At 55.6% G+C, this 56,579-nt stretch carries 57 protein-coding genes (1 of these 57 running past the window's edge); 41 read left to right on the top strand and 16 right to left on the bottom strand.

The window, feature by feature from the left end:
- The first annotated feature begins 140 nt into the window (after nt 1-140).
- Both INF86_RS13730 and INF86_RS13735 read left to right on the top strand, forming a co-directional pair.
- The gene (locus INF86_RS13730) at nt 141-593 is read left to right on the top strand and encodes a DUF4385 domain-containing protein (protein ID WP_032622345.1); all 453 of its coding nucleotides are present in this window, start codon (nt 141-143) and stop codon (nt 591-593) included.
- A gap of 151 nt (nt 594-744) precedes the next feature.
- A complete protein-coding gene (locus INF86_RS13735) occupies nt 745-2,052 on the top strand; it encodes an MFS transporter (RefSeq protein ID WP_193543614.1) in 1,308 nt (435 codons plus the stop codon).
- Here the strand turns inward: INF86_RS13735 and INF86_RS13740 are convergent.
- From INF86_RS13740 to trxC, 5 genes are all read right to left on the bottom strand, one after another.
- A complete protein-coding gene (locus tag INF86_RS13740; RefSeq protein WP_022649053.1) occupies nt 2,049-2,372 on the bottom strand; it encodes a YfiM family lipoprotein in 324 nt (107 codons plus the stop codon). The genes INF86_RS13735 and INF86_RS13740 overlap by 4 nt on opposite strands.
- Nucleotides 2,373-2,418: 46 nt before the next feature.
- Nucleotides 2,419-3,774 (bottom strand): CDP-diacylglycerol--serine O-phosphatidyltransferase, encoded by a 1,356-nt coding sequence (gene pssA, locus INF86_RS13745; protein WP_023306731.1) that lies wholly within the window; start codon nt 3,772-3,774, stop codon nt 2,419-2,421.
- 109 nt (nt 3,775-3,883) lie between these two features.
- Entirely contained in the window at nt 3,884-6,547 is a 2,664-nt protein-coding gene (gene pat, locus INF86_RS13750) for a protein lysine acetyltransferase (protein ID WP_063849974.1), read from the bottom strand.
- A gap of 35 nt (nt 6,548-6,582) precedes the next feature.
- On the bottom strand, nt 6,583-7,281 hold the full coding sequence (tapT, locus tag INF86_RS13755) for a tRNA-uridine aminocarboxypropyltransferase (RefSeq protein ID WP_193543615.1): 699 nt from the start codon (nt 7,279-7,281) through the stop codon (nt 6,583-6,585).
- Between the two features lie 70 nt (nt 7,282-7,351).
- A complete protein-coding gene (gene trxC, locus INF86_RS13760) occupies nt 7,352-7,771 on the bottom strand; it encodes a thioredoxin TrxC (protein ID WP_003860733.1) in 420 nt (139 codons plus the stop codon).
- Nucleotides 7,772-7,975: 204 nt separating this feature from the next.
- Here trxC and INF86_RS13765 point away from each other — a divergent pair, with 204 nt between their 5' ends.
- Complete coding sequence (locus tag INF86_RS13765) at nt 7,976-9,061, top strand: tRNA/rRNA methyltransferase (RefSeq protein WP_023300740.1); 1,086 nt, start codon at nt 7,976-7,978, stop codon at nt 9,059-9,061.
- Between the two features lie 39 nt (nt 9,062-9,100).
- Here the strand turns inward: INF86_RS13765 and ung are convergent, their stop codons facing one another.
- A complete protein-coding gene (gene ung / locus INF86_RS13770) occupies nt 9,101-9,790 on the bottom strand; it encodes a uracil-DNA glycosylase (protein WP_003860729.1) in 690 nt (229 codons plus the stop codon).
- A 314-nt stretch (nt 9,791-10,104) separates the two neighbouring features.
- Here ung and grcA point away from each other — a divergent pair, with 314 nt between their 5' ends.
- Nucleotides 10,105-10,488, top strand: a complete 384-nt coding sequence (gene grcA / locus INF86_RS13775) for an autonomous glycyl radical cofactor GrcA (RefSeq protein WP_022649048.1) — start codon at nt 10,105-10,107, stop codon at nt 10,486-10,488.
- Nucleotides 10,489-10,540: 52 nt separating this feature from the next.
- On the opposite strand, the gene srmB is transcribed toward grcA, so the two are convergent.
- Nucleotides 10,541-11,869: an ATP-dependent RNA helicase SrmB gene (gene srmB, locus INF86_RS13780; RefSeq protein ID WP_022649047.1), complete on the bottom strand. Its 1,329-nt coding sequence runs from the start codon at nt 11,867-11,869 to the stop codon at nt 10,541-10,543.
- Between the two features lie 132 nt (nt 11,870-12,001).
- On the opposite strand from srmB, the gene INF86_RS13785 reads away from it, so the two are divergent.
- Nucleotides 12,002-12,739: a tRNA1(Val) (adenine(37)-N6)-methyltransferase gene (locus tag INF86_RS13785; protein WP_022649046.1), complete on the top strand. Its 738-nt coding sequence runs from the start codon at nt 12,002-12,004 to the stop codon at nt 12,737-12,739.
- On the opposite strand, the gene nadB is transcribed toward INF86_RS13785, so the two are convergent.
- Nucleotides 12,724-14,343 carry an L-aspartate oxidase gene (nadB, locus tag INF86_RS13790; RefSeq protein WP_193543616.1) on the bottom strand — a complete coding sequence of 540 codons (1,620 nt, stop codon included), beginning with the start codon at nt 14,341-14,343 and terminating at the stop codon, nt 12,724-12,726. The genes INF86_RS13785 and nadB overlap by 16 nt on opposite strands.
- 425 nt (nt 14,344-14,768) lie before the next feature.
- Between nadB and rpoE the strand changes: the two genes are divergently transcribed.
- The 11 genes from rpoE to acpS all read left to right on the top strand — a co-directional run bounded on the left by rpoE (nt 14,769) and on the right by acpS (nt 24,151).
- On the top strand, nt 14,769-15,344 hold the full coding sequence (gene rpoE, locus INF86_RS13795; RefSeq protein ID WP_006176728.1) for an RNA polymerase sigma factor RpoE: 576 nt from the start codon (nt 14,769-14,771) through the stop codon (nt 15,342-15,344).
- Between the two features lie 31 nt (nt 15,345-15,375).
- The gene (rseA, locus tag INF86_RS13800) at nt 15,376-16,026 is read left to right on the top strand and encodes an anti-sigma-E factor RseA (protein WP_022649044.1); all 651 of its coding nucleotides are present in this window, start codon (nt 15,376-15,378) and stop codon (nt 16,024-16,026) included.
- A complete protein-coding gene (gene rseB / locus INF86_RS13805) occupies nt 16,026-16,979 on the top strand; it encodes a sigma-E factor regulatory protein RseB (RefSeq protein ID WP_022649043.1) in 954 nt (317 codons plus the stop codon). The genes rseA and rseB overlap by 1 nt, the downstream gene beginning before the upstream one ends.
- Nucleotides 16,976-17,452, top strand: coding sequence for a SoxR-reducing system protein RseC (rseC, locus tag INF86_RS13810; RefSeq protein WP_022649042.1), 477 nt, complete (start codon nt 16,976-16,978; stop codon nt 17,450-17,452). Before rseB ends, rseC begins: the two co-directional genes overlap by 4 nt.
- Before the next feature lie 185 nt (nt 17,453-17,637).
- Entirely contained in the window at nt 17,638-19,443 is a 1,806-nt protein-coding gene (gene lepA, locus INF86_RS13815) for a translation elongation factor 4 (RefSeq protein WP_022649041.1), read from the top strand.
- Nucleotides 19,444-19,458: 15 nt separating this feature from the next.
- Nucleotides 19,459-20,433, top strand: a complete 975-nt coding sequence (gene lepB / locus INF86_RS13820; RefSeq protein ID WP_022649040.1) for a signal peptidase I — start codon at nt 19,459-19,461, stop codon at nt 20,431-20,433.
- Nucleotides 20,434-20,656: 223 nt separating this feature from the next.
- Nucleotides 20,657-21,337, top strand: a complete 681-nt coding sequence (gene rnc, locus INF86_RS13825) for a ribonuclease III (RefSeq protein WP_023300736.1) — start codon at nt 20,657-20,659, stop codon at nt 21,335-21,337.
- Complete coding sequence (gene era, locus INF86_RS13830; protein ID WP_022649038.1) at nt 21,334-22,239, top strand: GTPase Era; 906 nt, start codon at nt 21,334-21,336, stop codon at nt 22,237-22,239. The genes rnc and era overlap by 4 nt, the downstream gene beginning before the upstream one ends.
- Nucleotides 22,240-22,256: 17 nt before the next feature.
- Nucleotides 22,257-22,964, top strand: coding sequence for a DNA repair protein RecO (gene recO / locus INF86_RS13835; protein ID WP_015572142.1), 708 nt, complete (start codon nt 22,257-22,259; stop codon nt 22,962-22,964).
- 75 nt (nt 22,965-23,039) lie between these two features.
- Nucleotides 23,040-23,771, top strand: coding sequence for a pyridoxine 5'-phosphate synthase (gene pdxJ, locus INF86_RS13840; RefSeq protein WP_015572143.1), 732 nt, complete (start codon nt 23,040-23,042; stop codon nt 23,769-23,771).
- Nucleotides 23,771-24,151: a holo-ACP synthase gene (acpS, locus tag INF86_RS13845; protein WP_015572144.1), complete on the top strand. Its 381-nt coding sequence runs from the start codon at nt 23,771-23,773 to the stop codon at nt 24,149-24,151. The genes pdxJ and acpS overlap by 1 nt, the downstream gene beginning before the upstream one ends.
- Here the strand turns inward: acpS and INF86_RS13850 are convergent.
- Nucleotides 24,148-24,408: a YfhL family 4Fe-4S dicluster ferredoxin gene (locus INF86_RS13850; RefSeq protein ID WP_193543617.1), complete on the bottom strand. Its 261-nt coding sequence runs from the start codon at nt 24,406-24,408 to the stop codon at nt 24,148-24,150. The genes acpS and INF86_RS13850 overlap by 4 nt on opposite strands.
- A gap of 56 nt (nt 24,409-24,464) precedes the next feature.
- The gene (locus INF86_RS13855; protein WP_023300733.1) at nt 24,465-25,313 is read right to left on the bottom strand and encodes a MurR/RpiR family transcriptional regulator; all 849 of its coding nucleotides are present in this window, start codon (nt 25,311-25,313) and stop codon (nt 24,465-24,467) included.
- A gap of 118 nt (nt 25,314-25,431) precedes the next feature.
- On the opposite strand from INF86_RS13855, the gene murQ reads away from it, so the two are divergent.
- From murQ to tadA, 4 genes are read left to right on the top strand one after another with little or no spacing between them, the layout of a single operon-like run.
- Nucleotides 25,432-26,328: an N-acetylmuramic acid 6-phosphate etherase gene (gene murQ / locus INF86_RS13860; protein ID WP_023306721.1), complete on the top strand. Its 897-nt coding sequence runs from the start codon at nt 25,432-25,434 to the stop codon at nt 26,326-26,328.
- 9 nt (nt 26,329-26,337) lie between these two features.
- Nucleotides 26,338-27,702 carry a PTS transporter subunit EIIC gene (locus INF86_RS13865; RefSeq protein ID WP_023306720.1) on the top strand — a complete coding sequence of 455 codons (1,365 nt, stop codon included), beginning with the start codon at nt 26,338-26,340 and terminating at the stop codon, nt 27,700-27,702.
- Nucleotides 27,703-27,705: 3 nt separating this feature from the next.
- Nucleotides 27,706-28,341, top strand: a complete 636-nt coding sequence (gene yfhb, locus INF86_RS13870; protein ID WP_022649033.1) for a phosphatidylglycerophosphatase C — start codon at nt 27,706-27,708, stop codon at nt 28,339-28,341.
- A 24-nt stretch (nt 28,342-28,365) separates the two neighbouring features.
- Nucleotides 28,366-28,905: a tRNA adenosine(34) deaminase TadA gene (gene tadA, locus INF86_RS13875; protein ID WP_023300729.1), complete on the top strand. Its 540-nt coding sequence runs from the start codon at nt 28,366-28,368 to the stop codon at nt 28,903-28,905.
- Here tadA and mltF read toward each other — a convergent pair.
- A complete protein-coding gene (mltF, locus tag INF86_RS13880) occupies nt 28,793-30,343 on the bottom strand; it encodes a membrane-bound lytic murein transglycosylase MltF (RefSeq protein ID WP_193543618.1) in 1,551 nt (516 codons plus the stop codon). The two genes, tadA and mltF, sit on opposite strands and share 113 nt — an antisense overlap.
- A 267-nt stretch (nt 30,344-30,610) precedes the next feature.
- On the opposite strand from mltF, the gene purL reads away from it, so the two are divergent.
- The 5 genes from purL (at nt 30,611) to glnB (ending at nt 38,966) form a co-directional block, all read left to right on the top strand.
- Nucleotides 30,611-34,498 (top strand): phosphoribosylformylglycinamidine synthase, encoded by a 3,888-nt coding sequence (gene purL, locus INF86_RS13885; protein ID WP_193543619.1) that lies wholly within the window; start codon nt 30,611-30,613, stop codon nt 34,496-34,498.
- Nucleotides 34,499-35,030: 532 nt separating this feature from the next.
- A complete protein-coding gene (qseE, locus tag INF86_RS13890; protein ID WP_032622390.1) occupies nt 35,031-36,464 on the top strand; it encodes a two component system sensor histidine kinase QseE/GlrK in 1,434 nt (477 codons plus the stop codon).
- Entirely contained in the window at nt 36,461-37,213 is a 753-nt protein-coding gene (gene qseG / locus INF86_RS13895) for a two-component system QseEF-associated lipoprotein QseG (protein ID WP_022649028.1), read from the top strand. The genes qseE and qseG overlap by 4 nt, the downstream gene beginning before the upstream one ends.
- Nucleotides 37,210-38,547: a two-component system response regulator GlrR gene (glrR, locus tag INF86_RS13900; RefSeq protein WP_015572150.1), complete on the top strand. Its 1,338-nt coding sequence runs from the start codon at nt 37,210-37,212 to the stop codon at nt 38,545-38,547. Before qseG ends, glrR begins: the two co-directional genes overlap by 4 nt.
- Nucleotides 38,548-38,627: 80 nt before the next feature.
- A complete protein-coding gene (gene glnB, locus INF86_RS13905) occupies nt 38,628-38,966 on the top strand; it encodes a nitrogen regulatory protein P-II (protein ID WP_003860685.1) in 339 nt (112 codons plus the stop codon).
- Nucleotides 38,967-39,046: 80 nt separating this feature from the next.
- On the opposite strand, the gene hmpA is transcribed toward glnB, so the two are convergent.
- Nucleotides 39,047-40,237: an NO-inducible flavohemoprotein gene (gene hmpA, locus INF86_RS13910; RefSeq protein ID WP_126503536.1), complete on the bottom strand. Its 1,191-nt coding sequence runs from the start codon at nt 40,235-40,237 to the stop codon at nt 39,047-39,049.
- Between the two features lie 87 nt (nt 40,238-40,324).
- On the opposite strand from hmpA, the gene INF86_RS13915 reads away from it, so the two are divergent.
- Entirely contained in the window at nt 40,325-40,555 is a 231-nt protein-coding gene (locus INF86_RS13915) for a hypothetical protein (protein WP_122974144.1), read from the top strand.
- Nucleotides 40,542-41,795: a serine hydroxymethyltransferase gene (glyA, locus tag INF86_RS13920; protein WP_003860678.1), complete on the top strand. Its 1,254-nt coding sequence runs from the start codon at nt 40,542-40,544 to the stop codon at nt 41,793-41,795. The genes INF86_RS13915 and glyA overlap by 14 nt, the downstream gene beginning before the upstream one ends.
- Before the next feature lie 53 nt (nt 41,796-41,848).
- Here the strand turns inward: glyA and INF86_RS13925 are convergent, their stop codons facing one another.
- The gene (locus tag INF86_RS13925; protein ID WP_038416512.1) at nt 41,849-42,271 is read right to left on the bottom strand and encodes a DoxX family protein; all 423 of its coding nucleotides are present in this window, start codon (nt 42,269-42,271) and stop codon (nt 41,849-41,851) included.
- Nucleotides 42,272-42,443: 172 nt separating this feature from the next.
- Here INF86_RS13925 and INF86_RS13930 point away from each other — a divergent pair, with 172 nt between their 5' ends.
- Entirely contained in the window at nt 42,444-43,583 is a 1,140-nt protein-coding gene (locus INF86_RS13930; protein ID WP_193543620.1) for a 3-phenylpropionate MFS transporter, read from the top strand.
- Here INF86_RS13930 and csiE read toward each other — a convergent pair whose 3' ends face one another.
- The gene (gene csiE / locus INF86_RS13935) at nt 43,584-44,861 is read right to left on the bottom strand and encodes a stationary phase inducible protein CsiE (protein ID WP_193543621.1); all 1,278 of its coding nucleotides are present in this window, start codon (nt 44,859-44,861) and stop codon (nt 43,584-43,586) included.
- Between the two features lie 125 nt (nt 44,862-44,986).
- Between csiE and INF86_RS13940 the strand changes: the two genes are divergently transcribed.
- Nucleotides 44,987-45,625 carry a DUF1007 family protein gene (locus INF86_RS13940; protein ID WP_022649022.1) on the top strand — a complete coding sequence of 213 codons (639 nt, stop codon included), beginning with the start codon at nt 44,987-44,989 and terminating at the stop codon, nt 45,623-45,625.
- The gene (locus INF86_RS13945) at nt 45,616-46,596 is read left to right on the top strand and encodes a nickel/cobalt transporter (protein WP_193543622.1); all 981 of its coding nucleotides are present in this window, start codon (nt 45,616-45,618) and stop codon (nt 46,594-46,596) included. The genes INF86_RS13940 and INF86_RS13945 overlap by 10 nt, the downstream gene beginning before the upstream one ends.
- A 60-nt stretch (nt 46,597-46,656) precedes the next feature.
- Here the strand turns inward: INF86_RS13945 and suhB are convergent, their stop codons facing one another.
- Nucleotides 46,657-47,460: an inositol-1-monophosphatase gene (gene suhB, locus INF86_RS13950; protein WP_022649020.1), complete on the bottom strand. Its 804-nt coding sequence runs from the start codon at nt 47,458-47,460 to the stop codon at nt 46,657-46,659.
- 132 nt (nt 47,461-47,592) lie between these two features.
- On the opposite strand from suhB, the gene trmJ reads away from it, so the two are divergent.
- The 11 genes from trmJ to sseB all read left to right on the top strand — a co-directional run bounded on the left by trmJ (nt 47,593) and on the right by sseB (nt 56,457).
- A complete protein-coding gene (gene trmJ / locus INF86_RS13955) occupies nt 47,593-48,318 on the top strand; it encodes a tRNA (cytosine(32)/uridine(32)-2'-O)-methyltransferase TrmJ (protein ID WP_015572157.1) in 726 nt (241 codons plus the stop codon).
- Between the two features lie 236 nt (nt 48,319-48,554).
- Nucleotides 48,555-49,046 (top strand): Fe-S cluster assembly transcriptional regulator IscR, encoded by a 492-nt coding sequence (gene iscR, locus INF86_RS13960; RefSeq protein WP_022649018.1) that lies wholly within the window; start codon nt 48,555-48,557, stop codon nt 49,044-49,046.
- A 117-nt stretch (nt 49,047-49,163) separates the two neighbouring features.
- Nucleotides 49,164-50,378 (top strand): cysteine desulfurase, encoded by a 1,215-nt coding sequence (gene iscS, locus INF86_RS13965; protein WP_006176692.1) that lies wholly within the window; start codon nt 49,164-49,166, stop codon nt 50,376-50,378.
- 24 nt (nt 50,379-50,402) lie between these two features.
- Entirely contained in the window at nt 50,403-50,789 is a 387-nt protein-coding gene (iscU, locus tag INF86_RS13970; RefSeq protein ID WP_003860661.1) for a Fe-S cluster assembly scaffold IscU, read from the top strand.
- Between the two features lie 13 nt (nt 50,790-50,802).
- Nucleotides 50,803-51,126, top strand: coding sequence for an iron-sulfur cluster assembly protein IscA (gene iscA / locus INF86_RS13975; RefSeq protein ID WP_003860659.1), 324 nt, complete (start codon nt 50,803-50,805; stop codon nt 51,124-51,126).
- 198 nt (nt 51,127-51,324) lie between these two features.
- Nucleotides 51,325-51,840 (top strand): co-chaperone HscB, encoded by a 516-nt coding sequence (gene hscB, locus INF86_RS13980; RefSeq protein ID WP_022649017.1) that lies wholly within the window; start codon nt 51,325-51,327, stop codon nt 51,838-51,840.
- Between the two features lie 14 nt (nt 51,841-51,854).
- The gene (gene hscA, locus INF86_RS13985; RefSeq protein ID WP_193543623.1) at nt 51,855-53,705 is read left to right on the top strand and encodes a Fe-S protein assembly chaperone HscA; all 1,851 of its coding nucleotides are present in this window, start codon (nt 51,855-51,857) and stop codon (nt 53,703-53,705) included.
- Between the two features lies 1 nt (nt 53,706).
- Nucleotides 53,707-54,042 (top strand): ISC system 2Fe-2S type ferredoxin, encoded by a 336-nt coding sequence (fdx, locus tag INF86_RS13990; protein WP_003860652.1) that lies wholly within the window; start codon nt 53,707-53,709, stop codon nt 54,040-54,042.
- Between the two features lies 1 nt (nt 54,043).
- Nucleotides 54,044-54,244 carry a Fe-S cluster assembly protein IscX gene (gene iscX, locus INF86_RS13995; protein ID WP_003860650.1) on the top strand — a complete coding sequence of 67 codons (201 nt, stop codon included), beginning with the start codon at nt 54,044-54,046 and terminating at the stop codon, nt 54,242-54,244.
- A gap of 53 nt (nt 54,245-54,297) precedes the next feature.
- Entirely contained in the window at nt 54,298-55,584 is a 1,287-nt protein-coding gene (gene pepB, locus INF86_RS14000; RefSeq protein ID WP_193543624.1) for an aminopeptidase PepB, read from the top strand.
- A gap of 96 nt (nt 55,585-55,680) precedes the next feature.
- Entirely contained in the window at nt 55,681-56,457 is a 777-nt protein-coding gene (gene sseB, locus INF86_RS14005) for an enhanced serine sensitivity protein SseB (RefSeq protein WP_063148285.1), read from the top strand.
- A 17-nt stretch (nt 56,458-56,474) separates the two neighbouring features.
- Here sseB and INF86_RS14010 read toward each other — a convergent pair whose 3' ends face one another.
- A protein-coding gene (locus tag INF86_RS14010) for a MurR/RpiR family transcriptional regulator (RefSeq protein ID WP_023306706.1) crosses the window boundary here: on the bottom strand, nt 56,475-56,579 show its end. It continues 666 nt past the right edge of the window; only the last 105 of its 771 coding nucleotides appear in the window; its start codon lies beyond the right edge, outside the window; its stop codon occupies nt 56,475-56,477.

A 56,579-nucleotide genomic window follows, 5' to 3' on the forward strand; every position in this document is an offset into this window, starting at 1 on the left:
AACTGCCAGGCATCAATCAGGAAGAACCCCGTACCGGAAGGTGCGGGGTTTTTTGCTTTGTGCGCGGAAAAACATGCCGGATGGCGGCTTCCCCTTATCCGGCCTACAATTGTTAAAACGATTTTAACAATGGTGCCGCTTTGACTCGTCCTTTTGATTACCAACAAGATTTTGCAAATATAAATTTTCGCGAACATCCCGAACGGTATCAGGTTGGCCGGGGTGAGCAGGGCGTATTGATGGTCGAGCCTTATAAAAGCGAAATCCTTCCACACTGGCGTTTTAAAAATTCTGAAGTCGCAGCGCGTTCGGCACAAGAGATATACGCTCTATTTGAAGAGTACCGCAGTAAAAACGATTTTGTAGGCATGGATATGGCGCGTAAATTCATACAAATGGGCTATACCCGCGCCCGGCGATACGCGAATCATAAGGGCGGTAAAAAGTATGATGCGGAACGACAAGTCAAACCCCTCGATCACGATCCAGTAAAAGCAGAAGCAGCCGCAGTCTTCAAAAAGTGGTGGGATAAAATTCGTGCAGACGAAGATTACTTGCAGCGAAAAAAGGCCCACCAGCAGTCCTGGGGATAATTACTGCGTCCGCTAATAATTAGATAGCTGATCGACTTCACAAAACGCAATGAAACATATCGGAAACATTTTATTTACCTAACGATTCGTTTTAAATCCGGTTTTACTGTTTGTGGGCAAAGGCCCGCAATGTGAGACAGGGGATATTAAAATGACAGAAACCGTAGCCAGTGCAGATACGGATAACACCAATTTGGCAGGTAAGGATACTCGCCGTCGGGTTTGGGCAATCGTTGGGGCCTCATCAGGAAACCTTGTAGAGTGGTTTGACTTTTACGTCTATTCATTTTGTTCACTCTACTTTGCGCATATCTTTTTCCCGTCAGGGAACACCACAACTCAGCTTTTGCAAACCGCAGGCGTTTTTGCCGCCGGGTTCCTGATGCGCCCTATCGGTGGTTGGCTATTCGGCAGGATCGCGGACAGGAAAGGGCGCAAGACATCCATGCTCATCTCTGTATGCATGATGTGCGTCGGCTCGCTGGTGATTGCCTGCCTGCCCGGTTATGAGACTATCGGAACATGGGCACCGGCGTTGTTGTTGCTGGCACGTCTGTTCCAGGGGCTATCGGTCGGTGGCGAATATGGCACCAGTGCGACATACATGAGCGAAGTGGCGGTTGAAGGGCGCAAAGGTTTCTATGCATCATTCCAGTATGTAACCCTCATTGGCGGACAGCTACTGGCGTTACTGGTTGTGGTGATCCTGCAACAAATCCTTAGCGATGAAGATTTGCGCGCCTGGGGCTGGCGCATCCCGTTTGCTATGGGCGCTGCCCTGGCGGTTGTCGCCCTGTGGCTACGCCGTCAGCTTGATGAAACCTCCCGACAGGAGGTCAGGGCGCTGAAAGAGGCGGGCTCGATGAAAGGGCTTTGGCGTAACCGCAAAGCATTTTTGATGGTATTAGGCTTTACCGCCGCAGGCTCGCTAAGCTTCTATACCTTCACCACCTATATGCAAAAATATCTGGTCAACACTACGGGCATGCATGCAAACGTTGCGAGTGTCGTCATGACGGTAGCGTTACTGGTCTTTATGCTCATCCAGCCGATTGTCGGCGCGCTGTCGGACAAAATTGGTCGCCGTACCTCCATGCTGATCTTTGGCGGCATGCTCACCCTGGGTACCGTTCCGCTTTTGACGGCGCTACAGCATACAACCTCTCCGTATGCCGCTTTCGCTTTAATCATGGTGGCGCTCATTATTATCAGTTTTTACACGGCAATCAGTGGCATTTTGAAAGCGGAAATGTTTCCCGCACAGGTGAGGGCGCTGGGCGTAGGCCTCTCTTATGCGGTTGCAAACGCCCTGTTCGGCGGTTCGGCAGAGTATGTCGCGTTATCCCTTAAGTCATGGGGCAGTGAAACGACCTTCTTCTGGTATGTCACCGTTATGGGGGCGCTGGCGTTTATTGTCTCGCTGATGCTGCATCGCAAAGGAAAAGGTATCCGCCTTTAATAATGCGCCATCTGCCAGACGGCGTAGCCGGTTGTTGCCCCGGCTACGTCCCAGGCAAAATCTTTCCAGCTCCAGCCACTTCCCGAGGGGCGGCTATCCCAAAGTTCTTTTGATGCCCCCAGGCTGATGGAGAACATCAGGCCTATTGTGGCACTTCGATCCCTGCTATAACCCTGGTGCAGCGCATACTCATTACCCGCAGCGGACATCATTGCCGACGCCAGAAAGTGCTGAGCTTTATCCTGACCCGACCAGTTATCATTAGCCATATGGCTGCAACCTGTCAGCAAAAGAGGGATTATCAGGCAAGGCGTACGCATTAACAGGCTCCATAAAAAAAGCCCCGTCGATGACAGGGCTCGTGTATTACAGAATGCGGCTGATGAGGCGATCGATACGGATCCGACGTAGACGGCGAATCAGCTTGCGAACTTTCACCGGGTAATCAGCGATGCTTTGCAGATCGCGATAATGACGAACCACTGTGGTATGCGTGCGTATAAGCTCCAGCTCACGATCGCGTTTCGCGGCTAACGCATGCTGAGGATCGTGAATAAGAATGGCGTTTTCCAAATCCAGACGCCAGGCGCGTGGGTTCAGGTTATTACCGGTCAGCAGCATCCACTCGTCATCAACCCACATTCCTTTGAGATGATAACTGTTATCTTCATCTTTCCAGAGGCGCACGACGAGCTGGTCCGTGTTCACATAGTACTGTAAACGGCTCAGAAAGCGGCGCAGGTTAATCTCATAGAGATAAGGCAGTGCGCCGATGATCTTGAAAGGCTGATCTTCCGGAATGAAAAAGTCGTTTGCCGTTTTATCCCCGACAATGATTTCCACCTTTTTACCATCACGCAGCAACTGAATGATATTACGCACCAGAACGGCGGGAAGGTTGAAGTAAGGGGTGCAGATGGTGAGCTTATGCTCCGCGCACGGCATCAAATGGAAGATAGTCTTGTTCAGGAGGCTGGATTTACCCAAGCCTACCAGAGGCGTAACGGACAGTTCTTCATTATTGGCATCACCCTGGAAACGATAAACCGCATCGCGCAGCTCCTGGCGGAAGGAGCGAACGTCGTTTTTGATTTCCGGGCTTTTCGGGCGATGAGGATCGTCAAGACGATGCACACCCCGGCCATGAACCAGGTTTTTATCAACCCAGTTGAACATGATGTCGGTCATCTGCGGATTACGGATAAGATGGTAGCGATCGTAACGGTATTTATCGAGCTGATGGAGATACACATCATTCAGACTGGCGCCGCTATAAAGGACGCTGTCATCAATGATAAATCCTTTAAAATGAAGAACGCCAAGCGCTTCACGGGTATTCACCGGTACGCCATATACCGGGATATCAATACCCGGATTTTCCTGGGCCATGCGGCAATACCAGTCAGCATTGGTATTCGAGGCAGCCGCACCAATACGGCCACGCTGAGCACGGTGCCAGTCAACCAGCACGCGAACATCCAGTTCCGGACGCTGACGTTTCGCTTCATAGAGCGCGTTCAGGATCGCACGCCCACCTTCATCTTGTTCAAGATAGAGCGCCACAATGCAAATACGTCGCGTAGCGCTGGCAATCTTTTCAAGAAGCGTCTCCCGGAAATGAGCGGGAGCATAAAAGAACTCTACATCATCAACTGACTGAGAAATCTTCGGTAGTTGAGCAAGGTGTTGTTGATGTTTATTACGCTTAAATTTTGACAACATCACAGTGCGTTTCTTCTCTGTTCATTGAAGGGTTGTCTGTACCAGGCAAACAACATAAGCGGACAATGATACCCCAGTGCCGGGAAAAGTGGGTAACATTTCCAGCAGCTTACTCTTGTTTATCCGTCGAAGTCAGGCTGAGGGACAAAGAGACAATGCCTTCATCCAGCTGGATATCAACGTCAAAACCGAGCTTCCGCGCCAGGGTCACCATACCCCGATTATTTGGCATAGTAATGCCATTGAGCCGTGACAATCCGTGATCGCGCGTATAACCAATGAGTTTTTCGAGCAGCCGTCTGCCCAAACCCAAACCTTTAAGATCGGAACGCACCAGTACGGCAAACTCCGCATCCACGTTATCCGGGTCGGAAATGGCACGCGTCACGCCGAGGATCTCTTCTCCCTCTGCGGAACGGCGGACCGCCACAATCGCCATTTCTCGATCGTAGTCGATCTGGGTCATATTGGCTAAATCGTCGTGGGTAAATTCATTAATTTCGCTGAAATAGCGATAGTACAAATCTTCTTTCGTCACCTGCGAGATGAACGCTCGCAGCAGCGGCTCGTCTTCCGGCAGGATAGGGCGAAACAGTGCCCGCTCTCCATTTTTCATCTCCACCCACTCTTCCAGATGGAGAGGATAAGGACGAATGGCGAGACGGCTTTCCCGGTCACCGACAAATGGCGCAATTTCCAGCGTCACGTCGAGGGCAGTGAATTCATTTCCGGAAGCGAGGAGCGGGTGGATGTCCAGGCGCTGGATCTCCGCACAGTCAACAATGAGGTTGGAGACCTTCACCAGAAACTGGCTTAACCCGGCGATATCAAGCGGCCTCAGAGCGCTTCTACCGCGGATTTTTTTACTTTTGATGGCCTGAATAACCAAATAACGCGCCAGGTTCATGTTTAGAGGTGGAAGCGCGACAGCCGCTTGTTCTTCTGGCCGCCATTCAACGCCGCCTTCACCCAGCATAATGAGTGGACCAAAAACCGGATCGTGTTCGACGACCACGCGCAGCTCCTGCGCACCTGCTCGGTTAGCCATGCTCTGCACCAGCAGGCCGTGGATCCGGGCCTGTGGCCACGTCATTTTAACGCGATCGATAATGGCATCCGCGGCCTGTTGTACTTCTGTCGCGGTGCGCAGATACAGCATGACGCCCTGAACATCCGATTTGTGCGGAATATCGGGGGAGCGCAGCTTCAGCGCGACCGGATAGCCAATCTGCTCAGCGATATGTACCGCCTCAGCGCTGTCACCGGCAATCCAGGTCGGCAGTGTTTGCATCCCATAGCTGCCAAGAATGGGTTGCACTTCATGCGTATCAAGCGAAGTGGCGCCCTCTTCGATGGCCTGTTGCAATAAACTGTGTACGTCCACCGAATTTGCTGTGAGGTTGCCCGGTAGGGCAGGCGTTTCACGCAGCTGCTTCTGGTTGCGGCGGTACTCAACCATATGCATAAACGCGGTTATGGTGCCCTCTGGCGTACGGTAGGTTGGCAACCCGGCTTCACTAAACAGACGTCGCGCTTCCTGCGAGGAGAACTCGCCGCACCAGTTGGTCAGCAGGGTGACGTATTTGCCGCGCGGATGGTTTCGGACAGCCTCAATCAGCGTTCGTGCACTTTCGCTGCCTGGCGCAACCGCGCTGGGCGAATGGATAATCATCAGCGCATCAAAGTCCTGGCTATCCAGCAAAATCGTGATCGCCTTAATGTAACGATCGCTGCTGGCATCATCGCGCAAATCGAGGGGATTATCGGGAACAACGCTTCCCGGTAACGCGTCCCGCAGGCGCTGGAGCGTCTCTTCACCCAGCGTGGCCAGCTTGCCGTTGCGTAGCCAGAGCTCGTCCAGCGCCAGGGCGGCGGGAGCGGCTCCGTTGCTGACAATCATCAGCTTTTCACCGCGCAGGGGACGCATGTGGCTCAACGTTTCGACGGCGGAAAAAAGCTCGTGCGTATCCTGTACCCGCAGTAAACCGGCGCGCTGGATCGCTGCATCCCATGCGGGATCCATCCCGGAATGGGAATGCAGCAGGCGCTGAGCCGCGGGGCTGCGCCCGCTTTTGATGACCAGAATCGGTTTATTACGCGATGCGCTACGCGACGCCGACACAAAACGACGGGCGTCGCTCAGGTGTTCAAGGTAGAGCAGGATAGCGCTGGTTTTGCTGTCACGCGCCAGGAAATCCAGCAGCTCATCGACGTCAATGTCCAGGCTGTCGCCGAGGGCGATGAAATAGGAAAAGCCCATCTCACGCTGCTGCGCCCAGTCGAGGATGGTATTGGATACCGCTGCCGACTGTGAAATAAAGGCCAGTTTGCCTTTACGGATCGGAACCGGGGAAAAACTGGCATTCAGCCCTTGCCAGGGCGCAAGCAGACCGAGGCTATTTGGACCAAGAATGCGCATCTGGTAGCGGCTGGCGCAGGCCAGCAGTTCGGGCTGCTGTTCAGGAGGCGAGGAAAGAATAATGCAGGTTTTACAGCCTTTCTGACCGAGCGACTCAAGCAATTCGAGGTTTCGTTTCGCATGCGTACAGAGCACGGCGAGGTCGGGAACAAACGGTAAACTTTGCACGTCCGGCCATGCCAGCACCCCCTGTACCGCTTTATAAGCGGGCGTAACGGGCATGACCGGGCCGTTAAACCCGCCAGCCAGCAGGTTACGCATCATCAGATACCCTGCGCGGTCCGGTTTCATCGAGGCGCCAATAACGGCAATGGATTTCGGACGGAGTAGCGCTTCTAACCCTCTCTGGCTCATGCAGGCCTCCTGTGAATGCAAGCGACCTGATGATTTTAAACGCTTTCTGTCTCTGTTGCTGTGACGCTACCCTTATGAACGGTTTTTCCTGCCAGATAACGTTCGCGGAAGCAGGAGAAGTGGGAGCTTAATGCGCTGGCCGCCTGGGTATCGCCCGCCAGATCCAGTAGCGCAATGGCGACTTCAGCGGTGCAATATTGACCCTCGGCATGCGCTTCTCGTAAGCGATAGGCCGAAACGCGCGACAGATCGACGGAAATCACCGGCAGCGCATCAAGATAAGGGCTTTTGCGAAACATCTTTCTTGCTTCGGTCCAGGTGCCGTCGAGCATAATAAACAGCGGCGGCTTACCGGATGGTGGCGCCGTAAGCACCTGGCGTTGTTCGCCTGCATATGATGCCGGGAAAACGACCATGGGCTGATAGTCCGGGTTTGCCACCAGGTCAAGCAGAGCCTGAGGTGGCTCAGTGCGCGACCACTGAAACGCTGCGGTATTGGGCAGAATATCGGCGATCAAACGCCCCGTGTTGCTGGGCTTCATCGGTTCGGTATCGAACATGACCAGACAAAAACGGCTTTTAGCCTCGCTCGGTGCAAGCGTTTCGCACAGACACACTTTCAGCGGTAAAAGGCAGCGCTGGCAGCGGCGAATACGATTGCCTCGGGCCAGAAAAGGGCGGGTTGCGCGCACAAGGCGCTCGGCGCGTAATTGAAGTACAGCGTTATCAGTCATGGGCGAAAAGGCAGGAAAAACCCCATTTTCGCAGAGGAGAGAACGGGGCACAAGATGTGCCCCGTGAATGTTACAGGGATTCGTTTAACCAGCTGTCGAAAGGCGCCTTCGGTACTGCACCATTGAGCATGTCGATCACTTCCCCATTTTTGAAAATCATAATGGTTGGAATGCTGCGAATGCGAAAACGGGCGCTGAGTTCACGTTCCGCTTCGGTATTCACTTTAACAAAACGCATTTTCCCGCTGCGCTCTTCAGCCACGTCTTCGAAGATGGGCGCAAAGTTACGGCAGGGGCCGCACCACGGTGCCCAGAAATCGACCACAACCGGCAGATCGTCCTTGAGGAGTTTGTCCAGCGTAGCACCCGTCGCGTTAATGACATCGCCATCAAATAATTCGTGGCCACAACGCCCGCATTTCGCACCGTCATCCATCCGATCGTCCGGAATGCGGTTTAAAGCCTGACAGTTGGCACATACGGTATTCATAACTAACCTCTGATAGAGCCGTGGAACAACGGCAGAACGCCGATAATGTTTCTGATATGTTACATATTATCAGTGAGCCTGTATAAATCGACAACGCGTTTTATTCAATGGGAACAATAGTCACAGGCTTTTGTACGAAATTATGGCTATGAGCTTGCACATCGGGTAATCTGCGCGCTTCGCGCAGCGCTGGTGGAGAAAAGCATGAACGACGAAATGAAAAACAAAAGCGGCAAGGTCAAAGTGATGTATGTCCGCAGTGATGATGACTCTGATAAACGCACCCAAAATCCGCGTACCGGAAAAGGTGGCGGGCGTCCGGCGTCTTCTCGTGCAGACGGTGGCCGTCGCCCCGCCCGCGATGACAGAAATAACCGCGGCGATGACCGCAAACGTGATGACCGTAAGCGTGACGATCGCAAACGCGATGATTTTGTCCGCGACGGTGGATCGCCATGGCGTACCGTTTCTCGCGCGCCCGGTGAAGAGGCGACCGAAAAAGCCGATCACGGCGGTATCAGCGGAAAAAGCTTTATCGATCCGGAAGTGCTGCGTCGTCAGCGTGCGGAAGAAACCCGTGTCTACGGTGAGAACGCCTGTCAGGCCCTGTTCCAGAGCCGCCCGGAGTGTATCGTTCGCGCATGGTTTATCCAGAGCGTGACCCCGCGCTTTAAAGAAGCGCTGCGCTGGATGGCGGCGAACCGTAAAGCCTACCACGTGGTTGACGATGCCGAGCTGACAAAAGCGTCCGGGACTGAACACCACGGCGGCGTCTGCTTCCTGATCAAAAAACGTAACGGCACCACCGTGCAGCAGTGGGTCAGCCAGGCGGATGCCGATGACTGTGTGCTGGCGCTGGAAGATGTGGGTAACCCGCATAACCTGGGCGCTATGATGCGTAGCTGCGCGCACTTTGGCGTGAAAGGCGTTCTGTTGCAGGATGCCGCGCTGCTGGAATCCGGTGCGGCAATCCGTACTGCGGAAGGCGGTGCTGAGCATGTTCAGCCGATCACCGGCGACAGCGTGCTGGAGGCACTTGAGCAATTCCGTAACGCGGGCTACACCATTGTCACCACCTCAAGCCGCGCCGCTACGCCGCTGTTTAAAGCGACGTTGCCGCGCAAAATGGTGCTGGTGTTAGGTCAGGAGCGCGATGGTCTGTCTGATGCGGCACTCTCCAGCGCTGACATGAGCGTTTCTATCGACGGCACTGGCAACGTTGAAAGCCTGAACGTATCCGTTGCGACCGGCGTGCTGCTGGCCGAATGGTGGCGTCAGAACAAGGCATAAGCCTTTTATGTGCCGGGCCTGACCCGGCACATTCAAACCCTACTCACTCTCTGCCGGTAACACAGGCATCCAGTCAATCGGCTTTTCGCCACGCTTTTCCAGCCACTCATTCGTCAGAACAAAATGGTTACTGCCAAAGAAACCGCGATGCGCAGACAGCGGCGACGGGTGCGGTGCTTTCAGTACGTGATGGCGCTGACGATCGATAATCGCCCCTTTCTTTTGGGCATGTGAACCCCAGAGTAAAAACACGACGCCTTCACGATGCTCATTGATCAGGCTGATAACCTTATCGGTAAAGGTTTCCCATCCCAGACTGGCGTGGGAGTGTGCCTGACCCGCCCGGACGGTTAATACGGTATTCAGCAACAGCACGCCCTGGCGCGCCCAGCTTTCCAGATAACCGTGATTAGGGCGGGTGAAACCCGGAATCGTTCCTTCCAGCTCTTTATACATATTCAGCAGAGAAGGGGGAATGGCCACGCCCGGACGCACGGAAAATGCCAGTCCGTGAGCCTGCCCGGGACCATGGTACGGATCCTGCCCCAGTATAACCACCTTCACGTCGCTCAGTTCGGTGTAGCGAAAGGCGTTAAATACATCTTTCTGCGGTGGATAAATTGTCTGGCCTGCCTGCCGTTCAGCCGCAACGGTACTGAGGGTATTAATAAAATAGGGCTGCTGCTTCTCTTCTGCCAGCACGTCATGCCAGGTTAAAGGTGTTGTCATCTCGCTCTCCTGCGAATTTCATTCTCTGCCTAGCTTACCTGCTAATGCCTGGTGAGCAAAATTACCCGCGGAAAAGCGGCTAAGTGTCTCAATTTATGTTGAAAACCAGGCAGGGTAAATTGAATTGGTAAATCATTAAAATTGATATAAAACAAAAAATTCAGACCACACTCTTTATGTGGTTAGTGGTTTTGTTGATTTAAATCAATAAATCACCCGGGTCTGAATGTTATATATACACACAACAAACAATGGTTTTACCAATTGGCCGCAAAAGGCCAGCATCAGTTAATGTAGCCTAAGGGAGGCAACACATGATTACAGGTATCCAGATTACTAAAGCTGCAAATGACGATCTGCTGAACTCTTTCTGGCTGCTGGACAGCGAGAAAAACGAAGCGCGCTGTGTAGTAGCGAAAGCAGGTTTTGCGGAAGACGAAATCGTTCCGGTGAGCAAACTGGGCGAAATTGAATACCGTGAAATTCCAATGCAAGTGCAACCAGAAGTGCGCGTGGAAGGTGGTCAGCACCTGAACGTTAACGTCCTGCGTCGTGAAACGCTGATGGATGCTGTTGAGAACCCAGAAAAATACCCGCAGCTGACCATCCGTGTGTCTGGCTATGCGGTGCGTTTCAACTCTCTGACTCCGGAACAGCAGCGCGACGTTATCGCCCGTACCTTTACTGAAAGCCTGTAAGGTATCAGCTTCGGGGGTGGAATAAAAAAGCCGGGAATGTCCCGGCTTTTTTTTACTCTTCAGTTTTTGTCTCTGGCGCAGCAGAACTTGGCTTACGGCGCTTACCAATATTTTTGGTATCGCGGTGGCGCTGCTTCACGCGCGGCTTCTCTTTTTCTTTCTCTTTTCTCTCAGCACGTTTCGCGAGCGCTTTCTTGGACGGTTTACCCGTCATTTTTTCACTTGGCGCACGTGTCGTCGGACGAAGTTCGTCAATCACACGAGCTTTTAGCGGCTCATCAACGTAGCGGCCAATTTTTTGGAGCAGCAGATGGTCGTGCGCTTCTACCAGAGAAATAGCAATCCCTTTGCGGCCCGCACGGCCGGTACGACCAATACGGTGCAGGTAAGTATCACCGCTGCGCGGCATATCAAAGTTGATCACATGGCTCACGTCCGGGATGTCGATCCCGCGCGCGGCAACGTCGGTTGCAACCAGCACATTCACGCGACCATCGGTCAGGCGCTTAATCCCTTCGGTACGCTTAACCTGTGCCATTTCACCTTCGAGATAGCAGTTGTTGATGCCAGCGTTGCGCAGCATTTCTGCCAGCTCATGCACGCGCTCGCGTTTACGTACGAAGACGATGGTACGGGTTGCTTCTTCCTGCTTCAGCAGATGTTTCAGCAACTCAACCTTATGCTCAAGGTTATCTGCGCGGTAGTACCACTGGTGGATCTTCTTACGCTCACGCGTCGATGGCGTAGCGGACACTTCCACCGGATCTTCCAGCAGACGTTCGGCGAAATCTTTAATGGCATCCCCTTCAAGGGTTGCCGAGAACAGCATTGTCTGGTTACGCCAGCGCGTTTCACCCGCGATGTGTTCGATATCCTGGGCAAAGCCCATGTCCAGCATGCGGTCAGCTTCATCGAGAATCAGCGTTTCCACCGCCCGGCAGTCGAAGTTCTCTTCTTTTATGTATTGCAGCAGACGGCCTGTCGTCGCGACAACGATATCCTGGTTTTCGCTGAACACTTCGGCGTGGTTCATATACGCTACGCCGCCGGTGATGGTCGCGATATCCAGATGGGTGTTCGCCGCCAGCTCACGCGCGTGTTCGGCAACCTGCATCGCCAGTTCACGGGTCGGGGTCAGGATCAAAATGCGCGGCGGCCCTGATTTTTTACGCGGAAAATCGAGCAAATGCTGCAACACAGGCAGCAAGTAGGCTGCTGTCTTCCCCGTGCCGGTTGGCGCAGAACCGAGCACATCGCGGCCCTCAAGCGCAGGCGGAATGGCCGCGGCCTGAATGGCGGTCGGGCGTGTAAAGCCTTTACTCTCAAGAGCATTGAGCAGGCTTTCATCGAGTTCAAGTTCGGAAAAAGTCGTTACAGTCATGTTCTACCTCTGTGTGGGGCGCTGATTATAGACGTTACGGCTGTAATCTTCATCTGTTTGTATGGATATCGCTTTTCGACCACTTCGCTTTCCCCTATGCTACTCCAGTTTCACACAGAAGGTTGCCCTGACATGTCTCAACTCAAAGCGCAGTTGCGCCGCGATGGTTTTACGTTTAAACAATTTTTTGTGGCGCACGATCGTTGTGCAATGAAAGTCGGTACAGACGGTATTTTACTGGGTGCATGGGCCCCTGTCGCAGGTGTAAAACGCATTCTGGATATTGGTACGGGCAGCGGACTTCAGGCGCTGATGCTGGCGCAGCGTACCGAAGAACACGTCACTATCGACGCCGTTGAGCTTGATCCTCAGGCGGCCCAGCAGGCAAGCGAAAACGCTGCCGATTCTCCGTGGGCAGAACGGATCAGGGTGGATTGTGCCGATGTCCTGACCTGGGCACCGGAGCAGACTGCGCGTTACGATTTGATCGTCAGCAATCCGCCGTATTTCACGCCAGGTGTGGAGTGTGGAACGCCGGAACGCGAGCAGGCACGTTACACCGGCTCGCTCGATCACAAGGCGCTACTGACCAGCGCGGCGGAACTCATCTCGGAAGAGGGATTTTTCTGCGTGGTCTTGCCCGAAAGCACGGGTAACACCTTCATTGAGATCGCTCGGGATATCGGCTGGAGTTTGCGTCTTCGTACCGATATTTCGGATACGGAAGGTCGCTTACCGCACCGTGTGTTGCTGGCGCTCTCGCCGAAAGAGGGGGAGTGCTTTACCGACAGGATGGTTATTCGCGGGCCAGACCAGCGTTATTCCGAAGATTACACTGCCCTGACCCAGGCCTTTTATCTGTTTATGTGAACCTGCGGCGTCAACACCGACGGGCCGGACGTTTCCAGCGGGTCGGGATAGTCCAGCGTATAATGCAGGCCACGACTCTCTTTGCGCATCATCGCACAGCGTATAATCAGCTCGGCAACCTGCACAAGGTTGCGCAGCTCCAGCAGATTATTGGAAACGCGGAAGTTGGCGTAATATTCATCAATTTCCTGCTGTAACATCATGATGCGGCGTAACGCGCGTTCCAGACGCTTCGTTGTGCGTACAATCCCGACATAATCCCACATGAGAAGCCGCAGCTCGTGCCAGTTATGCTGGATAACCACCAGTTCGTCCGGGTTCTCTACCCGACTTTCATCCCATGCTGGCAGGTGCGTTGTTGGACGTGCATAGGGCATGCGTTTGGTTATATCTTCCGCAGCCGACCACCCATACACAAGACACTCCAGCAATGAGTTTGATGCCATGCGATTCGCACCATGCAGGCCGGTGTAACTGACCTCGCCGATCGCATACAAACCATCCACGTCGGTACGACCATGATCGTCAACCATCACCCCGCCACAGGTATAGTGGGCGGCAGGCACAATCGGCACCGGATCGCGGGTTAAATCGATACCCAGACTCCGCAGCTTTTCATAAATCATCGGGAAGTGCTGGCGAATAAAGTCTGCCGGTTTATGGCTAATGTCCAGATACATACAGTCCACGCCAAGCCGCTTCATCTCGTGGTCAATGGCGCGGGCCACGATATCCCGCGGGGCAAGTTCACCTCGGGGGTCGAAGTCCGGCATAAACCTGGAACCGTCCGGTCGCTTGAGATACGCGCCTTCGCCGCGCAACGCTTCAGTTAACAGGAAGTTACGTGCCTGCGGGTGGAACAGGGCGGTAGGATGGAACTGATTAAACTCCATATTCGCTACGCGGCAGCCTGCGCGCCAGGCCATGGCGATACCGTCTCCGGAGGCGATATCCGGGTTAGTCGTGTACTGGTAAACCTTGGAGGCGCCGCCGGTCGCCAGCACAACGGCTTTAGCCTGGCAGGTTTCCACCTTCTCTTTATTCCGATTCCACACCCATGCGCCGACAACACGGCGCGTGCCGGGCAGGCCAATTTTATCGGAAATAATCAGGTCGACGGCGTTACTGCGCTCCAGCACCCGAATATTGGGATGGCTGAGGGCTTTGCTGACCAATGTGGTTTCAACCGCTTTTCCTGTTGCATCAGCAGCGTGCAGAATACGGCGATGGCTGTGCCCGCCTTCACGGGTCAGATGATAGCTCTCTTCACCATTAGGCTGAACCTGCGTATCAAACAGCACGCCCTGGTCGATAAGCCATTGCACGCAGTGGCGGGCATTGCTGGCGACAAACTCTGCGGCATGCTCATCCACGATCCCGGCACCGGCAATCAGAGTGTCTTCTACGTGTGAGGCAATGCTGTCCGTTTCATCAAACACGGCGGCAATACCGCCTTGTGCATAGAAGGTGGAACCTTCGCTCATCGGCCCTTTACTCAGCATGATTACGTTCTGATGTTCCGCCAGGCGCAGCGCGAGGGAGAGGCCAGCAGCACCGCTGCCGATAATCAGTACATCACAATGGAGTTCAAGCGTTGTATTCATGATGTTTGTTTAATTTACTAAACATGGTCTGGGCAGAATAGCATTGTGATGCGAGTTATCGCACGTTTTTTTTGAAGCGTGTTGCAATGACTAAACGGATGGCCGGAAGTTAAATCATCGCTAAATGACTGGAATTATTTTGCGAAGCAGATCGTTAGCTTCAGATTTTGTGGTGAAATAAAGCCTGTGTTGCGTTACTCTTCTGACGATAAAGTTAATGATTCTTGTCAGAAAGCGGGTGCGTATCGTGAACAGACTTATAATGAGAGAAAATGAACGGTCTGCGGCGCGATGAACAAAAACAAAGGCGTTACGGAACTTATTGAAGAACAGACGCTCTAATTCGGTGCTTGCTCAAAGTGCAATGTTGTTAGAGTGGCGTTTCGATAACGCGTGGAATTTGGTTTGGGGAGACATTACCTCGGATGAGCGAGCAGTTAACGGACCAGGTCCTGGTTGAACGGGTCCAGAAGGGAGATCAGAAAGCTTTTAACCTACTGGTGGTGCGCTACCAGCATAAGGTAGCGAGTCTGGTTTCCCGCTATGTACCGTCAGGCGATGTTCCTGATGTGGTACAAGAGTCTTTTATTAAGGCCTATCGCGCGCTGGATTCATTCCGGGGGGATAGTGCTTTTTATACCTGGCTGTATCGTATTGCAGTCAATACGGCTAAGAATTATTTGGTTGCTCAGGGGCGTCGTCCGCCTTCAAGTGATGTTGACGCTATCGATGCAGAAAACTTCGAAAGTGGCGGCGCGCTGAAAGAAATTTCGAACCCTGAGAACTTAATGTTGTCAGAAGAACTGAGACAAATCGTTTTTCGCACGATCGAGTCGCTCCCGGAAGATTTACGCATGGCAATTACGTTACGGGAGCTGGATGGCCTAAGCTATGAAGAGATAGCCGCCATCATGGATTGTCCGGTCGGCACGGTTCGTTCACGAATTTTCCGTGCGCGAGAAGCCATTGATAATAAAGTTCAACCGCTTATCAGGCGTTGACGATAGCGGGATACTGGAAAAGGTATTAGGCATGCAGAAAGAAAAACTTTCCGCTTTAATGGATGGTGAAATGCTGGATAGTGAGCTGCTCGATGAGTTGTCTCATTCTCCCGAAATGCAACAGACCTGGGAGAACTATCATCTTATCCGCGACACTCTGCGGGGTGATACCAGCGATGTTCTCCATTTCGATATCTCAGCACGCGTTATGGCGGCCATTGAGAACGAACCTGTTCATCAGACCACGCCGCTTATTCCTGAAGCGCAGCCTGCACCTCACCAATGGCAGAAAATGCCGTTCTGGCACAAGGTGCGTCCATGGGCCAGCCAGCTCACCCAGATGGGAGTCGCTGCGTGTGTATCGCTTGCAGTTATCGTTGGGGTCCAGCACTATAATACCCAGTCTGAAGCCAGTCAGCAGCCTGAAGCGCCAGTGTTCAATACGCTGCCGATGATGGGTAAAGCCAGTCCGGTTAGCCTGGGCGTACCGGCAGATGCCTCCGCAAGCGGCGGACAGCAACAGCAGGTACAGGAGCAGCGTCGTCGCATTAATGCGATGTTGCAGGATTACGAGTTGCAGCGTCGTCTGCACTCCGAGCAGCTTCAGTTTGAGCAGGCCCAAACCCAGCAGGCTGCTGTGCAGGTGCCAGGAAACCAAACTTTAGGAACGCAATCGCAGTAATGAAGCAACTTTGGTTCGCCATGTCTTTGATGGCGGGTAGCCTGTTCTTCTCTGCTAACGCCTCGGCTGATGTTTCATCCGGGGCGTTGTTGCAGCAAATGAATCTGGCCAGCCAGTCACTCAATTACGAGTTGGCATTTATTAGCATCAATAAGCAGGGTGTCGAATCGTTACGCTATCGCCACGCCCGCCTTGATAATCAGCCGCTCGCCCAGCTTTTACAGATGGATGGCCCGCGTCGGGAAGTGGTCCAGCGTGGGAACGAAATCAGCTATTTCGAGCCAGGCCTTGAGCCGTTTACGCTCAATGGTGACTACATCGTTGATTCCCTGCCATCGCTCATTTACACCGATTTTAAACGTCTCGCCCCCTACTATGATTTTATCTCAGTGGGGCGAACGCGTATTGCCGACAGGTTGTGCGAAGTGATCCGCGTAGTCGCGCGGGATGGGACACGTTACAGCTATATCGTCTGGATTGACGCAGAGACGAAGCTGCCGATGCGCGTTGATCTGCTCGATCGCGACGGTGAAACGCTGGAGCAGTTCCGCGTGATCTCCTTCGACGTGAACGGTCAGGTTGGCAACAGTATGCAGAATCTGGCCAAAGCCAGCCTGCCGCCTTTGCTTTCCGTACCTGCCGGCGATTCTGTCAATTTCAACTGGGTACCTTCCTGGATCCCGCAAGGATTCAGCGAAGTATCCAGCAGCCGTCGCCAGCTGCCGACTATCGAAACACCGGTTGAGTCGCGCCTCTATTCCGATGGGCTATTTAGCTTCTCGGTGAATATCAATCGCGCTACGGCGAACAGTTCCGAACAGATGCTCCGTACCGGTCGCCGGACGGTTAGCACGACGGTACGCGATAATGCGGAAATTACCATTGTTGGTGAATTACCGCCGCCAACAGCAAAACGTATTTCAGACAGCATTAAATTCAGGGCTGCGCAATGATTAAAGAGTGGGCGACGGTCGTATCCTGGCAGGATGGCGTAGCGCTTGTCAGCTGTGACGTTAAAGCATCATGCAGCAGCTGCGCTTCGCGAGCCGGTTGCGGCAGCCGCGTATTGAATAAGCTGGGGCCGCAAACGTCGCACACTATTGCTGTGTCGAGCGATCAGCCGCTGGTGGCAGGGCAAAAAGTGGAGCTCGGCATCGCTGAAGGCAGCCTGCTCACTTCCGCCATACTGGTTTACCTTTCTCCGCTCGCCGGACTTTTCGTGATGGGCGGGGTTTTCCAGATGCTGTTCGGCACAGATTTGGCCGCCATGTGCGGTGCCGCCTTGGGCGGTGTGGGCGGGTTCTGGCTTGCTAAAGGCGTTTCCCCAAGGCTTACCGCCCGGGAAGCCTGGCAGCCCGTCATTCTCAGCGTTGCACTGGCACCCGACCAACTTCGTGTTGAGACGCTCTCTTCTGAGGCCCGGTGATCTGCCGGGCTTTATTATTATTTACATCGCAATAAAGTAAACGCCGTCTCTTCGCGCTATACCTGACTCTAAGTGCATTTCCAGCAGACGAGGATGTAGTGTAGAATGCTGCGTTTTCGCACTGAAAAACGTCAGGCTAAGAACAGCGGCCTCCAGGAATTCGTAAGGCATAATTATTTAACTATATGAAGAACATACGTAACTTTTCGATCATTGCTCACATTGACCACGGTAAGTCGACGCTGTCTGACCGTATTATCCAGATTTGCGGTGGCCTGTCTGATCGTGAAATGGCAGCCCAGGTTCTGGACTCCATGGACCTGGAACGCGAACGCGGTATTACCATTAAAGCCCAGAGCGTGACGCTCGACTATAAGGCTTCCGATGGTGAAACCTACCAGCTGAACTTTATCGACACCCCAGGGCACGTTGACTTCTCTTATGAAGTGTCACGCTCGCTGGCGGCCTGCGAAGGCGCGCTGCTGGTGGTGGATGCCGGGCAGGGCGTAGAGGCCCAGACGCTGGCAAACTGCTATACCGCCATGGAAATGGATCTCGAAGTGGTGCCGGTTCTGAATAAAATCGACCTGCCAGCCGCCGATCCTGAGCGCGTAGCGGAAGAAATTGAAGACATCGTCGGTATCGATGCGACCGATGCAGTGCGCTGCTCGGCAAAAACCGGCGTAGGTGTTCCGGATGTACTGGAACGTCTGGTGCGTGACATTCCGCCGCCGGAAGGTGACCCGGATGCGCCGCTACAGGCGCTGATCATCGACTCCTGGTTTGATAACTACCTGGGCGTTGTCTCGCTGGTGCGTATTAAAAACGGCACCATGCGTAAAGGCGACAAAATCAAGGTCATGAGCACCGGGCAGGTCTACAACGCTGACCGCCTTGGCATCTTCACACCAAAACAGGTTGACCGTACCGAACTGAAATGCGGCGAAGTGGGTTGGCTGGTCTGTGCAATTAAAGACATCCTCGGCGCGCCAGTGGGCGATACCCTGACCGGCGCACGTAACCCGGCAGATAAAGCGCTGCCAGGCTTCAAAAAGGTGAAACCGCAGGTTTATGCGGGTCTGTTCCCGGTCAGCTCTGACGATTACGAAAACTTCCGCGATGCGCTCGGAAAGCTGAGCCTCAACGATGCTTCCCTGTTCTATGAGCCAGAAAGCTCAACGGCGCTGGGCTTCGGCTTCCGCTGTGGCTTCCTCGGTCTGCTGCACATGGAGATCATTCAGGAACGTCTGGAGCGTGAATACGATCTGGATCTGATCACCACCGCCCCGACGGTTGTCTACGAAGTAGAAACCACGTCGAAAGAGGTCATCTACGTCGACAGCCCTTCCAAGCTCCCGCCGCTGAATAATATTCAGGAACTGCGCGAGCCTATCGCAGAGTGTCACATGCTGCTGCCGCAGGAGTTCCTCGGCAACGTGATCACCCTGTGTATTGAGAAGCGTGGCGTGCAGACCAACATGGTGTACCACGGTAACCAGGTGGCGCTGACCTATGAAATTCCGATGGCGGAAGTGGTGCTCGACTTCTTCGACCGTCTGAAGTCTACCTCCCGTGGCTATGCGTCACTGGACTACAACTTCAAACGCTTCCAGGCCTCGAACATGGTTCGCGTGGACGTGCTGATCAACGGCGAGCGAGTTGATGCCCTGGCGCTGATCACCCACAACGATAACGCACCGTACCGTGGTCGTGAGCTGGTTGAGAAGATGAAAGAGCTGATCCCGCGTCAGCAGTTTGACATTGCGATTCAGGCGGCCATTGGTAACCACATCATTGCCCGTTCAACCGTGAAGCAGCTGCGTAAAAACGTTCTGGCTAAGTGCTACGGCGGCGACGTCAGCCGTAAGAAAAAGCTGTTGCAGAAGCAGAAAGAAGGTAAGAAGCGTATGAAGCAGGTCGGTAACGTTGAGCTGCCGCAGGAAGCATTCCTTGCCATCCTTCATGTTGGTAAAGACGGAAACGGTAAATAACCTTAAGGAGTTGGCATGGCGAACATGTTTGCCCTGATCCTGGTCATCGCTACCCTGGTAACAGGTCTGTTATGGTGCCTGGATAAGTTTATCTTCGCCCCAAAACGCCGTGAACGTCAGGCTGCCGCGCAGGCAGCCACGGGCGATACGCTGGACGCGAAAACCCTGAAAAAAGTCGGCCCAAAACCGGGCTGGCTGGAAACAGGGGCATCGGTCTTCCCGGTGCTGGCGATTGTGCTGGTGGTGCGTTCATTTATTTATGAACCGTTCCAGATCCCGTCAGGATCGATGATGCCAACGCTGCTGATCGGTGATTTCATTCTGGTTGAGAAGTTTGCCTATGGCATCAAAGATCCGATCTACCAGAAAACGCTGATCGAAACGGGTCATCCGAAACGTGGCGACATCGTGGTGTTTAAATATCCGGAAGATCCACGGCTGGATTATATTAAACGCGCGGTAGGTCTGCCGGGCGATAAAGTAACCTACGATCCGATAGCGAAGGAAGTGAGGATTCAGCCAGGCTGTAGCTCTGGAACTGCATGTGAAAATGCGCTGCCAGTCACTTACTCCAACGTTGAGCCAGGTGATTTTGTGCAGACCTTCGCCCGGCGTAATGGCGGTGAAGCGACCAGCGGATTCTTCCAGGTGCCAAAAGGTGAAACCAAAGAGAACGGTATTCGTCTGGTTGAACGCAAAGAGACGCTTGGCGATGTCACTCACCGCATTCTGACCGTGCCAATCGCACAGGACCAGCTAGCAATGTACTACCAGCAGCCAGGCCAGCAGCTGGCGACCTGGATTGTGCCGCCGGGACACTACTTCATGATGGGTGACAACCGCGATAACTCTGCGGACAGCCGTTACTGGGGCTTTGTGCCGGAAGCGAATCTGGTCGGTAAAGCAACCGCTATCTGGATGAGTTTCGAGAAGCAGGAAGGCGAGTGGCCGACCGGCGTTCGCCTGAATCGTATTGGCGGAATTCATTAATTTTCGTCAAAAATAACACGTAGCGGCTTTTATTCGCCGCTACGTGAATTATTTCAGCGATAAATCTCTTTGAACTAACGACATCCCCTGTCGTTGCGTATAGAATATTCCCCCGAAGTTTAAGGTTGGCCCTGCAAGGGTGCCACGGCACACGAAACCGCGTTGGTTTTCTCAGGTCGGTTTCGTGTGCTGCATTTTTGACGCATTCATTTATTGGTATCGCATGAACCCCATCGTAATTAATCGGCTTCAACGGAAGCTGGGCTACACTTTTCATCATCAGGAGTTGTTGCAACAGGCATTAACCCATCGCAGTGCCAGCAGCAAACATAATGAGCGTCTCGAGTTTTTAGGCGACTCTATTTTAAGTTTCGTGATTGCAAATGCGCTTTATCATCGTTTTCCGCGTGTGGATGAAGGTGATATGAGCCGCATGCGCGCCACGCTGGTGCGTGGCAACACCCTCGCTGAAATCGCACGCGAGTTTGAGCTGGGTGAGTGTCTGCGTCTGGGGCCGGGTGAGCTGAAAAGTGGTGGGTTCCGTCGTGAATCCATTCTTGCCGATACGGTCGAGGCTTTAATCGGTGGCGTGTTCCTGGACAGCGATATCCAGACCGTAGAAAAGATGATCCTGAACTGGTATCAGACCCGTCTGGACGAAATCAGCCCGGGCGATAAACAAAAAGATCCGAAAACGCGTCTGCAAGAATATTTGCAGGGTCGTCACCTCCCGCTGCCATCCTATCTGGTGGTGCAGGTACGTGGCGAAGCGCACGATCAGGAATTTACCATCCATTGCCAGGTCAGTGGCCTGAGTGAACCGGTGGTCGGCACGGGTTCAAGCCGTCGTAAGGCTGAACAGGCTGCCGCCGAACAGGCGTTAAAAATGCTGGAGCTGGAATGAGCGAAGAAAAAACGTATTGCGGATTTATTGCCATCGTCGGACGTCCGAACGTTGGTAAATCCACCCTGTTGAATAATCTGCTTGGACAGAAGATTTCCATTACCTCGCGTAAGGCGCAGACCACGCGTCACCGCATCGTCGGTATCCATACTGAAGGCGCTTATCAGGCGATCTACGTCGATACCCCGGGCCTGCACATGGAAGAGAAGCGTGCCATCAACCGTCTGATGAACAAGGCGGCGAGCAGCTCCATTGGCGATGTAGAGCTGGTGATTTTCGTTGTGGAAGGCACCCGCTGGACGCCAGACGACGAAATGGTCCTGAACAAGCTGCGTGACGGCAAAACGCCGGTGATCCTCGCGGTCAATAAAGTGGACAACGTGCAGGAAAAAGCCGATCTGCTGCCGCATCTGCAATGGCTGGGCAGCCAGATGAACTTCCTGGACATCGTCCCGCTGTCTGCGGAAACGGGTCTGAACGTCGATACCATCGCGGGCATCGTGCGTAAACATCTGCCGGAAGCGACTCATCACTTCCCGGAAGACTACATCACCGATCGCTCTCAGCGTTTTATGGCGTCTGAAATCATCCGTGAGAAGCTGATGCGTTTCCTGGGCGCTGAACTGCCGTACTCTGTGACGGTGGAGATCGAGCGTTTCCAGAGCAACGAGCGTGGCGGCTACGATATTAACGGTCTGATCCTCGTTGAGCGAGAAGGGCAGAAGAAGATGGTGATCGGCAATAAAGGTGCCAAGATCAAAACTATCGGAATCGAAGCCCGTAAAGACATGATGGACATGTTTGAAGCACCGGTTCACCTGGAACTGTGGGTGAAAGTGAAATCTGGCTGGGCCGATGATGAGCGTGCGCTGCGCAGCCTCGGTTACGGCGAAGATCAGTAACCTAAGACGACGAGCATATGGATGGATGGCAGCGCGCCTTTGTCCTGCATAGTCGTCCCTGGAGCGAAACCAGCCTGATGCTGGACGTCTTCACGGAAGAGTCCGGTCGCGTGCGCCTTGTTGCCAAAGGCGCACGTTCCAGACGTTCTAATCTGAAAGGTGCCTTGCAGCCTTTCACCCCGCTGCTGGTCCGCTTTGGCGGGCGAGGGGAAGTCAAAACCCTGCGCAGTGCTGAAGCCGTCTCCCTGGCGCTTCCTCTTTCTGGTATCACGCTCTACAGCGGTTTGTATGTCAACGAACTCATTTCACGGGTTCTTGAACATGAGACCCGCTTCTCTGAACTTTTCTTTGATTACCTGCACTGTATTCAGGCACTTGCTGGCGCAACCGGCACCCCTGAGCCTGTGCTGCGTCGTTTCGAACTGGCGCTGCTCGGGCACCTTGGTTACGGCGTTGATTTTCTGCACTGTGCAGGAAGCGGAGACGAGGTAGAAGACACCATGACCTATCGCTATCGTGAGGAAAAGGGCTTTATTGCCAGTGTCGTCGTCGATAACAGCACTTTTACCGGGCGCCAGCTCAGAGCACTGTATGAACGCGAGTTCCCGGACGCCGACACCCTGCGTGCGGCAAAACGCTTTACCCGAATCGCGCTCAAGCCGTATCTTGGGGGCAAACCTTTAAAGAGCCGCGAATTATTCAGGCAGTTTATGCCGAAACGCTAATGTTTTACCCCTCACCCCAGCCCTCTCCCGGAGGGAGAGGGAGAAGGTAAATGACCAAAAATACCGAGGATTGTCATGGCTGAATTACTGTTAGGCGTCAATATCGATCACATCGCCACGTTACGTAATGCACGCGGTACCGCGTATCCCGATCCGGTTCAGGCGGCATTTATCGCTGAGCAGGCTGGCGCCGACGGCATTACCGTCCACCTGCGTGAAGATCGTCGCCACATCACTGACCGCGACGTGCGCATCCTGCGTCAGACGCTGGATACCCGCATGAACCTGGAGATGGCGGTGACAGAAGAGATGCTGGCGATTGCCTGCGAGACTAAACCGCATTTCTGCTGCCTGGTGCCGGAAAAGCGTCAGGAAGTGACCACCGAAGGCGGTCTCGATGTGGCCGGGCAGCTCGACAAAATGCGCGATGCCTGCAAACGCCTGGCGGATGCCGGTATCCTGGTATCTTTATTTATCGACGCTGATTTCACCCAGATTAAAGCCGCTGCCGATGTGGGTGCGCCGTATATTGAAATTCACACCGGCTGCTATGCCGATGCCGAAAACGACGCAGCGCAGGCGAAAGAGCTGGAGCGAATCGCCAAAGCGGCAACCTACGCCGCGAGCCTGGGACTGAAGGTTAACGCCGGACACGGCCTGACCTATCACAACGTAAAAGCCATTGCTGCCCTGCCGGAAATGCATGAGCTGAACATTGGCCACGCCATTATTGGTCGTGCGGTGATGAGCGGCCTGAAAGAGGCGGTGTCCGAGATGAAGCGCCTGATGCTGGAAGCGCGTCAGTAATGGCTATTCTGGGCTTAGGCACCGACATCGTCGAAATAGCCCGCATTGAAGCGGTGATCGCCCGCAGCGGCGATCGCCTCGCAAGACGCGTGCTGAGCGATAACGAATGGGCTATCTGGGAGGCGCATCAACAGCCGGTGCGCTTTCTGGCAAAGCGCTTCGCGGTAAAAGAGGCGGCGGCGAAAGCGTTCGGCACGGGCATTCGTAACGGCCTGGCGTTTAACCAGTTTGAAGTGTTTAACGATGAGCTGGGTAAGCCACGTCTGCGTTTATGGGGCGAGGCGCTTAAGCTGGCGGAAAAGCTGGGCGTGGCGCACATGCACGTAACGCTTGCAGATGAACGCCACTATGCCTGTGCGACGGTGATTATTGAGAGTTAAATTTTGTCCGCATGGTGCATCAGGACAAACTTATCCCACAACTGTTCTTCATTCTCGACGTGTGCCGGATCTTTTAAGATCGTATTGGGAATTGGGCACACCTTCTGGCAGGTCGGCGTTTCATAGTGGCCGATGCATTCGGTGCAGCGGTCGCTGTAAATCTCATAAATGCTGTCGCCCATCGAAATCGCCTGGTTCGGGCATTCGGGTTCGCACATATCGCAGTTGATGCATTTTTTGGTGATTAACAGCGCCATCAGGAAATTCTCAGAAACATCACAAACAGGGCGGGCATTATACGCTCATTCGTTGTTCAAACCAGTTTTTTTACCAGCTCTTCGCTGTGCCGAATACGTTCTGGCGCACGCTCCAGATCCTGCTGAACCAGCGCCATAAACAGCAGGTCCGTCAGCATCATCTGCGCACTCGTCGACGAAATCGCCGCGCTGCGAGTGGCCTGTTCCTCGGCAATGGTATACAGACAGCGGGTTGCCCGTTGCTGGAGCGCATTCGGGCTAAATCCGGTAATCGCCAGAATTTTTCCCCCTACGCGCAGGGCTTCGTCAGTGGCCATATTAATTTCACGTCGCTCGCCGGAATAGGAGATGGCCAGCAGTAAATCGTCAGGATCCATGGCCTGCACGGTCGCCAGCAGCGCGTGCATATCCTGTTCAACGATGGCGTTATAGCCGATTTTTGTCAGCTTCCAGCCAAAGTTACGCGCAACCAGTCCGGAGGCGCCGATCCCGGTCAACACAATGCGCCGCGCGTCGCGAAGCATGGCTACGCTTTCCAGCAGCTTCTCTTCCGTGTTCACATCCAGCGTGGCATGCATTGCCGCCACGTTCTCCTTGATCAGCTTTTCGCCCACCAGACGCATCGGATCGTCGCCACGGATCTGGTTATGCACCGGCATTGACTGCGGATTCGGGTTGCTCACCAGTGCTTCACTGATCGCCAGCTTTAGCGCCGGAAAGCCCTTATAGCCTATTTTCTGGGCGAATTTCACCACGCTCGACTGACTCACTCCGGCTTCGCCTGCCAGCTGCTGGGAGCTGAGGTGTCGCGCGCGATCGGGCTGAGAAAGTAAAAAATCCGCCAGCTTTTTATCACTCTGGGCAAACCCTGCGTAGCGCTGACGAATACGAATTAAACAGTTCATACGGTCTCCTGGCGAAAATGTGATTACCCGCGCAAATACGAATTTTGCTCGCCTGAATGAATTTTATATTCCATTATAGTGCGTTTATTATGAATTAAAAATTCCAGAGGTAAATAACATGAATCTTGGCTCTCTTGTTTCTGAAACGCGTAACCCGCAAACCATGGATCTTGATGCACTGTCCACGCTGGAGCTGGTAAACCGCTTTAATCAACAGGATACCCTCGTCGCGCTGGCAGTCAAAGAGACATTGCCTGAGGTAGCAAAAGCCGTAGACGCCGCTGCCGACGCTCTGAAAGCAGGAGGACGCATTATTTATATGGGAGCGGGAACCAGCGGGCGCCTCGGGGTGCTGGATGCCTCAGAATGTCCGCCGACTTTTGGCGTTCCGCACGGGCTGGTCGTTGGCCTGATTGCCGGTGGCCCCGGCGCGCTGCTGAAAGCGGTAGAAGGGGCAGAAGACAATAAACAGCTTGGGGAAGATGATCTCAGGGCGCTAAACCTGACCGCGCAGGATCTGGTGGTCGGCCTGGCGGCTTCTGGTCGTACGCCGTACGTCATTGGTGGACTGGAATATGCCAGACAGACCGGGTGCACCACAGTGGCCATCTCCTGTAACCCGGGCTCGCCGATTGCGCAGGTGGCCGCCATTGCCATCTCTCCGGTCGTCGGGCCGGAAGCGCTCACCGGCTCCACACGGCTGAAGTCGGGTACCGCGCAGAAGCTGGTGCTCAATATGATCTCCACCGGCGCGATGGTGAAATTTGGCAAGGTCTACCAAAACCTGATGGTGGATATGCAGGCCACTAACATCAAGCTGGTGGACAGAGCGTGTCGCATGGTGATGGAAGCGACAGGTGCCAGTCGTGAAGAGGCGGAAAAGGTGCTTCAGCAGACCGATCACGATGTAAAACCCGCCATTCTGATGATATTAACCGGGCTGGATGCAGCCGCGGCCAGAGCCAGACTCGAAGCCCATCACGGGTTTTTACGGGCGGCATTAGAACACCAATAAGAGGCGTGTATGGACAAAACAGCAGCGCTCGCCAGCGACATCCTGCTCGGGATCGGTGGGGAAAAAAATATTCAGCGTCTTGAGAACTGTATGACGCGTGTTCGCGTCGAGGTGCATAACGACGAACAGCTTGATTTGACGCGCCTTAAGCAGCTTCCCGGCGTGAGCGGGTACGTTAAGCAGGGGCAACAGCACCAGTTGATTGTCGGTCCGGGCAAAGCGGCGCAGGTGGTAGATGCCATGCGCGCCCTGATGACGGGCGGTGAAACGGCTCCCGCCTTTGACGATGCGGAACGCACCAAAGCGCAGGCGAAAGCCAAATACAAAGCCCCTATGAGCGATGCGCTGCGCCAACTGGCTAACGTCTTTATTCCGCTGATCCCGGCGTTTATCGCGTCGGGGCTGATCACCGGGATTATCAATATTCTTAAGCGTCCGGATATTGTCGGGGATTTTGCCACGCAGTATCCGAACCTGCTGGGTATTCTGGCGATTTTCGGCAGCGCGGTGTTTGCCATCATGAACATTCTGGTGGGGGTGAACACGGCCAAAGTGTTTGGCGGCTCGCTGGCGATGGGCGGCGTTATGGCGGGTATCCTCTCCAGCCCGCAGCTGGCGCAGATTACGCTGTTTGGCGAGGCGCTTCAGCCTGGCCGCGGCGGGGTGATTGCCGTGCTGCTGGTGGTCATTCTGATGTGCTGGATCGAGAAAAAGCTGCGCGCGGTGCTGCCAGGCTCGATTGAGCTGATCCTCAACCCGCTGCTGACCACATTGATTACCGGGAGCGTGGCGATTGTGGCGCTGCAACCGTTAGGCGGCGCCATCTCTGAAGCCATCGCCCACGGCGCGTCTCTGGCTATCGATCGCGGTGGGTTATTGGTGGGGGCTGTGCTGTCCGGAACCTTCCTGCCGTTAGTGCTGACCGGTCTGCATCAGGGGCTGGTGCCGATCCACGTCGAACTGGTACAGGCGCACGGCTATAACGCCCTGCTGCCGATCCTGTCGATGGCGGGCGTTGGGCAGGTCGGCGCGGCCATCGCGGTGCTGATGAAAACCCGCAACGCACGTCTGAAAAAGGTCATTAAAGGGGCGTTGCCGGTCGGGTTGCTCGGTATCGGCGAGCCGCTGATTTTCGGCGTTACGCTGCCGCTGGGCAAGCCGTTCCTGGCCGCCTGTCTCGGTGGCGCGGTGGGCGGGGCGTTGATTAGCTACTGGAAAGTGGCGACCGTTATCACCTTCGGGATTTCCGGTTTACCGCTGGCATTAACCATCGTGACCGGAAAAGTGATGCTCTATCTGTTAGGCTATCTGGTAGCGGTGATCGCCGGGTTCCTGTTTACCTGGCTATTAGGATTCAACGACCCAGAGGAGTAAGGTTTGGCAAATCACGAGCGTCGCGTTGTCTTTTTTGATCTGGATGGAACGCTGCATCAGCAGGATATGTTCGGCACCTTTATGCGCTATCTGCTGCGGCGCCAGCCCCTTAACGCGTTGCTGGTATTGCCCCTGTTACCCGTTATTGGCATCGCGCTACTGGTGAAAGGCCGTTCAGCGCGCTGGCCGATGAGCCTGCTGCTCTGGGGATGCACGTTTGGTCATAGCGAAGCGCGTCTTAAGCAGCTTGAACAGGATTTTGCCCACTGGTTTCGCGGGCACGTCGCCGCGTTTCCCGTGGTCCAGGCGCGCCTGACCAGCTATCTCGACGCCAACGATGCCGATATCTGGCTGATTACCGGCTCCCCGCAGACGCTGGTGGAGCAGGTCTATTATGATACGCCCTGGCTGCCGCGCGTAAACCTTATCGCCACGCAGATCGCGCGCGGCTACGGCGGCTGGGTGCTCACCCTGCGTTGCCTCGGACATGAAAAAGTGGTGCAGCTGGAGAAACGCATCGGTACGCCGCTGCGTCTGTACAGCGGCTACAGCGACAGCAAGCAGGACAACCCGCTGCTCTATTTTTGCCAGCACCGCTGGCGCGTCACGCCTCTGGGCGAACTTCAGCAACTCGAATAGTCTTATCTGTACCGGCTGTGTATAATGCCGCCCGCTTTTCGACTGGAGTATCAGCCCTTGTCCAACCCTGAACACAATCATGAATACTGGATGCGCCACGCGCTGGCGCTGGCTCAGCGCGCCTGGGAAGAGGGCGAAGTTCCCGTGGGCGCGGTGCTGGTCCATAACAATCAGGTAATTGGTGAAGGGTGGAACCGTCCGATTGGCCGTCACGATCCTACCGCGCATGCTGAAATTATGGCGCTGCGTCAGGGCGGGCTGGTGCTGCAAAACTATCGTCTGCTTGATACCACCCTGTACGTCACCCTTGAACCGTGCGTGATGTGCTCCGGGGCGATGGTGCATAGCCGAATCGGTACGCTGGTGTTTGGTGCGCGGGATGAAAAAACAGGCGCTGCTGGTTCACTGATGGACGTGCTTGGGCATCCGGGGATGAACCACCAGGTGAAAACTATCGGCGGGGTACTTGCACCAGAATGTTCGGGTCTGTTAAGTGACTTTTTTCGAATGCGTCGGCTGCAGAAAAAGCAACAAAAGGCAGAATTGAAACCGCAGGGTGATTAAGCTCGTCCGGTGCGACCACCGGATAGCTTTCAGCCAGCTGTTGCGCCTCGGCAGCCTCTTTTTCTTTCTCCAGCAGATATCCCACCAGGCTTATCTGATACTTACGAATATTTTCCACGTAGGCATACGCTTCATGCCCGCGCGCATAGCCGTACGTCAGCTTCTGGTACCACTGTTTCTGGCTAAGCAGCGGCAGGCGCTGTTTTACATCTGACCAGCTGTCCGGGTTACCTTTGGTTTTTGCCGTCAGCGTCCGCGCGTCGAGCATATGGGCATAACCCATGTTATAGGCGGCCAGCGCAAACCAGATCCGCTCCCCTTCAGGGACCGTCTCCGGCACTTTCGCCATCATATCCTGTAAATATTGCGCGCCGCCGCTGATGCTCTGTTCCGCATCGGTTCGATCGCTAATGCCGAGGCTCTGCGCGGTATTTTTGGTCAGCATCATCAACCCGCGCACGCCCGTGGGGGAGGTGGCCTGAGCATCCCAGTGCGATTCCTGGTAGGAAATTGCCGCCAGTAACTTCCAGTCAATCTCCTGAGCGTACTTCTCGAACAGCGGTTGCAGGTCCGGCAGCACGCTATCCACCGCGCGCAGGAAGGAGCGGGTGTCAACGTAATCAAAATCGTCACCGTGACCGAGATATTTCTCTTCCAGACGCGCCAGGGTGCCGTCTTCATTGATGGAATTAAAGAAATCGAGCATAGCCGCAGAGACGGTTTGATCGTCGTCTAACTGGGTAAACCAGGTTACCGGCTGTTCATCGGTCACATCCAGCGCCACGGCGATTTCAGGATGAACGCGCTGGAAAAGGCTGATCGCCACCGAATCAGCAATGGTATAGGCCAGCTTTTTATCTTTTACCTGCTCCAGCAATTCGGTAGTGCCGAGTTTAGGATCGACCGTCCAGCTGAGGTTCGGGTATTTGTTCTCTTTCAACGCCCGCAGATCGTCAATCACCACATGGCCTGGCGCAATGGTCAATTGCTGGTCGGTAATGTCGGCCAGTGAGCGCGGGCGCAAGCTACCCACACGATAAACCACCTGCTGCGACACAGAGTAATAGGTCGGGCCCGGCTGATAATTTTTGCTGCGTTCGCTGTTGTACACCAGACCTGCGGCGAGAATATCGGCACGGTCATGGTCTAAATCATCAAACAGCTGGTTGATGTTCTGCCGCACGGTGACTTTCAGCTTCACGCCCAGATAGTCCGCAAACAGCTGTGCCAGTTCGTAATCAAGACCAATGGTTTTACCGTTGATATCGTCGTATATAAGCGGAGAGGAGAGGGTACTGACGCGCAACTCCCCCCGCTCCTGAATGGCGGCGATACGGTTTTCGGCTTTGCCGAACCAGGGGATAGACGGCCAGAAGGCCACTGCCAGCAGCAACGTAACAATGCCGATGAGCAGATAATTAATCTTTAATTTTTTCAATTAGTTAATTCTCTGCGACGCCGGTTGCCTCAGTGTGCTGTAGTCATGTTAAGAGTAGAGTTTGCCATTGATTGAGCGGCATTTTGCGCAAAGTAGCGCCAGTTGGCAACCAATTAGAGAGACAGGTCACATCTATTGTTAAACAAAAAGGATGATTTTATTTCGACGCAAACGGTTTCGTCAGCGCTCAGGATTCTCTATAATGACGCCCGTTTTCCCCCCTTGCGCACACTGTAAGCGCCCCGGCGCTTCGAAGACGAGAGACTTATGATGGAAATTCTGCGTGGTTCGCCTGCACTGTCTGCCTTCCGTATTAATAAACTGCTGGCACGTTTTCAGGCGGCCGACCTTCCGGTAAGCAATATTTACGCTGAGTATGTCCATTTTGCTGACCTGAATGCCCCCCTGAATGCAGAGGAGCGCGTACAGCTGGAAAGTCTGCTTAAATATGGCCCAAGCCTGAGCAGCCATACGCCGACCGGCAAATTAATCCTCGCCACGCCACGTCCTGGCACCATCTCCCCCTGGTCTTCCAAAGCCACCGACATCGCTCACAACTGCGGCCTGAGCCAGATTAACCGTCTGGAGCGCGGCGTGGCGTACTATGTGGAAGCGTCAACCCTGAGCGACGCGCAGTGGCAGGCCGTCACAGCGGAGCTGCACGACCGCATGATGGAGAGCGTGTTTGACTCTCTGGATGATGCGCAGAAACTGTTCTTCCACCATCAGCCTGCGCCGGTACAGAGCGTGGATCTGCTGGGGCAGGGGCGTCAGGCGCTGATCGACGCAAACCTGCGTCTTGGTCTGGCGCTCGCAGAAGATGAAATCGACTACCTTCAGGATGCATTCGTTAAGCTGAATCGCAACCCGAACGACATCGAACTGTATATGTTCGCGCAGGCCAACTCCGAGCACTGCCGCCACAAAATTTTCAACGCCGACTGGATTATCGACGGCGAACAGCAGCCGAAGTCGCTGTTCAAAATGATCAAAAACACCATGGAGCAAACCCCTGACCACGTGCTGTCTGCCTATAAAGACAACGCCGCGGTGATGGAAGGTTCCGAGGTGGGCCGCTTCTTCGCCGACCGCGAAGCAGGGCGCTATGACTTCCACCAGGAGCCTGCGCATATCCTGATGAAAGTGGAAACCCACAACCACCCGACGGCCATCTCTCCGTGGCCGGGTGCGGCGACCGGTTCCGGCGGTGAAATCCGTGACGAAGGTGCGACCGGTCGCGGCGCGAAACCAAAAGCGGGTCTGGTCGGTTTCTCCGTTTCCAACCTGCGTATCCCGGGCTTTGAACAGCCGTGGGAAGAAGATTTCGGCAAGCCAGAGCGCATTGTGACCGCGCTGGATATCATGACCGAAGGCCCGCTGGGCGGCGCGGCGTTCAACAATGAATTTGGTCGTCCGGCGCTGAACGGTTACTTCCGTACCTACGAAGAGAAAGTGGACAGCCACAACGGCGAAGAGCTGCGCGGCTACCACAAACCCATCATGCTGGCGGGCGGGATCGGCAACATTCGCGCCGATCACGTGCAAAAAGGTGAGATCGTCGTGGGCGCGAAGCTGATCGTGCTCGGCGGCCCGGCCATGAACATTGGTCTGGGCGGTGGTGCAGCCTCGTCTATGGCTTCCGGCCAGTCTGATGCGGATCTCGACTTCGCGTCCGTGCAGCGCGACAACCCGGAAATGGAGCGCCGCTGTCAGGAAGTGATCGACCGCTGCTGGCAGCTCGGCGATGCCAACCCGATTCTGTTTATCCACGACGTGGGCGCGGGTGGGCTCTCTAACGCCATGCCTGAGCTGGTGAGCGACGGCGGTCGCGGCGGGCGCTTCAACCTGCGCGATATCCTGAGCGATGAGCCAGGCATGAGCCCGCTGGAAATCTGGTGTAACGAATCCCAGGAGCGCTACGTGCTGGCGGTTGCTGCCGATCAGCTGCCGCTGTTTGACGAGCTGTGCCGCCGCGAGCGCGCGCCGTATGCCGTCATCGGTGAAGCTACCGAAGAGCAGCACCTGACTCTCAGTGATACCCATTTCGACAACCAGCCGATCGATCTGCCGCTCGACGTGCTTCTCGGCAAAACGCCGAAGATGACCCGCGACGTTACAACCCGCAAAGCGGCGGGTAAAGCGCTGGATCGTCAGGGCATTATTGTGGCGGAAGCGGTTAACCGCGTGCTGCACCTGCCTGCGGTGGCGGAGAAAACCTTCCTGGTCACCATCGGCGACCGTACCGTGACCGGTATGGTGTCACGCGATCAGATGGTCGGCCCGTGGCAGATCCCGGTCGCTAACTGCGCCGTGACCACCGCGAGCCTCGACAGCTACTACGGCGAAGCGATGGCGCTGGGTGAACGCACCCCGGTGGCTCTGCTGGACTTCGCCGCTTCTGCCCGTCTGGCGGTCGGTGAAGCGCTGACCAATATCGCCGCGACGCAGATTGGCGACATCAAACGCATCAAACTTTCCGCGAACTGGATGGCCGCTGCCGGTCACCCTGGCGAAGACGCGGGCCTGTACGAAGCGGTAAAAGCGGTGGGTGAAGAGCTGTGTCCTGCGCTCGGCCTGACCATTCCGGTGGGTAAAGACTCCATGTCGATGAAAACCCGCTGGCAGGAAGGCAGCGAGCAGCGCGAGATGACTTCGCCTCTGTCGCTGGTGATCACCGCGTTTGCGCGCGTGGAAGACGTGCGTCATACCGTTACGCCGCAGCTTTCCACTGAAGATAACGCCCTGCTGCTGATTGACCTCGGCAAAGGCCATAACGCGCTGGGTGCCACCGCGCTGGCACAGGTTTACCGCCAGCTCGGCGAAAAGCCAGCCGACGTGCGGGACGTCGCACAGTTGAAAGGCTTCTACGACGCAATTCAGGCGCTGGTGGCGCAGCGTAAGCTGCTTGCCTACCATGATCGTTCCGATGGCGGCCTGCTGGTGACGCTGGCAGAGATGGCCTTCACCGGCCACTGCGGCGTTGAAGCAAACATTGCAACGCTTGGTGAAGACCGCCTGGCGGCGCTGTTTAACGAAGAGCTGGGTGCCGTCATTCAGGTACGCGCCGCAGATCGCGACGCGGTGGAAGCGATTCTGGCGCAGCACGGTCTGGCAGACTGCGTGCACTATCTCGGTAAAGCGGTGCAGGGCGACCGTTTCGTGATTGAAGCCGACGGCCACCCGGTGTTCAGCGAAAGCCGCACCACGTTGCGTATGTGGTGGGCGGAAACCACCTGGCAGATGCAGCGCCTGCGTGACAACCCGGAATGTGCCGATCAGGAGCATAACGCGAAGGCGAACGACAACGATCCTGGCCTGAACGTGAAGCTCACCTTCGACATCAACGAAGACATTGCCGCGCCGTACATTGCGACCGGTGCGCGTCCTAAAGTGGCCGTGCTGCGCGAACAGGGCGTTAACTCCCACGTTGAGATGGCAGCGGCCTTCCACCGGGCGGGCTTTGACGCCATCGACGTCCACATGAGCGACCTGCTGGCAGGGCGTACCGGGCTGGATGATTTCCAGGCACTGGTAGCCTGCGGGGGGTTCTCCTACGGTGACGTGCTGGGCGCGGGCGAAGGCTGGGCGAAGTCCATCCTGTTCAACAGCCGCGTACGTGACGAGTTTGAAACCTTCTTCCACCGTCCGCAGACGCTGGCGCTGGGGGTGTGTAACGGCTGCCAGATGATGTCTAACCTGCGCGAGCTGATCCCGGGCAGCGAAGCCTGGCCGCGCTTTGTGCGTAACCAGTCTGACCGCTTTGAAGCGCGCTTCAGCCTGGTAGAAGTAACCCAAAGCCCGTCCCTGCTGTTGCAGGGGATGGTCGGTTCGCAGATGCCAATCGCGGTTTCGCACGGTGAAGGTCAGGTTGAAGTCCGTGATGCGGCGCACCTGGCTCAGCTTGAAAGCAAAGGACTGGTGGCGCTGCGCTTTGTTGATAACTTTGGCAAGGTCACCGAAACCTATCCGGCTAACCCGAACGGTTCGGCAAATGGCATTACCGCGGTCACCAGCGAAAGCGGTCGGGTGACGATTATGATGCCGCACCCGGAGCGTGTCTTCCGTACCGTGAGCAACTCCTGGCACCCGGAAAACTGGGGCGAGGACAGCCCGTGGATGCGCATTTTCCGCAACGCACGTAAACAACTAGGTTAAGTTTCAACGCCCTGACTGTAGGCCCGGTAAGCGCGAGCGCCACCGGGCTTTTTTGTCTCTGTCGCAAAATCGCGACAACTCTCTGGTCTGAGTGTCTCCAAAAGGAGACATTTAACCTGTTGATTTATATGCGGCAGGACAGGTTCCCGTTAAGGTGTTGCTTAATAGCGACACTTAGCCTGGAAATCATTCACGTAACAATCAATACGTTTTGATAATAAAAATATTACTAATCATAAGGATATCATTAATTTTTGCAATCTGGCACGCGTGTTGCATAATAGTAACCAGTGGCTCATTCACCTTCTTATGTCAGCCCCTTCGGGACGTGCTACATAAACTTCGAATGACGCACAAAAAGGTGCCTGCCGTCCAACTACTGATTATTGCAATGCTTTATCAGGCCAGGGCGAAACGTCGAGTTAGGCACCGCCTTATTCCATGACAAAGCCGGGTTTTTACCCGGCTTTGTTGTATCTGAAGGGCAGACTCAGTTACGCTCTCCTCAAACCCGGATGAAGAGAGTAATGTGTTGAAACGCTGGCCCGCTTTCCCTCGCTCCCTGCGACAGCTCGTTATGATGGCCTTCCTGCTGATCCTACTACCTTTGCTGGTTCTGGCCTGGCAGGCCTGGCAAAGCCTGAACGCGTTAAGTGCCCAGGCGGCCCTGACTAACCGCACCACGCTTATTGATGCTCGCCGTAGCGAGGCGATGACCAACGCCGCGCTTGAGATGGAGCGTAGCTATCGCCAGTACTGCGTGCTGGACGATCGCACGCTGGAGAGGGTCTATCAGAACCAGCGTAAACGCTACAGCGAAATGCTGGACGCCCACGCCGGGGTGCTGCCAGATGACAAACTCTATCAGGCGCTGCGTCAGGATCTGAACGATCTGGCGCAGCTCCAGTGCAAAAACAGCGGTCCTGATGCCGCCGCCGCCGCCCGACTTGAAGCCTTCGCGAACGCCAATACGGAGATGGTTCAGTCCACCCGTACGGTTATCTTTTCCCGTGGTCAGCAGCTCCAGCAGGAGATTGCCGAGCGCGGCCAGTTCTTCGGCTGGCAGGCGCTGGTGCTGTTCCTCGTCAGCCTGGGGCTGGTGCTGCTCTTTACCCGCATGATCATCGGCCCCGTGAAGGGGATCCAGCGGATGATTAACCGCCTGGGGGAGGGTAAATCTCTCGGGGATACGGTCGTTTTTAAAGGCCCGCGCGAGCTGCGCTCGGTCGGTCAACGCATCATCTGGCTTTCAGAGCGCCTGGCGTGGCTGGAATCGCAGCGCCACCAGTTCCTGCGCCATATCTCACACGAACTCAAAACGCCGCTGGCCAGCATGCGTGAAGGTACGGAACTGCTGGCCGACGAAGTGGCGGGGCCGTTAACCCCTGAGCAAAAAGAGATCGTGGCGATTCTGGATGCCAGCAGCCGCAATTTACAAAAGCTTATTGAACAACTGCTGGACTATAACCGCAAGCTGGCGGATGGTGCTGTGGTGCTTGAAAGCGTTGAGATTGAACCGCTGGTGGACATGGTGATCTCCGCCCATAGCCTGCCAGCAAGAGCTAAAATGATGCATACCCAGGTGGAACTCAACGCGCCAGCCTGTCTTGCAGAACCGATGCTGTTAATGAGCGTACTGGATAATCTTTATTCCAATGCGGTGCACTATGGTACTGAATCCGGTACCATTTATATCAGAAGCAATAACAACGGTTCGCGGGTATTTATTGACGTAGCGAATACCGGAAGCCCGATTCCGGATGATGAAAAAACGATGATCTTTGAACCCTTCTTCCAGGGGAGTCATCAGCGAAAAGGTGCGGTAAAAGGAAGTGGTCTGGGGCTGAGTATTGCCCGCGACTGCATACGACGCATGCAGGGTGAGCTTAACATCGTGAGTGATGAACGCGCCGATGTCTGTTTTCGTATCGAACTGCCTCTTGAGCCGGAAAAATCAATGAAATGAATAACAACCTTGTGAGTATGTCACACGTCTTTTACCGCGCACTGCGCGCGGTGTTTTCCAGCAAAAATGTGCGCCTCAGCCTGCCCTGCTTACTGCTGGCAGGCTGTGTAACCCATGCACCGAAAAGTGCAATTAGCCACAAACAGGAAGATAAATGGCCGCAAAAACAGCTGGCCGATTTCCTTTCAACACGTTGCGATGATATCTGGAGCCTGTCGGGGCGTGATGTTGAATCCAATCCGCTGTTCTGGCTGCGCGGAATAGACTGCGCCCAGCGGCTGGCGCCCGCTGAGGCCCGTGCCCAGGCGGCGATGCTGGTGGACGATACCTGGCAGGACGCGTTTAAACGCGGGATCGTGATGGCGGATGCCAGAATCACGCCTGTCGAACGCCGCGCCAACGTGACGCGGCTGGATACTTACGTGATCAATATTCCCCCCCAGGTGCGCCCGGTCTATCAGCTCTGGCGGGACGGACAAACCCTGCAATTACAGCTGTCCGAAGAGCGTTTCCGCTACAGCAAATTGCAGCAGTCGAGCGACAGCGAGCTTGATGCGCTTCGCCAGCAGCAGGAGTCGCTGCGCGAGCAGCTGGATACCACCACCCGCAAGCTTGAAAATCTGACCGATATCGAAAGACAGCTCTCGACGCGTAAGCCGGCAGGCAGCTATCTGCCCGATGGGTCGAAAGGCAACTCTGCCACGACGCCAGACAGTGAGATGCCGAAACAAGAGGATGTGAAGCCATGACAAGCCGTAAACCTGCCCATCTGTTACTGGTGGATGACGATCCCGGGCTGTTAAAGCTGCTGGGGATGCGTCTGGTCAGCGAAGGCTACAGCGTGGTCACCGCTGAAAGCGGGCAGGAGGGGCTGAAGGTGCTCAGCCGTGAGAAAATCGATCTGGTGATCAGCGATTTGCGCATGGATGAAATGGATGGCCTGCAACTGTTCACGGAGATCCAGAAGCAGCAGCCCGGGATGCCGGTGATTATCCTCACCGCTCACGGATCTATTCCTGATGCGGTGGCCGCGACGCAGCAGGGGGTATTCAGCTTCCTCACCAAACCGGTGGATAAAGACGCCCTCTATAAAGCGATCGACAGCGCCCTTGAGCACGCGGCGCCATCCGGCGACGACGCCTGGCGTGAATCCATCGTGACGCGTAGCCCTGTAATGCTGCGCCTGCTGGAACAGGCGCGGATGGTGGCGCAATCCGACGTTAGCGTGCTGATCAACGGCCAGAGCGGGACCGGGAAAGAGATCCTCGCCCAGGCGATCCACAACGCCAGCCCGCGCAGTAAAAATGCTTTTATTGCCATTAACTGTGGCGCGTTGCCGGAACAGCTGCTCGAATCAGAGCTCTTCGGCCATGCCCGCGGCGCCTTTACCGGCGCGGTGAGCAGCCGTGAAGGGCTGTTCCAGGCGGCTGAGGGGGGCACGCTGTTCCTTGATGAAATTGGCGATATGCCCGCGCCGCTGCAGGTCAAATTGCTGCGCGTGTTGCAGGAGCGGAAAGTGCGTCCGCTTGGCAGCAACCGCGATATCGATATCAACGTGCGTATTATTTCCGCCACCCACCGTGATTTACCCAAGGTGATGGCGCGCAACGAGTTCCGCGAAGATCTCTACTATCGACTGAATGTCGTCAACCTGAAAATCCCGGCGCTGGCCGAGCGTGCGGAAGACATCCCGCTGCTGGCAAATCACCTATTGCGCCAGGCCGCTGACCGCCACAAACCGTTTGTGCGCGCGTTCTCCACCGATGCGATGAAACGCCTGATGACCGCAAGCTGGCCGGGTAACGTACGCCAGCTGGTGAACGTGATTGAGCAGTGCGTGGCGTTGACGTCATCGCCGGTGATCAGCGATGCGCTGGTGGAGCAGGCGCTCGAGGGGGAAAACACGGCCTTACCGACATTTGCGGAAGCGCGAAATCAGTTCGAGCTGAACTATCTGCGCAAGCTGCTGCAAATCACCAAAGGCAACGTGACCCACGCGGCGCGCATGGCCGGGCGTAACCGTACCGAGTTCTATAAATTGCTCTCACGCCACGAGCTGGAAGCGAACGATTTTAAAGAGTAATACCGCAAAATTCGCCTGAATATGATACTGTGAGCAACCGATTACGAGGCTGCTTACTGGCAAGAGTTTAAGGACCCACCATGAAAAAAATTGATGCGATTATTAAACCTTTCAAACTGGATGATGTACGTGAAGCGCTGGCAGAAGTAGGCATCACCGGGATGACCGTAACTGAAGTGAAAGGTTTTGGTCGTCAGAAGGGCCACACCGAGCTATACCGTGGCGCAGAGTACATGGTGGACTTTCTGCCGAAAGTGAAAATCGAGATCGTGGTGAGCGATGATATCGTCGATACCTGTGTGGATACCATCATCCGCACGGCGCAGACCGGTAAAATTGGCGACGGGAAAATCTTCGTCTTTGACGTGGCGCGCGTGATCCGTATCCGTACCGGCGAAGAAGACGACGCGGCGATTTAACATTCTTGCCGGGTGGCGCTGCGCTTACCCGGCCTACAGAACCCTTCGCAGGTCCGTGCAAGCGCAGCGCCGCCGGGCGATTACAGCACTTTATGCGGGCCGAAACATTCGTAATGAATGTTGTCTTTGTTCACGCCCAGGTCTACCAGCTGCTTCGCGGCATACTGCATAAACGCTACCGGTCCACACACGTAGAACTGCATCCCCGGTGCGCTAAACGCACCTTCGTGCTGCCCTAAATTCATCAGGCCTTCGCTGTCAAAACGTGCCGCTGCGCGGTCAGCTTCCGTGGGTAAACGATACCAGGTATGCGCGGTAAAGTGTGGCAGACCCGCTCCGAGCGCTTTCACTTCATCTGCAAAGGCGTGCACATCACCGTTTTCGGCCGCGTGGAACCAGTTAACCTGCGCGCTGTGGTTTGATTTTGCCAGCGTATCCAGCATCGCCAGCATTGGCGTTTGACCAACACCTGCGGAAATCAGCGTCACCGGGGTACCCGATTCCACCGCCATAAAGAAATCACCCGCTGGCGCGGCCAGATGAACGATATCACCCACGCTGGCGACGTTATGCAGCCAGCTGGATACCTGACCGCCTTCCTCACGTTTAACCGCAATGCGATAGCCTTTGCCGTCTGGCTTGCGGGTCAGGGAGTACTGGCGAATCTCCTGGTGCGGGAAGCCTTCAGGCTTCAGCCAGACGCCCAGATACTGCCCCGGCTGGTAATCGGCAACTGGCTGGCCGTCCACCGGCTCAAACTCAAAGCTGGTGATCAGTGCGCTGCGCGGGGTTTTCTCAACAATGCTGAAAGCACGCGTGCCTTCCCAGCCGCCATTCTTGCTGGCGTTTTCGCTGTAGATCTGCGCTTCACGGTTGATGAACACGTTTGCCAGCACGCCGTATGCCTTACCCCAGGCATCCAGCACTTCCTGGCCCGGGCTGAACATTTCGTCCAGGGTTGCCAGCAGGTGACTGCCCACGATGTTGTACTGCTCAGGTTTGATCTGGAAGCTGGTGTGCTTCTGGGCGATTTTTTCCACCGCAGGCAGCAGAGCCGGCAGGTTTTCGATGTTGCTGGCATAGGCGGCAATAGCGTTAAACAGTGCTTCGCGCTGATCGCCGTTACGCTGGTTGCTCATGTTGAAAATCTCTTTGAGCTCCGGGTTATGCGCGAACATGCGATCGTAGAAATGAGCGGTCAGTTTAGGACCCGTTTCAACCAGCAGGGGGATTGTGGCTTTCACGGTAGCGATGGTTTGGGCGTCGAGCATAGCAGCTTCCTTCTGATGTTACTTTAATGATGTATTTTATATGCATCTTATAAAAATACCCCTGCAATGTAAATGGTTCTTTGCATCATGAAAAATATGCATCACAAAGCTGAAAAGAAATCCGTTGAAAATGGCGAGAGCTTTATTGCTCAAACCCTTGCGTGGCGTGGAGGTAAACGTTTGCGTAAAATCGTTTGTCAAGACCTGTTATCGCAGAACTATTCAGTTATACTGTTGCCCGTCGTCCAACAGGACTGCCTTTTCAGGCCAAAAATTTACTTGTTAGCTGAGTCAGGAGATGCGGATGTTAAAGCGTGAAATGAACATTGCCGATTATGATGCCGAACTGTGGCAGGCTATGGAGCAGGAAAAAGTACGTCAGGAAGAGCACATCGAACTGATCGCCTCCGAAAACTACACCAGCCCGCGCGTGATGCAGGCGCAGGGTTCTCAGCTGACCAACAAATATGCTGAAGGTTATCCGGGCAAGCGCTACTACGGCGGTTGCGAATACGTTGATATCGTTGAGCAGCTGGCGATTGACCGTGCGAAAGAACTCTTTGGCGCTGACTACGCGAACGTCCAGCCGCACTCTGGCTCTCAGGCTAACTTCGCTGTTTACACCGCGCTGTTGCAGCCGGGCGATACCGTTCTGGGTATGAACCTGGCGCAGGGCGGCCACCTGACTCACGGCTCTCCGGTTAACTTCTCTGGCAAACTGTACAACATCATCCCTTACGGTATTGATGAGTCCGGTAAAATTGACTACGAAGACATGGCGAAGCAGGCTAAAGAGCACAAGCCGAAGATGATCATCGGTGGCTTCTCTGCTTACTCCGGCATCGTTGACTGGGCAAAAATGCGTGAAATCGCTGACAGCATCGGCGCGTACCTGTTCGTCGACATGGCGCACGTTGCCGGTCTGATTGCCGCTGGCGTTTACCCGAACCCGGTTCCACATGCGCACGTTGTGACCACCACCACCCACAAAACCCTGGCGGGTCCCCGCGGTGGCCTGATCCTGGCGAAAGGCGGTGACGAAGAGCTGTACAAAAAGCTGAACTCCGCCGTGTTCCCAAGCGCCCAGGGCGGCCCGCTGATGCACGTTATCGCCGCGAAAGCCGTCGCGCTGAAAGAAGCGATGGAGCCAGAGTTCAAGGTTTATCAGCAGCAGGTTGCTAAGAACGCCAAAGCGATGGTGGAAGTGTTCCTGAACCGTGGTTACAAAGTGGTGTCCGGTGGGACTGAAAACCACCTGTTCCTGCTGGATTTAGTCGATAAGAACCTGACCGGTAAAGAAGCTGACGCAGCCTTGGGCCGCGCCAACATCACCGTGAACAAAAACAGCGTGCCAAACGATCCGAAGAGCCCGTTCGTGACTTCCGGTATCCGTATCGGTTCTCCGGCCGTAACTCGCCGTGGCTTTAAAGAAGCGGAAGTGAAAGAGCTGGCGGGCTGGATGTGTGACGTTCTGGACAACATCAATGACGACGCGGTTATCGAGCGCGTTAAAGGTAAAGTTCTGGACATCTGCGCACGCTTCCCGGTGTACGCATAATTCTCTGCGTTTCAGAACTGAAAAAGGCCGCTCATGCGGCCTTTTTTTATGGGCTAACGTCGGTCGAGGGAGATGGCCCCCGGCCCGGTTATCGCCAGCAAAATAAAGGCGCCAGCGATACTCACATTTTTATAGAAGTTAATCATATTTGGCAGGACCGCATCGCCCGTCATATCCCAGTAGTGGTGTCCAATCACCGCCGTTCCCAGCGTATAGAAGACAAAGATCACCGCGAGGGGGCGGGTAAAAAAGCCCAGAACGATCAGAATCGCGGCGGGGATTTCCATTACCACCGCAATAATCGCGGCCAGCATGGGCATGGGGGCGCCGAGCGACGTCATGTACTGAACGGTGCCGCTAAACCCCGTCAGCTTGGGATAACCGAAAATAATAAACAGGACCACGATAGCAATGCGGGCAATTAAAAGCAGGAGAGAACGAGAGGATCCGAAATCGAAATAACGTAAGCTGTTCATGGCAAACGACCTCTTCAGGCGATGTCTTATAAACGTAATACAGTTTTACCGCTCTCGCCATACGCTGTACGGCTGGTGATGATGTTAATTTTTAGTTAATTTATAGCGCGCTAACGACTTGCTAAAGTCAGGGATTAACGCCAGACTATCGCCTCCATTTCGGGAGGGATTCATGGTCTTGCATTCCACGCGCTGGCTGGCGCTCAGCTATTTCACCTATTTCTTTAGTTACGGTATTTTTTTGCCTTTCTGGAGCGTCTGGCTCAAGGGAATTGGTCTGACGCCTGAGACCATCGGCATCCTGCTGGGCACGGGGCTGGTGGCACGTTTCCTGGGTAGCCTGCTGATAGCACCCCGCGTCAGCGATCCCTCTCTGTTGATTAAAGCGGTGCGAATTCTGGCCCTCCTGACGCTGGTCTTTGCGGCCTGCTTCTGGGTCAGCCACCAGTTTGCCTGGCTGATGGTGGTGATGGTTGGCTTTAATCTGTTCTTCTCCCCGCTGGTGCCGCTGACGGATGCCCTGGCGAACACCTGGCAAAAGCAGATCACCATGGACTATGGCCGCGTGCGCCTGTGGGGATCGATTGCCTTCGTGATCGGCTCTGCGCTGGTCGGGAAACTGGTCAGCCTCTATGACTATCGCGCCATTCTGGCCCTGTTAACGCTCGGCATCGCCTCGATGCTGCTCGGTATGTTGCTGCGTCCGTCGGTGATGCCGCAGGGCGAAAGCCGCCATCAGGAGAGCGCTGGCTGGTCCGCCTGGCGCTCGCTGGTGGCGCAAAGCTGGCGTTTCCTGGCCTGCGTCTGTCTGCTTCAGGGGGCGCATGCGGCCTATTACGGCTTCAGCGCCATCTACTGGCAGGGGGCGGGCTACTCGGCTTCTGCGGTAGGCTACCTGTGGTCGCTCGGCGTGGTAGCGGAGGTCATTATCTTCGCGCTGAGCCAAAAACTGTTCCGTCGTTTCGGGGCGCGTGACCTGCTGCTGCTTTCCGCCGTTTGCGGCGTAGCGCGCTGGGGCATCATGGGCTGGACGACGGATCTGCCGTGGCTGATTGTGGCGCAAATTCTGCACTGCGGAACCTTCACCGTCTGCCATTTGGCGGCGATGCGCTATATCGCGGCGCGAGAGGGTGGGGACGTTATTCGTCTTCAGGCAGTCTATTCAGCGGTGGCGATGGGCGGCAGTATTGCGGTGATGACCGTATTTGCCGGTTTCCTCTATCAGCACCTGGGCCACGGTGTGTTCTGGGTGATGGCGCTGGTCGCTTTACCGGCCATCGTCATCCGCCCTAAAGTCGCTGCTCGCACGTAACTAAGATTCGAGCATAACGCGAATATGTTCCTGCTGCTGCGTGTTCAGGGTCTCAACGGCATGAATGAGCGGCGGCGAGAACAGCGGCAGGGCGGTTGGATAAGGCGTAATAACCAGCGCCGCCTCGCGGGGGGCGCCCTCCTTCTTAAACGCTTCCAGGCTAAGATAACGAATATTGAGCGGCAGCAGCGTTAGCTCGCGAAGCTGCTGCTCAATTAACTCCTCGCAGGCTTTATCTTCCCCCGTTAACAGGACCACCTGTTTTTCATGAAGATCGGTTTCCTGCATCAGCCAGGCACCAAAAATCACCGCCACCAGAGCCATCTCTTCACCGGAGAATCGCAGGCCAAATTCGGCTTCCAGCTCAGACAGCGCCTCTTTAGTGGTGCGCAGCAGCCGGGGGTATAGACGGTGGATCTCTTCCGGCAGACTGTTGTCGATGCCGATGTCAAATAAGGAGCGGTCCAGCGCCTGAGCCAGATGAATATACAGCTGATCGGTCAGCCCTTGCTCATCGCTGAAGTTCATCCCGGTTTGCGCCCGGAAACGGGCAATCATACGCACGATGGCCCGACGCAGGCGCTGATCCTGCTGGTGTTTATCCAGTACCGGGTCGGGTGTGCGGAGCATCATAAACAGCAGCGCCAGGAACAGCTGTTCATCACTGTGCGTTCCCTGCGGGACGCGCCGTTTCCAGTGACGGACAATTTCCTGCGCCGTAAAGTATTCCCCTCTCGATTGCGTCCAGCTGCGCTGAACGGGTGAAAACTCCGGCGTATTGCCCAGATGATGCTGAATAAGACAATATTGCAAATAAAGCTGTAAAAACTGTACGTCGCGGGACTCAAACTGGCGCTGAAGCTTGCGCGCGCAAAAGTTGATAAGCGCCCGAAGGTTCGCATCGTCATAAAGCGGGCGGGCAATGCCGTGCTGTTTGAGCGCGGTTTTTAAGGCAGGGGTAAACTGTTGGGCGACAAAATGTGGACACAGCCGAAGCGCCCTGCGCAGCCAGTGCAGCAGGCACAAACGCTGATTCAGGGCGGAGCCCTCAATACGGTAGCAACCGTCATGGTGCGTGACGATATCAAGCCGATGATAGCGCTGGATTTCATCGCGCGTCTCGGCTATATCTTGCCGTGCCAGGACGTCGTCCACGCCGTTGGCAGCGATTATGCTCTGTGCGGTGACGGCAGCATCGGGCAGGTAAAGCATCAAAAGCACCTGGCAACGGCGCTGCGAACTGGAAAGCACAGATGGAATTTCAAGCGTCGTCATCATCTGTCGGGTATCCAGTGTGAATGTTTGATAAGAATAGCTAAAGGATGGGCGCTGAAAAGCGCGCCGGCAGGCCTTTCATTCAGGATTGCTGGCGAACATCACAGAATTTTTGACGTGAGGAATTGATGCAAACAGTTAAACAAAGCGTGACAGCGTTATTTTTGGCGGTTATCACCTCCGCCGCCAGCGCACATCCTCACAGCTTTATCAGCCTGAAAACCGAACTGGTGACGGACGGTACACAGCTCAGCGGCCTGAAGATGCGCTGGACGATGGATGAAATCACCTCCGCCGACCTGCTGTACGATGCCGGAAACGCAAAGCCCGGCGACGAGATCTGGAAAAAGCTGGCGGCGGAAGTCATGGCCAACGTGCTGGGTCAGCACTACTTCACCGAGTTCTGGCACAACGGACAAAAGGTGAAATTTCTTAACCGTCCCACGGAGTACGGTATGACCCGCGACGGCCATCAGGCGGTGCTGACGTTTATCCTTCCGCTGGCGCACCCTCAGCCGCTGGCCGGGCAGAAGTACAGGTTTTCCACGTTTGACCCAACCTACTATGTCGATATGCATTACGCCCAGGACAGCGACGTACAGTTGCCAGAAATATTGCAAAAAAGCTGCAAAATTGCCGTGCACACGCCGACGCCCAGTGAAGAGACGCTGAACTTTGCCGTTTCCCTTGATAAAGAAGATGCGCCTCCAGAAGACATGGAATTAGGAAAACAGTTTGCGCAGGAGGTGACGTTACAATGTCAGTGATCTCCTCCCCCGTCAGTAAGCCGCGTCGCTGGCTGCACCTCTGGCCTCTGGCGCTCTTTTTGCTGTTAGCGTCTGGCGGCGCGCTCTGGCTGTGGCAGGCATGGCCGCAGGTGATGATGAAAAGTATCCTCTGGCAGCGGGAAGTTAATCAGCAGATGAGCGGGCTGCTGAAAGCCGTGGCGGAAAATCCGTCCAAAGCGGGCGGCTCTCTTCTGGCGTTCAGCTTTATCTATGGCGTGCTGCATGCCCTGGGGCCGGGGCACGGCAAAATCGTCATCACGACCTGGCTTGCCACCCATCCGTCGAAGCTGAAATCGAGTATCGGCCTGACGCTGGCTTCCTCTTTACTTCAGGGCGGTGTGGCAATTGCGCTGGTCGTGGTCGTCCTTTCGCTGCTACAGCTCCCGGCCCGCCAGCTGCATATGAGCAGCTTCTGGCTGGAGAAGGGAAGTTACGCGCTGGTAGGCTTACTGGGGCTGATTCTCTGCTGGCGGGCGCTGAAAAAATTGCGCGCGTTGCTGCAAAAACCAAAATTCAAAATCTTTACGCCGCATCACCTTCACCATGAAAACTGCGGGTGCGGGCATCAGCATCTGCCGACGCAGGAACAATTACAGAATGGTGACGACTGGCGTGCGCGCCTGATGATTGTTCTCTCAATGGGGATGCGTCCGTGCTCGGGCGCAATCATGGTGCTGTTGTTCAGCAAAGTGATAGGTGTATTTGGCTGGGGCATGATCTCGGCGCTGGCGATGGCGGCGGGAACATCACTGACTATCTCTTCGTTAGCCTTGCTGGTGCACAGCTTCCGTCAGCTGGCGGTAAAACTCAGCGGCAATAAAACGCCGGTATTGTGGCGACAGGTTGGCTGGACGACGCTTGCGCTGGCGGGCGGGGTGATTCTGCTGGTGGCTGCGGTCACGATGTGGATAAGTGCGGTGCCGGTGGGAAGGGGGTTGCGGCCTTTTTAGCCATACCTGAGGGGTTTGTAGGCCCGGTAAGCGTAGCGCCACCGGGCTTAACAGACTGGATTAACGCTTCAGCGCATCGCTCAGTTCTTCACGCATGTTTGCCAGCATGGCTTTAACAACGCGCGGGTTACCTGCAACGATGTTGCCGGTAGACATATAGTTATGGCCGCCGGTGAAGTCACAAACAATCGCGCCAGCTTCACGTGCGATCAGCTCGCCCGCCGCGAAGTCCCACGGCTTCAGTGACAGCTCAAAGTAACCGTCAACGCGGCCGGTCGCCACGTAGGCCAGATCCAGTGCAGCAGAGCCGGTGCGACGGAAGTCCGCGCATTCGGTGAACAGTTTGCCGAGGATATTCATATAAGTGGTTGCGTGCTGCTTCGCCTTGAACGGGAAGCCGGTCGCCAGAATCGTGCCGTCCAGATCGCGTGCATTGCTGCAGCGCAGACGGTAGCCGTTCAGCTGCGCGCCCTGACCGCGGGTCGCGGTGAACAGTTCGTTACGCATTGGATCGTAAACAACGGCGACTTCAGTACGGCCTTTGATGCGTACTGCGATAGACACAGAGAAGTGTGGCAGGCGCTTAACGAAGTTGGTGGTGCCATCCAGTGGATCGATAACCCATTGAACATCCTGATCGGTACCTTCATGTTCACCGCTTTCTTCGGTGATGATGGTGTGCTGCGGGTAAGATTTGCGGATCGTTTCGATAATAATCGCTTCGGCGGCTTTATCGACGTTAGTCACGAAATCATTGCTGCCTTTCTGGCTGGTTTCTACGGAGTCTGGGGTTTCGTAGTGTTTGGCAATTACATTACCCGCCTTGCGCGCTGCGCGCACGGCGATGGTCAGCATCGGATGCATCGGTCTCTCTCACTGGATGTTAAAGAACAGGAAAATCGGCGCAGAGTATAGCAGCGGGATCGGATTATGTCTCTCGTTTATGATAATATGCCCGAATATTCTTCAGACACTGAATCCAGACATCTAAAAATTATGCTGCAAAACATTCGAATCGTGCTGGTCGAAACATCGCACACCGGCAACATGGGCTCTGTGGCCCGCGCTATGAAAACCATGGGCTTAACGAACCTGTGGCTGGTTAATCCGCTGGTGAAACCAGACTCTCAGGCTATTGCGCTGGCGGCCGGCGCCAGCGACGTGATAGGGAATGCACAGATTGTGGACACCCTGGACGAAGCCCTGGCCGGTTGCAGTCTGGTGGTGGGGACCAGCGCGCGCTCCCGTACGCTGCCCTGGCCGATGCTGGACCCGCGCGAATGCGGCCTGAAAAGTATCTCAGAAGCGGAACAGGCGCCGGTTGCGCTGGTGTTTGGTCGTGAACGCGTTGGCCTGACCAACGAGGAACTACAGAAGTGTCACTACCACGTGGCGATTGCCGCCAACCCGGAATACAGCTCGCTGAACCTGGCGATGGCGGTGCAGGTGATTGCCTACGAAGTGCGCATGGCATGGCTGGCGACGCAGGAAAAACCGGTCGAACCTAAAGAAGAGACGGCCTACCCGCTGGTGGACGATCTGGAGCGCTTCTACGGCCACCTGGAGCAGACGCTGCTCTCTACCGGCTTTATCCGTGAAGGCCATCCAGGGCAGGTGATGAACAAGCTGCGCCGTATGTTCACCCGCGCGCGCCCGGAAAGCCAGGAGCTGAACATCCTGCGCGGGATCCTGGCGTCGATTGAGCAGAAGAATAAAGAGTAGTGCAGTGTGTTCGCCGGGTTGCGCTGCGCTTACCCGGCCTACAAAGCCCGTAGGCCCGTGCAAGCGCAGCGCCGCCGGGCAAAAAATACGGCACAGAAGGTTAAATACCTGACTAAAACAGTCAAGTAAATAGTTGACCAATTTAGTCAGGAATGTCAGACTTGGCCCTGCTATGCAATACCCCCATTTTACAATAAAAAACCCCGGGCAGGGGCGAGTTTGAGGTTAAGTAAGACATGAGACTGACATCTAAAGGGCGTTATGCCGTGACCGCGATGCTGGACGTTGCGCTCAACTCCGAAGCGGGCCCGGTTCCGTTGGCTGATATTTCTGAACGACAGGGGATCTCCCTCTCTTATCTGGAACAGCTGTTCTCCAGACTGCGTAAAAATGGACTGGTGTCCAGCGTTCGTGGCCCGGGCGGCGGTTATCTGCTGGGTAAAGACGCGGGCAGTATTGCGGTTGGCGAAGTGATTAGCGCAGTTGACGAATCCGTTGATGCGACCCGTTGCCAGGGCAAAGGCGGCTGCCAGGGCGGCGATAAATGCCTGACCCACGCGCTGTGGCGCGATCTGAGCGACCGTCTGACCGGCTTCCTGAATAACATCACCCTGGGTGAGCTGGTTAATAACCAGGAAGTTCTGGATGTTTCTGGTCGTCAGCACAGTCAGGATTCACAACGCAGCACCCGCTCGCAGGACGCCATCGACGTTAAACTGCGCGCGTAATTAAAAAGATAAGTATTCAGAATCAGGCCGGGGTGGTCACACCCCGCGTACTCGGTCGTACATCCAGCCGGTTGCCTGATTCCTTGCATTGAAGCGATGTACGGAGTTTATAGAGCAATGAAATTACCGATTTATCTCGACTACTCCGCAACCACGCCGGTGGACCCGCGTGTTGCCGAGAAAATGATGCAGTGTCTGACCCTGGACGGAAACTTTGGTAACCCAGCTTCCCGTTCACACCGTTTTGGCTGGCATGCTGAAGAGGCGGTTGATATCGCCCGTAATCAGATTGCTGACCTGGTCGGTGCCGACCCGCGTGAAATTGTTTTCACCTCCGGTGCGACCGAATCCGACAACCTGGCGATCAAAGGTGCAGCCAACTTTTATCAGAAAAAAGGCAAGCACATCATCACCAGCAAAACCGAACACAAAGCCGTGCTGGACACCTGCCGTCAGCTGGAGCGTGAAGGGTTCGAAGTGACTTACCTGGCGCCGCAGAGCAACGGGATCATCGACCTGAAAGAGCTCGAAGCGGCGATGCGTGATGACACCATTCTGGTTTCCATCATGCACGTTAACAACGAAATCGGTGTTGTGCAGGACATCGCCACCATCGGCGAAATGTGCCGTGCGCGCGGCATCATCTACCACGTGGATGCGACCCAGAGCGTGGGCAAACTGCCTATCGACCTGAGCCAGCTGAAAGTGGACCTGATGTCCTTCTCCGGCCACAAAATCTATGGCCCGAAAGGGATCGGCGCGCTGTACGTTCGTCGTAAGCCACGTATCCGCATTGAAGCACAGATGCACGGCGGCGGTCACGAGCGCGGCATGCGTTCCGGTACGCTGCCTGTTCACCAGATCGTGGGGATGGGCGAAGCGTATCGCATCGCGAAAGAAGAGATGGAAAGCGAGATGGCACGCCTGCGTACGCTGCGTAACCGTCTGTGGGACGGCGTGAAGGATATGGAAGAAGTCTATCTGAACGGCGATCTCGAGCAGGGCGCGCCGAACATCCTCAACGTCAGCTTCAACTATGTTGAAGGCGAGTCGCTGATCATGGCGCTGAAAGACCTGGCCGTTTCTTCCGGTTCTGCCTGTACGTCTGCAAGCCTGGAGCCATCCTACGTGCTGCGTGCGCTGGGCATGACTGACGAGCTGGCACACAGCTCTATCCGTTTCTCTTTAGGTCGTTTCACTACCGAAGAAGAGATTGACTACACCATCAAACTGGTCCGTAACTCCATCGGCCGTCTGCGCGACCTTTCTCCACTGTGGGAAATGTTCAAGCAGGGCGTGGATCTGAACAGCATTGAATGGTCACATCACTAATCGGTACATAAGGAGAATTCAATCATGGCATACAGCGAAAAAGTTATCGATCATTACGAGAACCCGCGCAACGTTGGCTCTTTTGACAACAGCGACGAATCTGTCGGTAGCGGTATGGTTGGCGCGCCAGCGTGTGGCGACGTGATGAAGTTGCAGATTAAAGTCAACAATGAAGGTATCATTGAAGACGCGCGCTTCAAGACCTACGGCTGCGGTTCTGCTATCGCCTCCAGCTCCCTGGTCACCGAGTGGGTGAAGGGCAAGTCTCTGGACGAAGCACAGGCAATCAAAAACACGGACATTGCTGAAGAACTCGAACTGCCGCCGGTGAAAATTCACTGTTCAATTCTGGCAGAAGACGCGATCAAAGCCGCCATTGCGGATTACAAAAGCAAACGTGAAGCAAAATAATTGAGGTTTGAGTATGTCGATTACCCTTAGCGACAGCGCTGCCGCGCGAGTAAGCTCTTTTCTGGCGAACCGTGGTAAAGGCTTTGGCCTGCGACTGGGCGTACGTACCTCCGGCTGTTCTGGTATGGCTTACGTACTGGAGTTTGTTGACGAACCGGCGTCTGATGACACCGTGTTTGAAGACAAGGGCGTGAAGGTGGTGGTCGATGGCAAAAGCCTGCAATTTCTCAACGGCACTCAGCTGGACTTTGTAAAAGAAGGCCTGAACGAAGGGTTCAAATTTACGAACCCGAACGTCAAAGACGAGTGTGGTTGCGGCGAAAGCTTCCACGTTTAACCGCGTTCCGCTGTTATACCGATTAATTCGTGTTGCAGAAAGGCGGCAAGCGAGTGAATCCCCGGGAGCTTACTTAAGTAAGTGACTGGGGTGAACGAGCGCAGACAACGCATCTGCAGCGCGAAGTAAGAAGGTATAACCCCACCGTGGCTTTGCTGCGCGTGGGGTTTGTTCTAACAGGCTACCCCTGAGATTGTTATGGATTACTTCACTCTCTTCGGACTACCCGCTCAATACCCGATTGATCTCCAGGCGCTGACGATCCGTTTTCAGGATCTCCAGCGTCAGTACCATCCGGATAAATTCGCCAGCGGGACGCAGGCAGAGCAGCTGGCTGCGGTATCACACTCCGCAACCATCAACCAGGCCTGGCAAACGCTGCGTCATCCGCTGGCGCGTGCAGAATATCTGCTCTCGCTCCACGGTTTTGATCTGGCGAGCGAACAGCATACCGTGCGCGACACCGCGTTTCTGATGGAGCAGCTGGAGCTTCGCGAAGAGCTGGATGAAATTGAACAGGCTAAAGACGAAGCGCGTCTGGAACGTTTTCTCCAGCGCGTAAAGGGCATGTTCGATACCCGCCATCAGCAGATGGTTGAGCAACTGAACAACGAGACCTGGGACGTGGCGGCAGACACTGTGCGCAAACTCCGTTTTCTCGATAAACTGCGAAGCAGTGCTGAACAACTCGAAGAAAAGCTGCTCGATTTTTAATTTCGGAAGCAATTATGGCCTTATTACAAATTAGTGAGCCAGGCTTAAGCGCCGCACCGCACCAGCGTCGTCTGGCGGTCGGTATTGACCTGGGCACCACCAATTCTCTCGTGGCGACCGTGCGTAGCGGCCAGGCGGAAACGCTGGCTGACGAGCAGGGCCGCCATCTGCTGCCTTCCGTGGTCCACTACCAGCAGCAGGGTCACGCTGTCGGCTTTGATGCCCGCGCCAATGCCGCGCGCGATCCGGCTAACACCATCAGCTCGGTTAAGCGCATGATGGGCCGCTCGCTGGCGGATATCCAGACCCGTTATCCGCATCTGCCGTACCAGTTACAGGCCAGCGAAAACGGCCTGCCGATGATTGCGACATCTGCCGGTCTGCTGAACCCGATTCGTGTTTCCGCTGACATCCTCAAAGCGCTGGCGGCGCGCGCGACGGCGACGCTCGGTGGCGATCTGGACGGCGTAGTAATCACCGTTCCGGCCTACTTCGACGATGCACAGCGTCAGGGCACCAAAGACGCCGCGCGTCTGGCGGGCCTGCACGTGCTGCGTCTGCTGAACGAACCGACAGCGGCAGCCATTGCCTACGGCCTCGATTCCGGTCAGGAAGGGGTGATTGCGGTTTACGATCTCGGCGGCGGGACGTTTGATATCTCTATCCTGCGCTTAAGCCGCGGTGTGTTCGAAGTGCTGGCCACCGGCGGGGATTCCGCGCTCGGCGGCGATGACTTCGACCATCTGCTGGCGGACTACATCCGCGAGCAGGCGGGCATCAGCGATCGCAGCGATGCGCGCGTCCAGCGTGAACTGCTGGATGCGGCCATCGACGCCAAAATCGCCCTGAGCGATGCGCAGTCCGTCAGCGTGGACGTCGCAGGCTGGCAGGGTGAGATCACCCGCGACCAGTTCAGCGAACTGATTGCGCCTCTGGTTAAGCGTACCCTGCTGGCCTGCCGTCGCGCATTGAAAGATGCGGGCGTTGAGGCTAACGAGGTGCTGGAAGTGGTCATGGTTGGCGGCTCAACCCGCGTGCCGCTGGTACGTGAGCGCGTAGGGGAATTCTTTGGCCGCACGCCGCTGACCTCTATCGACCCGGACAAAGTGGTTGCCGTGGGTGCCGCTATCCAGGCCGATATCCTGGTCGGCAACAAGCCGGACAGCGAAATGCTGTTGCTGGACGTCATCCCGCTGTCTCTGGGTTTAGAAACCATGGGCGGCCTGGTGGAGAAAGTCATTCCCCGTAACACCACCATTCCGGTGGCGCGCGCGCAGGAGTTTACGACCTTCAAAGACGGCCAGACCGCGATGTCCATCCACGTGATGCAGGGCGAGCGCGAGCTGGTGCAGGACTGCCGCTCTCTGGCGCGCTTTGCGCTGCGCGGAATTCCGGCGCTGCCGGCGGGCGGGGCGCATATTCGCGTCACCTTCCAGGTGGATGCGGACGGTCTCCTGAGCGTGACGGCGATGGAAAAATCCACCGGCGTCGAATCGTCCATTCAGGTGAAGCCGTCCTACGGCCTGACCGATGGCGAAATCGCCTCCATGATTCAGGACTCAATGAGCTACGCCGAGCAGGATGTGAAGGCGCGTATGCTGGCGGAACAAAAAGTGGAAGCCGCACGCGTGCTGGAGAGCCTGAACGGCGCGCTCGCTGCCGACGCCGCGCTGTTAAGCGCCGCTGAGCGCCAGGTGATTGACGAGGCTGCCGCGCGCTTAAGCGTAGTCGCCGAAGGCAATGACGCTGACGCAATAGAAGAAGCCATTAAAAACGTTGATAAACAAACCCAGGACTTCGCTGCTCGCCGCATGGACAAATCTGTCCGCGTCGCGCTGAAAGGCCAGTCCGTGGACGAGGTTTAATATGCCAAAGATTGTTATTTTGCCTCATGCGGACCTCTGTCCGGATGGCGCTGTTCTGGAAGCGAAGACCGGTGAAACCATTCTCGATGTAGCCCTGCGTGCAGGTATCGAAGTGGAACACGCCTGTGAAAAATCCTGTGCCTGTACCACCTGCCACTGCATCGTGCGTGAAGGTTTTGATTCTCTCGCCGAGAGCACCGAAGACGAAGACGACATGCTGGACAAAGCATGGGGTCTGGAGCCAGACAGCCGCTTAAGCTGCCAGGCCGCGGTGACCGATGAAGATCTGGTCGTGGAATTCCCACGCTACACCATCAACCACGCACGCGAGCATTAATATGGGACTGAAGTGGACTGACAGCCGTGAAATCGGCGAAGCGCTCTACGACGCGAACCCGGATCTCGATCCGAAGACCGTACGATTCACCGACATGCACCAGTGGATCTGCGATTTAGAGGATTTTGACGACGATCCAAACGCATCCAATGAAAAAATTCTGGAGGCGATTCTGTTAGTCTGGTTAGATGAAGCAGAGTAAATCACTTAACGGGCTGCCTTCAGGCGGCCCGTTTGCTAATAAGGACAAATAAAATGACCGAAGCGATGAAGATTACGCTCTCCACGCAGCCAGCCGACGCACGCTGGGGCGAGAAAGCCACCTGGAGCATCAATAACGACGGCATTACCCTGCACCTGACGGGCAACGATGATTTGGGCCTGATCCAGCGCGCCGCGCGTAAGATTGACGGCCTTGGCATTAAGCATGTGTCGCTGGACGGGGAAGGTTGGGACACCGACCGCAGCTGGGCGTTCTGGGCAGGCTACAAAGGGCCGAAAGGCACCCGTAAAATTGAGTGGGCGAACCTCGACGAAGCCGGTCAGAAAGAGCTGGAAAGCCGCCTGAAAATTATCGACTGGGTGCGCGACACCATCAACGCCCCGGCGGAAGAGTTGGGGCCTGAGCAGCTGGCGCAGCGCGCGGTTGACCTGCTGTGCGGCGTGGCGGACGACAAGATGTCCTACCGCATCACCAAAGGTGAAGACCTGCGCGAACAAAATTACATGGGTATCCACACCGTGGGTCGTGGCTCCGAGCGTCCTCCGGTCCTGCTGGCGCTGGATTACAACCCAACCGGCGATAAAGAAGCGCCGGTCTTTGCCTGTCTGGTCGGGAAAGGTATCACCTTCGATACCGGCGGTTACAGCCTGAAGCAGAGCGCGTTCATGGATTCCATGAAGTCCGACATGGGCGGCGCGGCGACCATTACCGGCGCGCTGGCGTTCGCCATCACCCGTGGTCTGAACAAGCGCGTGAAGCTCTACCTGTGCTGCGCAGATAACATGGTGAGTGGCAACGCCTTCAAGCTGGGCGACATCATTCGCTACCGCAACGGTAAAAATGTTGAGGTGATGAACACCGATGCCGAAGGCCGTCTGGTGCTGGCCGATGGCCTGATCGACGCCTCTGCGCAGAAGCCGGAGCTGATTATCGACATGGCGACCCTGACCGGCGCGGCGAAAACTGCCCTTGGCAACGATTACCATGCGCTGTTCAGCTTCGACGACAAGCTGGCCGCTCGCCTGCTGGCCAGCGCGGCGGCGGAAAACGAGCCGTTCTGGCGTCTGCCGCTGGCCGAGTTCCACCGCAGCCAGCTGCCGTCTAACTTCGCCGAGCTGAACAACACCGCGAGCGCGGCGTACCCGGCGGGAGCCAGCACAGCAGCAGGCTTCCTGTCTCACTTCGTTGAGAACTACCATGAAGGCTGGCTGCACATTGACTGCTCCGCAACCTACCGTAAAGCGGCGGTTGAGCAGTGGTCAGCAGGCGCAACCGGTCTGGGCGTGCGTACCGTGGCGAACCTGCTGACGGCTGAGTGATCTTTTTTGCCGGGTGGCGCTACGCTTACCCGGCCTACAAAATCCGTAGGCCCGTGCAAGCGTAGCGCCGCCGGGCAATTGTGAAGTAGCCAAACTATGTCAGAAACCAAAAACGAATTAGAAACCCTGCTGGAGCAGGCGGCGACCGAGCCCGCCCACCGTCCGGCCTTTTTCCGCACGCTGCTGGAATCCACCGTCTGGGTGCCGGGCACCGCAGCAGAAGGGGAGCAGGTTGTCGAAGACAGCGCCCTGGATCTGCTGCACTGGGAGAAAGACGACGGCACGTCGGTGATCCCGTTCTTTACCTCGCTCGAGGCTTTGCAGGAAGCGGTAGAAGACGAACAGGCGTTCGTGGTGATGCCGGTGCGCACGTTGTTCGAAATGACCCTGGGGCAGACGCTGTTCCTCAACGCCAAACTGCCGACAGGGAAAGAGTTCACTCCGCGTGAAATCAGCCATCTGATTGGTGACGAGGGCAACCCGCTCAGCACCCAGGAGGTGCTGGAAGGGGGCGAAACGCTGCTGCTGTCTGAAGTGGCTGAGCCGCCCGCGCAGATGATTGACTCCCTGACCACGCTGTTTAAAACCATCAAGCCGGTAAAACGCGCGTTCCTCTGCTCCATCAAAGAGAGCGCTGACGAAAAGCCTGTTCTGCTGATAGGGATCGAGGCCGACGGCGATGTTGAGGAGATCATCCAGGCGGCGGGAAGCGTAGCGACCGACACGCTCCCGGGCGATGAGCCGATTGATATCTGTCAGGTGAAGAAAGGTGAGCAGGGCATCAGCCACTTTATTACCGAGCACATCACCCCGTTCTACGAGCGTCGCTGGGGCGGCTTCCTGCGCGATCTCAAGACCAACCGCATTATCTGATTACGGCGGGGTGACCTTCACCCCGTTGCTTCCAGCAACAGTAAATCCATCAGCAGCACCAGATTCGACTCAAACGACGTCACCCCTGCGGCTTCGGCGGCGAAATGTACCGCTTCGTCATA

Source organism: Enterobacter cloacae complex sp. I1M (assembly GCF_014982425.1).
GTDB classification, from domain to species: Bacteria; Pseudomonadota; Gammaproteobacteria; order Enterobacterales; family Enterobacteriaceae; genus Enterobacter; species Enterobacter intestinihominis.

Bases quoted from the DNA above. Each gene is read 5' to 3' on its own strand.
- INF86_RS13735 (WP_193543614.1), top strand. From the start codon at position 745: ATGACAGAAACCGTAGCCAGTGCAGATACGGATAACACCAATTTGGCA.
- INF86_RS13740 (WP_022649053.1), bottom strand. From the start codon at position 2,372: ATGCGTACGCCTTGCCTGATAATCCCTCTTTTGCTGACAGGTTGCAGC.
- pssA (WP_023306731.1), bottom strand. From the start codon at position 3,774: ATGTTGTCAAAATTTAAGCGTAATAAACATCAACAACACCTTGCTCAA.
- pat (WP_063849974.1), bottom strand. From the start codon at position 6,547: ATGAGCCAGAGAGGGTTAGAAGCGCTACTCCGTCCGAAATCCATTGCC.
- tapT (WP_193543615.1), bottom strand. From the start codon at position 7,281: ATGACTGATAACGCTGTACTTCAATTACGCGCCGAGCGCCTTGTGCGC.
- trxC (WP_003860733.1), bottom strand. From the start codon at position 7,771: ATGAATACCGTATGTGCCAACTGTCAGGCTTTAAACCGCATTCCGGAC.
- INF86_RS13765 (WP_023300740.1), top strand. From the start codon at position 7,976: ATGAACGACGAAATGAAAAACAAAAGCGGCAAGGTCAAAGTGATGTAT.
- ung (WP_003860729.1), bottom strand. From the start codon at position 9,790: ATGACAACACCTTTAACCTGGCATGACGTGCTGGCAGAAGAGAAGCAG.
- grcA (WP_022649048.1), top strand. From the start codon at position 10,105: ATGATTACAGGTATCCAGATTACTAAAGCTGCAAATGACGATCTGCTG.
- srmB (WP_022649047.1), bottom strand. From the start codon at position 11,869: ATGACTGTAACGACTTTTTCCGAACTTGAACTCGATGAAAGCCTGCTC.
- INF86_RS13785 (WP_022649046.1), top strand. From the start codon at position 12,002: ATGTCTCAACTCAAAGCGCAGTTGCGCCGCGATGGTTTTACGTTTAAA.
- nadB (WP_193543616.1), bottom strand. From the start codon at position 14,343: ATGAATACAACGCTTGAACTCCATTGTGATGTACTGATTATCGGCAGC.
- rpoE (WP_006176728.1), top strand. From the start codon at position 14,769: ATGAGCGAGCAGTTAACGGACCAGGTCCTGGTTGAACGGGTCCAGAAG.
- rseA (WP_022649044.1), top strand. From the start codon at position 15,376: ATGCAGAAAGAAAAACTTTCCGCTTTAATGGATGGTGAAATGCTGGAT.
- rseB (WP_022649043.1), top strand. From the start codon at position 16,026: ATGAAGCAACTTTGGTTCGCCATGTCTTTGATGGCGGGTAGCCTGTTC.
- rseC (WP_022649042.1), top strand. From the start codon at position 16,976: ATGATTAAAGAGTGGGCGACGGTCGTATCCTGGCAGGATGGCGTAGCG.
- lepA (WP_022649041.1), top strand. From the start codon at position 17,638: ATGAAGAACATACGTAACTTTTCGATCATTGCTCACATTGACCACGGT.
- lepB (WP_022649040.1), top strand. From the start codon at position 19,459: ATGGCGAACATGTTTGCCCTGATCCTGGTCATCGCTACCCTGGTAACA.
- rnc (WP_023300736.1), top strand. From the start codon at position 20,657: ATGAACCCCATCGTAATTAATCGGCTTCAACGGAAGCTGGGCTACACT.
- era (WP_022649038.1), top strand. From the start codon at position 21,334: ATGAGCGAAGAAAAAACGTATTGCGGATTTATTGCCATCGTCGGACGT.
- recO (WP_015572142.1), top strand. From the start codon at position 22,257: ATGGATGGATGGCAGCGCGCCTTTGTCCTGCATAGTCGTCCCTGGAGC.
- pdxJ (WP_015572143.1), top strand. From the start codon at position 23,040: ATGGCTGAATTACTGTTAGGCGTCAATATCGATCACATCGCCACGTTA.
- acpS (WP_015572144.1), top strand. From the start codon at position 23,771: ATGGCTATTCTGGGCTTAGGCACCGACATCGTCGAAATAGCCCGCATT.
- INF86_RS13850 (WP_193543617.1), bottom strand. From the start codon at position 24,408: ATGGCGCTGTTAATCACCAAAAAATGCATCAACTGCGATATGTGCGAA.
- INF86_RS13855 (WP_023300733.1), bottom strand. From the start codon at position 25,313: ATGAACTGTTTAATTCGTATTCGTCAGCGCTACGCAGGGTTTGCCCAG.
- murQ (WP_023306721.1), top strand. From the start codon at position 25,432: ATGAATCTTGGCTCTCTTGTTTCTGAAACGCGTAACCCGCAAACCATG.
- INF86_RS13865 (WP_023306720.1), top strand. From the start codon at position 26,338: ATGGACAAAACAGCAGCGCTCGCCAGCGACATCCTGCTCGGGATCGGT.
- tadA (WP_023300729.1), top strand. From the start codon at position 28,366: ATGCCGCCCGCTTTTCGACTGGAGTATCAGCCCTTGTCCAACCCTGAA.
- purL (WP_193543619.1), top strand. From the start codon at position 30,611: ATGATGGAAATTCTGCGTGGTTCGCCTGCACTGTCTGCCTTCCGTATT.
- qseG (WP_022649028.1), top strand. From the start codon at position 36,461: ATGAATAACAACCTTGTGAGTATGTCACACGTCTTTTACCGCGCACTG.
- glrR (WP_015572150.1), top strand. From the start codon at position 37,210: ATGACAAGCCGTAAACCTGCCCATCTGTTACTGGTGGATGACGATCCC.
- glnB (WP_003860685.1), top strand. From the start codon at position 38,628: ATGAAAAAAATTGATGCGATTATTAAACCTTTCAAACTGGATGATGTA.
- hmpA (WP_126503536.1), bottom strand. From the start codon at position 40,237: ATGCTCGACGCCCAAACCATCGCTACCGTGAAAGCCACAATCCCCCTG.
- INF86_RS13915 (WP_122974144.1), top strand. From the start codon at position 40,325: ATGAAAAATATGCATCACAAAGCTGAAAAGAAATCCGTTGAAAATGGC.
- glyA (WP_003860678.1), top strand. From the start codon at position 40,542: ATGTTAAAGCGTGAAATGAACATTGCCGATTATGATGCCGAACTGTGG.
- INF86_RS13925 (WP_038416512.1), bottom strand. From the start codon at position 42,271: ATGAACAGCTTACGTTATTTCGATTTCGGATCCTCTCGTTCTCTCCTG.
- INF86_RS13930 (WP_193543620.1), top strand. From the start codon at position 42,444: ATGGTCTTGCATTCCACGCGCTGGCTGGCGCTCAGCTATTTCACCTAT.
- csiE (WP_193543621.1), bottom strand. From the start codon at position 44,861: ATGATGACGACGCTTGAAATTCCATCTGTGCTTTCCAGTTCGCAGCGC.
- INF86_RS13940 (WP_022649022.1), top strand. From the start codon at position 44,987: ATGCAAACAGTTAAACAAAGCGTGACAGCGTTATTTTTGGCGGTTATC.
- INF86_RS13945 (WP_193543622.1), top strand. From the start codon at position 45,616: ATGTCAGTGATCTCCTCCCCCGTCAGTAAGCCGCGTCGCTGGCTGCAC.
- suhB (WP_022649020.1), bottom strand. From the start codon at position 47,460: ATGCATCCGATGCTGACCATCGCCGTGCGCGCAGCGCGCAAGGCGGGT.
- trmJ (WP_015572157.1), top strand. From the start codon at position 47,593: ATGCTGCAAAACATTCGAATCGTGCTGGTCGAAACATCGCACACCGGC.
- iscR (WP_022649018.1), top strand. From the start codon at position 48,555: ATGAGACTGACATCTAAAGGGCGTTATGCCGTGACCGCGATGCTGGAC.
- iscS (WP_006176692.1), top strand. From the start codon at position 49,164: ATGAAATTACCGATTTATCTCGACTACTCCGCAACCACGCCGGTGGAC.
- iscU (WP_003860661.1), top strand. From the start codon at position 50,403: ATGGCATACAGCGAAAAAGTTATCGATCATTACGAGAACCCGCGCAAC.
- iscA (WP_003860659.1), top strand. From the start codon at position 50,803: ATGTCGATTACCCTTAGCGACAGCGCTGCCGCGCGAGTAAGCTCTTTT.
- hscB (WP_022649017.1), top strand. From the start codon at position 51,325: ATGGATTACTTCACTCTCTTCGGACTACCCGCTCAATACCCGATTGAT.
- hscA (WP_193543623.1), top strand. From the start codon at position 51,855: ATGGCCTTATTACAAATTAGTGAGCCAGGCTTAAGCGCCGCACCGCAC.
- fdx (WP_003860652.1), top strand. From the start codon at position 53,707: ATGCCAAAGATTGTTATTTTGCCTCATGCGGACCTCTGTCCGGATGGC.
- iscX (WP_003860650.1), top strand. From the start codon at position 54,044: ATGGGACTGAAGTGGACTGACAGCCGTGAAATCGGCGAAGCGCTCTAC.
- pepB (WP_193543624.1), top strand. From the start codon at position 54,298: ATGACCGAAGCGATGAAGATTACGCTCTCCACGCAGCCAGCCGACGCA.
- sseB (WP_063148285.1), top strand. From the start codon at position 55,681: ATGTCAGAAACCAAAAACGAATTAGAAACCCTGCTGGAGCAGGCGGCG.